39 protein-coding genes, 1 rRNA gene and 2 pseudogenes are annotated in these 46,240 nt (G+C 72.4%); 31 read left to right on the top strand and 11 right to left on the bottom strand.

What is annotated here, in order from left to right; translation table 11 throughout:
• Window positions 1-2: 2 nt before the first annotated feature.
• Both rrf and QCN29_RS29745 read left to right on the top strand, forming a co-directional pair.
• A 5S ribosomal RNA gene (gene rrf, locus QCN29_RS29750) occupies window positions 3-119 on the top strand.
• Window positions 120-1,190: 1,071 nt separating this feature from the next.
• A complete protein-coding gene (locus tag QCN29_RS29745) occupies window positions 1,191-1,916 on the top strand; it encodes a tetratricopeptide repeat protein (protein WP_279932060.1) in 726 nt (241 codons plus the stop codon).
• Between the two features lie 111 nt (window positions 1,917-2,027).
• Here the strand turns inward: QCN29_RS29745 and QCN29_RS29740 are convergent, their stop codons facing one another.
• Window positions 2,028-3,314, bottom strand: coding sequence for a DUF1015 domain-containing protein (locus QCN29_RS29740; RefSeq protein WP_279932053.1), 1,287 nt, complete (start codon window positions 3,312-3,314; stop codon window positions 2,028-2,030).
• Window positions 3,315-3,407: 93 nt separating this feature from the next.
• Between QCN29_RS29740 and QCN29_RS29735 the strand changes: the two genes are divergently transcribed.
• The 4 genes from QCN29_RS29735 (at window position 3,408) to QCN29_RS29720 (ending at window position 7,661) form a co-directional block, all read left to right on the top strand.
• A complete protein-coding gene (locus tag QCN29_RS29735) occupies window positions 3,408-4,481 on the top strand; it encodes an HAD hydrolase-like protein (RefSeq protein WP_279932052.1) in 1,074 nt (357 codons plus the stop codon).
• 104 nt (window positions 4,482-4,585) lie between these two features.
• Window positions 4,586-5,644 (top strand): FecCD family ABC transporter permease, encoded by a 1,059-nt coding sequence (locus QCN29_RS29730; protein ID WP_279932051.1) that lies wholly within the window; start codon window positions 4,586-4,588, stop codon window positions 5,642-5,644.
• Window positions 5,645-5,661: 17 nt separating this feature from the next.
• Complete coding sequence (locus QCN29_RS29725) at window positions 5,662-6,699, top strand: FecCD family ABC transporter permease (RefSeq protein WP_279932059.1); 1,038 nt, start codon at window positions 5,662-5,664, stop codon at window positions 6,697-6,699.
• A gap of 65 nt (window positions 6,700-6,764) precedes the next feature.
• Window positions 6,765-7,661, top strand: a complete 897-nt coding sequence (locus QCN29_RS29720; RefSeq protein WP_279932050.1) for an ABC transporter ATP-binding protein — start codon at window positions 6,765-6,767, stop codon at window positions 7,659-7,661.
• On the opposite strand, the gene QCN29_RS29715 is transcribed toward QCN29_RS29720, so the two are convergent.
• On the bottom strand, window positions 7,638-7,988 hold the full coding sequence (locus tag QCN29_RS29715) for an SCP2 sterol-binding domain-containing protein (protein WP_240139823.1): 351 nt from the start codon (window positions 7,986-7,988) through the stop codon (window positions 7,638-7,640). The genes QCN29_RS29720 and QCN29_RS29715 overlap by 24 nt on opposite strands.
• A 39-nt stretch (window positions 7,989-8,027) precedes the next feature.
• On the opposite strand from QCN29_RS29715, the gene QCN29_RS29710 reads away from it, so the two are divergent.
• The 5 genes from QCN29_RS29710 (at window position 8,028) to QCN29_RS29690 (ending at window position 13,180) form a co-directional block, all read left to right on the top strand.
• Window positions 8,028-8,333 carry a hypothetical protein gene (locus QCN29_RS29710; RefSeq protein ID WP_398860226.1) on the top strand — a complete coding sequence of 102 codons (306 nt, stop codon included), beginning with the start codon at window positions 8,028-8,030 and terminating at the stop codon, window positions 8,331-8,333.
• A gap of 7 nt (window positions 8,334-8,340) precedes the next feature.
• The gene (locus tag QCN29_RS29705) at window positions 8,341-9,156 is read left to right on the top strand and encodes a TlyA family RNA methyltransferase (RefSeq protein WP_240139822.1); all 816 of its coding nucleotides are present in this window, start codon (window positions 8,341-8,343) and stop codon (window positions 9,154-9,156) included.
• Window positions 9,153-10,091, top strand: a complete 939-nt coding sequence (locus tag QCN29_RS29700) for an NAD kinase (protein ID WP_240139821.1) — start codon at window positions 9,153-9,155, stop codon at window positions 10,089-10,091. The genes QCN29_RS29705 and QCN29_RS29700 overlap by 4 nt, the downstream gene beginning before the upstream one ends.
• An 84-nt stretch (window positions 10,092-10,175) precedes the next feature.
• Window positions 10,176-11,921, top strand: coding sequence for a DNA repair protein RecN (gene recN, locus QCN29_RS29695; RefSeq protein ID WP_279932057.1), 1,746 nt, complete (start codon window positions 10,176-10,178; stop codon window positions 11,919-11,921).
• 122 nt (window positions 11,922-12,043) lie between these two features.
• A complete protein-coding gene (locus QCN29_RS29690) occupies window positions 12,044-13,180 on the top strand; it encodes a glycosyltransferase family 4 protein (protein ID WP_279932046.1) in 1,137 nt (378 codons plus the stop codon).
• A 338-nt stretch (window positions 13,181-13,518) separates the two neighbouring features.
• On the opposite strand, the gene QCN29_RS29685 is transcribed toward QCN29_RS29690, so the two are convergent.
• Window positions 13,519-15,162, bottom strand: a complete 1,644-nt coding sequence (locus QCN29_RS29685) for a PucR family transcriptional regulator (protein WP_279932045.1) — start codon at window positions 15,160-15,162, stop codon at window positions 13,519-13,521.
• Entirely contained in the window at window positions 15,159-16,961 is a 1,803-nt protein-coding gene (locus tag QCN29_RS29680) for a glycoside hydrolase family 15 protein (RefSeq protein WP_279932056.1), read from the bottom strand. The genes QCN29_RS29685 and QCN29_RS29680 overlap by 4 nt, the downstream gene beginning before the upstream one ends.
• 411 nt (window positions 16,962-17,372) lie before the next feature.
• Here QCN29_RS29680 and QCN29_RS29675 point away from each other — a divergent pair, with 411 nt between their 5' ends.
• The 11 genes and pseudogenes from QCN29_RS29675 to QCN29_RS29625 all read left to right on the top strand — a co-directional run.
• Window positions 17,373-19,037, top strand: a complete 1,665-nt coding sequence (locus tag QCN29_RS29675; protein WP_279932044.1) for a CTP synthase — start codon at window positions 17,373-17,375, stop codon at window positions 19,035-19,037.
• Between the two features lie 83 nt (window positions 19,038-19,120).
• Window positions 19,121-19,747 (top strand): NUDIX domain-containing protein, encoded by a 627-nt coding sequence (locus QCN29_RS29670; RefSeq protein WP_240139816.1) that lies wholly within the window; start codon window positions 19,121-19,123, stop codon window positions 19,745-19,747.
• 208 nt (window positions 19,748-19,955) lie between these two features.
• The gene (locus QCN29_RS29665; protein WP_279932054.1) at window positions 19,956-22,010 is read left to right on the top strand and encodes a tetratricopeptide repeat protein; all 2,055 of its coding nucleotides are present in this window, start codon (window positions 19,956-19,958) and stop codon (window positions 22,008-22,010) included.
• A 144-nt stretch (window positions 22,011-22,154) separates the two neighbouring features.
• Window positions 22,155-23,270: an alanine dehydrogenase gene (gene ald, locus QCN29_RS29660; protein WP_240139829.1), complete on the top strand. Its 1,116-nt coding sequence runs from the start codon at window positions 22,155-22,157 to the stop codon at window positions 23,268-23,270.
• 443 nt (window positions 23,271-23,713) lie between these two features.
• Window positions 23,714-24,856 (top strand): ParA family protein, encoded by a 1,143-nt coding sequence (locus QCN29_RS29655; RefSeq protein ID WP_240139815.1) that lies wholly within the window; start codon window positions 23,714-23,716, stop codon window positions 24,854-24,856.
• A complete protein-coding gene (locus QCN29_RS29650) occupies window positions 24,841-25,425 on the top strand; it encodes a hypothetical protein (RefSeq protein WP_279932041.1) in 585 nt (194 codons plus the stop codon). The genes QCN29_RS29655 and QCN29_RS29650 overlap by 16 nt, the downstream gene beginning before the upstream one ends.
• Before the next feature lie 47 nt (window positions 25,426-25,472).
• Window positions 25,473-26,657 (top strand): segregation and condensation protein A, encoded by a 1,185-nt coding sequence (locus QCN29_RS29645; RefSeq protein ID WP_279932039.1) that lies wholly within the window; start codon window positions 25,473-25,475, stop codon window positions 26,655-26,657.
• Complete coding sequence (gene scpB / locus QCN29_RS29640; protein WP_279932037.1) at window positions 26,654-27,295, top strand: SMC-Scp complex subunit ScpB; 642 nt, start codon at window positions 26,654-26,656, stop codon at window positions 27,293-27,295. Before QCN29_RS29645 ends, scpB begins: the two co-directional genes overlap by 4 nt.
• The gene (locus QCN29_RS29635) at window positions 27,295-28,407 is read left to right on the top strand and encodes a pseudouridine synthase (RefSeq protein WP_279932035.1); all 1,113 of its coding nucleotides are present in this window, start codon (window positions 27,295-27,297) and stop codon (window positions 28,405-28,407) included. The genes scpB and QCN29_RS29635 overlap by 1 nt, the downstream gene beginning before the upstream one ends.
• 137 nt (window positions 28,408-28,544) lie before the next feature.
• Window positions 28,545-28,880, top strand: a pseudogene (locus QCN29_RS29630) (ADP-ribosylglycohydrolase family protein); the annotation flags it as partial.
• Between the two features lie 3 nt (window positions 28,881-28,883).
• Window positions 28,884-29,129 (top strand): annotated as a pseudogene (locus QCN29_RS29625) (DNA polymerase beta superfamily protein); the annotation flags it as partial.
• Between the two features lie 13 nt (window positions 29,130-29,142).
• On the opposite strand, the gene QCN29_RS29620 reads toward QCN29_RS29625, so the two are convergent.
• Complete coding sequence (locus QCN29_RS29620) at window positions 29,143-29,613, bottom strand: Rieske (2Fe-2S) protein (RefSeq protein ID WP_279932034.1); 471 nt, start codon at window positions 29,611-29,613, stop codon at window positions 29,143-29,145.
• Between the two features lie 309 nt (window positions 29,614-29,922).
• Between QCN29_RS29620 and QCN29_RS29615 the strand changes: the two genes are divergently transcribed.
• From QCN29_RS29615 to der, 4 genes are all read left to right on the top strand, one after another.
• Window positions 29,923-31,008 carry a prephenate dehydrogenase gene (locus tag QCN29_RS29615; RefSeq protein WP_240136496.1) on the top strand — a complete coding sequence of 362 codons (1,086 nt, stop codon included), beginning with the start codon at window positions 29,923-29,925 and terminating at the stop codon, window positions 31,006-31,008.
• Between the two features lie 258 nt (window positions 31,009-31,266).
• The gene (gene cmk, locus QCN29_RS29610; protein WP_240136497.1) at window positions 31,267-31,974 is read left to right on the top strand and encodes a (d)CMP kinase; all 708 of its coding nucleotides are present in this window, start codon (window positions 31,267-31,269) and stop codon (window positions 31,972-31,974) included.
• On the top strand, window positions 31,932-32,633 hold the full coding sequence (locus QCN29_RS29605) for a lysophospholipid acyltransferase family protein (protein ID WP_279932032.1): 702 nt from the start codon (window positions 31,932-31,934) through the stop codon (window positions 32,631-32,633). Before cmk ends, QCN29_RS29605 begins: the two co-directional genes overlap by 43 nt.
• A gap of 68 nt (window positions 32,634-32,701) precedes the next feature.
• Entirely contained in the window at window positions 32,702-34,159 is a 1,458-nt protein-coding gene (gene der, locus QCN29_RS29600) for a ribosome biogenesis GTPase Der (RefSeq protein ID WP_240136499.1), read from the top strand.
• Between the two features lie 145 nt (window positions 34,160-34,304).
• Here der and QCN29_RS29595 read toward each other — a convergent pair whose 3' ends face one another.
• The 5 genes from QCN29_RS29595 to QCN29_RS29575 form a co-directional block, all read right to left on the bottom strand.
• Entirely contained in the window at window positions 34,305-34,610 is a 306-nt protein-coding gene (locus QCN29_RS29595) for a hypothetical protein (protein WP_279932030.1), read from the bottom strand.
• 86 nt (window positions 34,611-34,696) lie between these two features.
• Window positions 34,697-35,497, bottom strand: coding sequence for a hypothetical protein (locus QCN29_RS29590; protein WP_240136501.1), 801 nt, complete (start codon window positions 35,495-35,497; stop codon window positions 34,697-34,699).
• A 409-nt stretch (window positions 35,498-35,906) separates the two neighbouring features.
• Window positions 35,907-36,572: an ATP-binding cassette domain-containing protein gene (locus tag QCN29_RS29585; RefSeq protein ID WP_279932029.1), complete on the bottom strand. Its 666-nt coding sequence runs from the start codon at window positions 36,570-36,572 to the stop codon at window positions 35,907-35,909.
• Window positions 36,569-39,421 (bottom strand): ABC transporter permease subunit, encoded by a 2,853-nt coding sequence (locus tag QCN29_RS29580; RefSeq protein ID WP_279932027.1) that lies wholly within the window; start codon window positions 39,419-39,421, stop codon window positions 36,569-36,571. The genes QCN29_RS29585 and QCN29_RS29580 overlap by 4 nt, the downstream gene beginning before the upstream one ends.
• 6 nt (window positions 39,422-39,427) lie before the next feature.
• Window positions 39,428-39,844: a hypothetical protein gene (locus tag QCN29_RS29575; RefSeq protein ID WP_279932026.1), complete on the bottom strand. Its 417-nt coding sequence runs from the start codon at window positions 39,842-39,844 to the stop codon at window positions 39,428-39,430.
• A gap of 113 nt (window positions 39,845-39,957) precedes the next feature.
• Here QCN29_RS29575 and QCN29_RS29570 point away from each other — a divergent pair, with 113 nt between their 5' ends.
• The 4 genes from QCN29_RS29570 to QCN29_RS29555 all read left to right on the top strand — a co-directional run bounded on the left by QCN29_RS29570 (window position 39,958) and on the right by QCN29_RS29555 (window position 43,530).
• On the top strand, window positions 39,958-40,491 hold the full coding sequence (locus QCN29_RS29570; RefSeq protein WP_279932025.1) for a hypothetical protein: 534 nt from the start codon (window positions 39,958-39,960) through the stop codon (window positions 40,489-40,491).
• A complete protein-coding gene (locus QCN29_RS29565) occupies window positions 40,466-41,749 on the top strand; it encodes an ABC transporter substrate-binding protein (protein WP_279932023.1) in 1,284 nt (427 codons plus the stop codon). The genes QCN29_RS29570 and QCN29_RS29565 overlap by 26 nt, the downstream gene beginning before the upstream one ends.
• A 74-nt stretch (window positions 41,750-41,823) precedes the next feature.
• Window positions 41,824-43,122 carry a glycosyltransferase gene (locus QCN29_RS29560; protein WP_279932022.1) on the top strand — a complete coding sequence of 433 codons (1,299 nt, stop codon included), beginning with the start codon at window positions 41,824-41,826 and terminating at the stop codon, window positions 43,120-43,122.
• A gap of 129 nt (window positions 43,123-43,251) precedes the next feature.
• Entirely contained in the window at window positions 43,252-43,530 is a 279-nt protein-coding gene (locus QCN29_RS29555; protein WP_279932021.1) for a WCX domain-containing protein, read from the top strand.
• On the opposite strand, the gene ctaD is transcribed toward QCN29_RS29555, so the two are convergent.
• Window positions 43,442-45,163 (bottom strand): aa3-type cytochrome oxidase subunit I, encoded by a 1,722-nt coding sequence (gene ctaD, locus QCN29_RS29550; protein WP_279932019.1) that lies wholly within the window; start codon window positions 45,161-45,163, stop codon window positions 43,442-43,444. The genes QCN29_RS29555 and ctaD overlap by 89 nt on opposite strands.
• 468 nt (window positions 45,164-45,631) lie before the next feature.
• On the opposite strand from ctaD, the gene QCN29_RS29545 reads away from it, so the two are divergent.
• Window positions 45,632-45,847, top strand: coding sequence for an I78 family peptidase inhibitor (locus tag QCN29_RS29545; protein ID WP_240136510.1), 216 nt, complete (start codon window positions 45,632-45,634; stop codon window positions 45,845-45,847).
• The last annotated feature ends 393 nt before the right edge of the window (window positions 45,848-46,240 follow it).

Raw genomic sequence — 46,240 nt, 5'->3', positions numbered from 1 at the left:
GTTTCGGTGGTCATTGCGTTAGGGGAACGCCCGGTTACATTCCGAACCCGGAAGCTAAGCCTTTCAGCGCCGATGGTACTGCAGGGGGGACCCTGTGGGAGAGTAGGACGCCGCCGAACAATCTTTCCAGGACCCGTGGTCCAGCGTTCACGCTGGACCACGGGTCCTTTTTGTTTCTGAGTTCCTTGCCGAAGCGCGTCCCGCCGCTGGCTGCGCGAGAATGACTGTGGTACCCGAAGACAGGAGTCACGCCGATGTCCACCAACTCTTCCGACGATCGTTCGGAGCGCGAACCGCGCCGTAGGGACGGTGGCGACCGCGGAGGGCATCGGTACGGCCGTGACGACCGAGACCGTGGGCGCGGGCCGCGTGACGACCGCGACCGAGGTGGCTACGGCCGCCGTGACGACCGGCCCGGGGGCGGCGGTTTCCGCCGCGATGACCGGGACCGTCGGGACGACCGTGATCGCGACCGCCGGGACGACCGGGACCGTCGGGACGACCGTGATCGCGACCGCCGGGACGACCGCGACCGCCGGGACGACCGGGACCGGGGCCGGGATGCGTACCGCGGGCCGCGTGACGACCGCGACCGTGGCGGCTACGGCCGCCGTGACGACCGGCGAGCCGACCGGCCCGGCGGGTTCCGTCGCGATGACCGCGACCGAGGTGGCTACGGCCGCCGTGACGACCGGCCCGGGGGCGGCGGTTTCCGCCGCGATGACCGGGACCGTCGGGACGACCGTGATCGCGACCGCCGGGACGACCGGGACCGTCGCGACGACCGGGACCGGGGCCGGGATGCGTACCGCGGGCCGCGTGACGACCGCGACCGTGAAAGGGACCGGGGCGGGTACCGAGGCGCACGTGATGACCGCGACCGTGGCGGCTACGGTCGGCGCGATGACCGGGACCGCGACCGGGATCGCGACCGTGGCGGCAGGTTCGGCGGCGGCGGTGGCTACGACCGCCGTGACGACCGGCGTGACGACCGCCGTGACGACCGCCGTGAGGACCGCGATCGCGGCCGTGGCGGGCGCCCCGGCGGCGGCTACGGCCGCCGTGACGACCGGCGTGACGACCGCCGGGACGATCGTGGGCGCGGCGGCTACCGCGGACCCCGTCAGGACCGGGGCCGGGAACGCCGTCATGACCGCGACCGGGACCGGGACCGTGAGCCGATCAAGCGGCTGCCGATCCCCGAGGACGTCACCGGCGAGGAGATCGACAAGGACGTCCGCCAGGAGCTGCAGAGCTTGCCGAAGACGCTGGCAGAGGACGTGGCCAAGAACCTCGTCATGGTCGCCCGGCTGATCGACGAGGACCCTGAGCGGGCGTACGGCTACTCCAAGATCGCGCTGCGGCTGGCCTCGCGTGTCGCCGCAGTCCGTGAGGCGGCCGGCTTCGCCGCGTACGCCGTGCAGAAGTACGCCGAGGCGCTGGCCGAGTTCCGGGCGGCGCGGCGGATGACCGGCAACGTCGAGCTCTGGCCCGTCATGGCCGACTGCGAGCGGGGCCTGGGGCGGCCCGAGCGGGCGCTGGCGATGGCCGGTGAGCCCGAGGTGCAGAAGCTCGACAAGGCCGGGCAGGTGGAGATGCGGCTGGTCGCCGCGGGCGCTCGCCGGGACATGGGGCAGCTGGACGCCGCCATCGTGACCCTGCAGAGCCCGGAGCTGGCCTCGAACTCCGTACAGCCCTGGACGGCGCGGCTGCGGTACGCGTACGCCGACGCCCTGCTGGCTGCGGGACGCGAGGACGAGGCGCGGGAGTGGTTCGCCAAGGCGATCGAGTCCGACAAGGACGGCACGACCGATGCGTCGGACCGGCTCGCCGAGCTGGACGGCGTGGAGTTCGTGGACGCGTTCGACGACACTGCGGCCGCCGAGGGCCCTGAGGACTCCGACGGCGCGAAGTAGACGCGTAGGACTCGCAAGCAGCGGACAGCAGGAGGCTGCCACGCCCACCCGGGTGTGGCAGCCTCCTCATGTGTTCGCGCCTTCAGCAGGTCGGTGTCGGCCCGTCGCCGGTCAGTCGTCCAGCTCCAGGCTGCGCAGCACCAGGCCCGTTGCCGGCTTCGGGCCGAACGAGGTGGACTTGCGCGGCATCGTGACGCCTTCGCGCGCGAGGTCGCGCACGACGTCCTCCCGTACCGGATGCATCAGCACCGCCGTGCCGCCGCGCCGTTCTGCCTGCTCCACGGCCGCTTCGGTGGCATGGATGTACGAGATGTGCTCGGGGGCGTCCGGGATGCGCCAGATGTGGTCCAGGAGCGTGGAGTGCAGCACGGTCGCGTCAAGGGTGCGCCAGGCGGTGGGACGGTCGTTGCGGATCGTACGGTTCAGCAGGTCCTGATCCGGGCGGTCGATGAGATGGAACCGGCCGTCCCCGGCCAGCAGGAAGGCGTTTCCGGCCTCCGCCGCCTCGGCGAGGGCGTCCAGGGCCTTCGGCAGCGGGACGTCGAGGTGCCGGACGCGGAACGCGTCGCCCAGCGCGGCGAGGGCGTCGGCGACCGGCAGCCGGTTCAGCAACCGGTGGATCGCGCGGACCTGCAGCGGATAGCGGGCCGTGTCGATGAGAAGGACCAGGCCGTAGTTCCACGGACTGGGGGAGGAGTGCTCCTCGTTGAGCCGCAGATAGGTCGCCCAGCGGTGGTGGCCGTCGGCGATCAGGGCCTGGCGGTGGGCCAGATCGTTGGTGATCTGGGCCAGGTCGGACGGGTCGGTGACGGACCACAGCCGGTGGCTGAACCCGTCCTCCGTGGTGGTGGCCAGCAGCGGCGGCTGCTGCACGGTCCGCTCGATGACGGCGGTCGCCCCCGTGCCGTTGGCGGCGCCGCTGCGGTAGGTGAGAAGCAGCGGTTCGAGATTGGCGGCCGTCGAACGCATCAGGGCGGCACGGTCCTCGACGATGTCCGGCATCACATCCTCATGGGGGAGGACGACGCCTGCCGACGGGGCGGACAGGGCGAGGGCGCCGATGACGCCACGCTGCAGAAGGTCGCCCCTGGACTGCTCGTACACATAGAGGGCCGGTTCGGGGTCCGGCGCCAGGACGCCCTCGTCGAGCCAGTGGGACAGCACGTCGGCGGCCTGCCGGTGGCTCGCGTCGGGAGTGGAGGCCTGCGGCAGGATCAGCCGGACGATGTTGTGCGGGTCCGCGGACTCCAGATGGTGCAGTCCGTCGGGCCGTACGACCACGTCGTACGGCGGTGAGGTCACGGCGGCGAGACTGCCGACCCGGTCAGGGACATAGCGGAGTCCACGGAAAGGGACCAGCTGCAGGCCGTCGTCGGCCGCGGGACCGTCGGTTCTCATCTGAGCATCGTATGTGCGCAGGGCGATGAGCGATGATCGGGGGAGTAGATCGACCGGACACCGGACGGGAATGGGCAGGGAATGAGTCAGCGAATGGACCGGGCGAACCGCGTCAGGGTTCGGCCGGAGGGGAGCGCGACGGCGCTGAGCGAGGCGTACGACACCGCCCTGCTCGACCTGGACGGGGTGGTGTACGCGGGCGGCTCGGCCATCGCCCACGCTGTGGAGTCGCTGGGGGCGGCACGCGCCGGGGGGATGCATCTGGCGTATGTGACCAACAATGCGCTGCGCACTCCCCGGACCGTGGCGGACCACCTGACCGAGCTGGGCGTTCCCGCGGTGGCGGACGATGTGATCACCTCGGCGCAGGCGGTGGCCCGGCTGATCGCCGAACAGGTTCCGGCGGGTGCGGGCGTGCTGGTCGTCGGCGGGGACGGACTGCGGGTCGCGCTGCGTGAGCGGGGGCTGGTGCCTGTGGAGTCGGCGGACGACGACCCGGCGGCCGTGGTGCAGGGGTACGGCGGCCCCGAGCTGGCGTGGGGGCGGTTCGCGGAGGCGTGCTACGCCATTGCCCGGGGGGTGCCGTGGTTCGCTTCCAACACGGATCTGACGATTCCCGGCGCGCGGGGGATCGCGCCGGGCAATGGGGCGGCGGTGGAGGTGGTCCGCATCGCCACGGGGGCGGAGCCGCAGGTGGCGGGCAAGCCGCTGCCGCCCATGCACAGGGAGACGATCCTGCGGACGGGTGCGCGGCGGCCGCTGGTGGTGGGCGACCGGCTGGACACGGACATCGAGGGCGCGTTCAACGGAGGTGTGGACTCGCTGCTGGTGCTGACGGGTGTGACGGACGCGGCGCAGCTGCTGGCCGCTCCGCCGGAGCACCGGCCGACCTATGTGGACGCCGATCTGCGCGGGCTGCTGACCGGACAGCCGGAGGTGACGGCCGTCGAGTCCGTCGAGTCCGTCGAGGAGGCGTTCGCCTGCGGCGGGTGGGTCGCCTCCGCCGGGGACGGGCTGGTGCGGCTCGAGGAGCGGAGCGGGGGAACGGTGTCCGAGGGGACCGTTCTCGACGGGCTGCGGGCGCTGTGCGCGGCGGCGTGGCAGCAGGCGGGGGACGGCGTGTGCGGGCTGGATGCGGGGAAGGCGCTGGCGCGGCTGGGGCTGTAGCCGCCGGTCGTCGGTCCCCGGCCGTCTGCCGTCTGCCGTCAGCCGCGGACGGAGTCGCAGGGGCACTGGCTCAGGTGCGGAAAAGGAGAGGCTAACCTAACCGGGTGTTGGTTGAGAGTCCCCCCGAGCGGAGCGCGGCACTCGCAGCGGCCGTTTCTGCCGTTTCCCGGAGGCGGCGGGCGGTGCGCGTGGCCGGCCTGTTCGCGGCCGTCGGCATGCTGCTGCTCATCTGCGTCGCAAGCATCGCCGTCGGCGCAAAATCGATTCCGCTCTCCGATGTGTGGCACGGGCTGTTCCACTACGCGGGCACCGACAATGACGTCATCGTGCACGATGTGCGCGTACCGCGGACGCTGCTCGGGCTGCTCGCGGGAGTCGCTCTCGGGCTGGCCGGAGCGGTGATGCAGGCGCTGACCCGCAATCCGTTGGCAGAGCCCGGGCTGCTGGGCGTCAACGCGGGCGCGTCCGCGGCCGTCGTCTCCGCCATCAGCTTCCTCGGCGTGACCTCGCTCAACGGCTATGTGTGGTTCGCGTTTCTCGGCGCCGCCGTCGTCTCCGCCCTCGTCTACGTGCTCGGTGGCCGTCGCGGGGGCACGCCCGTACGGCTGGCGCTCGCCGGCACCGCCGCCACCGCCGCGCTCTACGGCTATGTCAACGCCGTACAGCTGCTGGACTCCGCGGCGCTCGACCGCATCCGCTTCTGGACCGTCGGCTCCCTCGCGTCGGCGGACATGGACACCGTCGCGAAGGTCGCGCCGTTCATCGGCGTCGGCATCGTGCTGGCGCTGGCGCTTGCGCGGCCGCTCAACGCGATGGAGCTGGGTGAGGACACCGCCCGCTCCCTGGGCGCGCGTCTTGCCCGCACCCGTGTGCTGTCGATGCTCGCCGTCACGCTGCTGTGCGGCGGGGCCACCGCCGCCTGCGGACCGATCGTGTTCGTCGGGCTGATGATCCCGCACCTGGTGCGCAGCGTCACCGGCCCCGACATGCGCTGGATCCTGCCCTACGCCATCGTCCTCTCTCCGGTGCTGCTGCTCGGCGCGGACGTCGTCGGACGCGTCGTCACACGCCCCGGAGAGCTTCAGGTCGGCATCGTCACCGCGCTGCTCGGAGGCCCCGTCTTCATCGCCCTCGTACGCCGCAAAAGGATGGCCAAGCTGTGAAGGCGGAGGCCGTGAAGGTGAAGGCCGTGAAGGCTATACGCACGCCCGGCGGGTTCTCCCTCCGGATCGATTCCCGGGCCTCGGCGGTCGTCGCCCTGCTGACCGCGGCGGTCCTCGCCGCCGGCGTCCTCGTCATCGGCAGCGGGGAGTTCCCGATGGCCCCGGGCGACGTCGTCGCCACGCTGCTCGGGAACGGCACGGCCGCCCAGGAGTTCATCGTCCACGACCTGCGGCTGCCGCGGGCGCTCGTGGCCGTCCTCGTCGGCGGTTCCCTCGCGCTCAGCGGGGCCGTCTTCCAGACGCTGACGCGCAATCCGCTCGGCAGCCCGGACGTCATCGGTTTCGGGCAGGGTTCCACGGTCGGCGCGCTCACCGTGATCGTGCTCTTCCACGGCGGGCAGTTCGCGGTCGCCGGCGGCGCGGTCGTCGGCGGTCTGGCGACCGGCGCCGCGGTGTATCTGCTGGCGTGGAAGCGCGGCGTGCAGGGCTACCGGCTGGTCCTCGTCGGCATCGGCGGCGCCGCGATGCTCACCGCCGCGATCCACTATCTGCTCACCAAGGCGAGCATCGTCGACGCCACCCGCGCCACGCTGTGGATCACCGGTTCCCTGGACGGTCGCGACTGGGCGCAGTTCTGGCCGCTGCTCGCGCTGTGCGCCGTCGTCATACCGCTGGTGCTGGCCCATGCGCGGCATCTGAGGATGCTGGAGATGGGCGACGACGCAGCCCATGCGCTCGGCGTGCCGGTCGAGCGCACCCGTGTGGTGCTGATGGGGTCCGGGGTGCTGCTCATCGCGGTGGCGACGGCGGCCGCCGGCCCCATCGCCTTCGTGGCGCTGAGCGCCCCGCAGCTGGCACGGCGGCTGACCCGCTCGCCCGGCCCCAACCTCGCGGCCGGCTCCGCCATGGGCGCGGCGCTGCTGCTGGCAGCCGACTGGATCTCCATGAACGCCTTCGGGGAGCGTCAGCTGCCGGTGGGCGTGGTGACGGGGGTTCTCGGCGGCTGCTATCTGCTGTGGCTGCTGTTCACCGAACGCAAGGCGGGACGCATATGAGCCCGCGGGCGCCGCACGCCCCCCGTCAGGGACCGGAAACCAGGAGATCCAGGAGTACGACGACCATGCAGCGCCTCACCGCCGAATCGGTCACCCTCGGCTACGACCAGCGGGTCATCGCCGAGAACCTCTCGGTGGAGATCCCCGACCATTCCTTCACGGTCATCGTCGGCCCCAACGGCTGCGGCAAGTCCACGCTGCTCCGTGCCCTGTCCCGGATGCTGAAGCCGTCCGAGGGCCGGATCCTGCTGGACGGCCAGGTGATCCAGTCCATGTCCGCGAAGAAGGTCGCCAGGACGCTCGGGCTGCTGCCCCAGTCGTCCATCGCGCCGGACGGGATCACCGTCGCGGATCTCGTCGCACGCGGCCGCTATCCGCACCAGGGGCTGCTGCGCCAGTGGTCGCCCGACGACGAGCGGATCGTCGAGGAGTCGATGGCCGCGACCGGAGTCGGCGAGCTGGCGGACCGCTATGTCGACGAGCTGTCCGGCGGACAGCGGCAGCGTGTGTGGATCGCGATGGCGCTGGCACAGCAGACGCCGCTGCTGCTCCTGGACGAGCCCACGACTTTCCTCGACATCCAGCACCAGATCGATGTCCTCGACCTCTGCGCCGAACTGCACGAGACACAGGGGCGCACGCTCGTGGCCGTGCTGCACGACCTCAACCACGCCGCCCGGTACGCCACCCACCTGGTGGCGATGCGCGGCGGGCGGATCGTGGCGGAGGGACCGCCCGCGGAGGTGGTGACGGCGGAGCGGGTGGAGCGGGTGTTCGGGCTGCGGTGCCAGGTGATCGAGGATCCGGAGACGGGGACCCCGTTGGTGGTGCCGGCGGGGCGGAGATCTCGGGGGCTCCGCCCCGGACCCCGCGCCCTCGGGGGCTTCGCCTCCGAAGCTGGAGCTGCCCGAACGCAGGAGCGGCTGGATTCGCGCCGGTCAGAGCAGGGACCGCAGGCGTAGCAGATCGCGGACCCCCGCCTCCAGCCGCACCCGCCCCGATGCCCACGCCCTCGCGAAGTCCAGGTCGCCGGCCACCAGGGCCAGCAGGTCGTCGCCGGCCATCGTGAGGCGGATCTGGGCCCTTTCGGCGGGCGGGGGGCCGGGGAGGGCGTCGGTGACGGTGATGCGGCCGGCGGAGAGGCGGCCGGTGAAGGTGATCCGCAGATCGGTGATATGGCAGCTGAGGGACCGGTCGAGTGCGGCGGCCGCGCGTACGCCGCCGTCCGCCCGGGCGAGGCTGTCCGAAAGTCTGTCGAGCGCGTCACGGCACTCTTCCGTCGTGGCCATCGCGACCGACCGTACCCCAGGGCGCGGTAGCGTCTGGGCATGAGCGACGACACGATGCCGGACACGGAGAACCCGGCACCGGCACCGGCACCGGCACCGGCACCGGCACCGGCACCGGCACCGGTGCCGGCCCCGGGCCCCGCCGCGCCCGCGCCTCTCGGGGTGGCGCGGACGCCCACCGGGGATGCCGTGATCGATGGCCTGCTGGAGCGGCTGGCCGATGCCGACCACCTCCCGGCGGAAGGGCATCTCGAGGTGTACGAGGATGTACACAGGGGGCTGCGCGATGCGCTGACCGCGCTCGACGCGCGCCCGCCGTCATCTTCGTACGACCACAGGAGCTGAAACCGCCGTGGCAGGAGTCGCCCGCCGCCGTCTCGACGCAGAACTGGTCCGCCGCAAGCTCGCCCGCTCGCGGGAGCACGCCGGCCAGCTGATCGCCGCGGGGCGGGTCACCGTCGGCGGAGCCACGGCGGCCAAGTCCGCCACACAGGTGGAGACGAGCGCCGCGATCGTGGTCGCGGCCGACGACAGCGATCCGGACTATGTGTCGCGGGGCGGGCACAAGCTCGCCGGCGCGCTCGCCGCGTTCACCCCGCTCGGCCTGAAGGTCGAGGGGCGGCGGGCGCTGGACGCGGGCGCGTCGACCGGCGGCTTCACCGATGTGCTGCTGCGCGCCGGGGCCGCGCATGTCGTCGCCGTCGACGTCGGCTACGGGCAGCTCGCGTGGTCGCTGCAGAGCGATGAACGCGTCACCGTCAAGGACCGTACCAACGTACGTGAATTGACGCTCGACGCCATCGAAGGCGATCCGGCCGAACTGATTGTGGGTGATCTGTCCTTCATTCCCCTGGGTCTGGTGCTGCCCGCGCTGGTGCGCTGCGCCGCCCCCGACGCCGACCTGGTGCTGATGGTGAAGCCGCAGTTCGAGGTGGGCAAGGAGCGGCTCGGCAGCGGCGGTGTCGTCCGCAGCCCCGAGCTGCGTGCGGAGGCGGTGCGGACCGTCGCCCGGCAGGCGGCGGAACTCGGCCTCGGGGTACGGGGGGTCACCGCAAGTCCGTTGCCCGGGCCGTCCGGAAACGTCGAGTATTTTCTCTGGCTCCGAGCCGGAGCCCCGGAGCTCGACCCGGCTGACGTCGACCGTGCAGTGGCGGAGGGACCTCGTTGACAAAGACGACAACGACAGCGACACCGGCAGCGGCATCAGGACACGCGCGCACCGTCTTCCTGCTCGCCCACACCGGAAGACCCGCGGCGGTCCGCAGCGCCGAGCTCGTCGTCCAGGGGCTGCTGCGCAGCGGGATCGGCGTCCGCGTGCTGGAGGCGGAGGCGGCCGATCTGCCGCTGCCGGAGGCCGTGGAGACGGTCTCCGAGGCCAAGCCCGATGTGCTCGACGGCTGTGAGCTGCTGGTGGTGCTGGGCGGCGACGGGACGCTGCTGCGCGGTGCGGAGTTCGCCCGCGCGTCCGGGGTGCCGATGCTCGGGGTCAACCTGGGGCGGGTGGGTTTTCTCGCCGAGGCGGAGCGCGACGACCTCGACAAGGTCGTCGACCGGGTCGTCACGCGCGCGTACGAGGTCGAGGAGCGGATGACCGTCGACGTCGTCGTGCACAGCAACGGCGATGTGGTGCACCGCGACTGGGCGCTCAACGAGGCGGCCGTGCAGAAGGTGTCGCCGGAGCGGATGCTGGAGGTCATCCTGGAGATCGACGGGCGGCCGGTGACCGGGTTCGGCTGTGACGGCATCGTCTGCGCCACGCCGACCGGCTCGACCGCTTACGCCTTCTCCGCCGGCGGGCCGGTCGTCTGGCCCGAAGTGGAGGCGCTGCTGATGGTGCCGATCGGCGCGCACGCCCTGTTCGCCAAGCCGCTGGTGACGTCCCCGTCCTCGGTGCTCGCCGTGGAGGTGCAGCCGCACACGCCGCACGGGGTGCTGTGGTGCGACGGACGCAGAACCGCGGAACTGCCCTCGGGGGCGCGGGTGGAGGTGCGCAGAGGGGCCGTCCCGGTCCGGCTGGCGAGACTGCACCACGCGTCGTTCACCGACCGGCTGGTTGCGAAGTTCGCGCTGCCGGTGTCGGGGTGGCGGGGCGCGCCCCACTAGAGCCGGATATTCCGGTTGTCCTCCCGGGAGAGTGAATCCCCCGCCGGGGTCCGTCGCACAGCGGGCCCCGGACCTCGTATGGTCGTGTCCGTGTTGGAGGAGATGCGGATACGGTCACTCGGGGTCATCGATGACGCGGTCGTCGAGCTGTCACCCGGGTTCACCGCGGTGACCGGCGAGACGGGCGCGGGCAAGACCATGGTCGTCACCAGCCTGGGCCTGCTGCTCGGCGGCCGCGCGGACCCGGCCCTGGTGCGGATCGGTGCGAAGTCGGCGGTGGTGGAGGGGCGGATCGGCGTGTCCGCCTCCGGGCCCGCCGCCGTACGGGCCGCGGAGGCGGGCGCCGAGCTCGACGAGGGCGCCCTGCTCATCAGCCGCACCGTCTCCGCCGAGGGGCGCTCCCGCGCCCATGTGGGCGGGCGGTCCGTGCCGGTGGGGATGCTGGCCGACCTGGCCGACGAACTGGTCGCCGTGCACGGTCAGACCGACCAGCAGGGGCTGCTGCGGCCCGCACGGCAACGGGAGGCGCTCGACCGGTACGCGGGCGACGCGGTCGGAGTGCCGTACGCCAAGTACACGGCCGCCTACCGTCGGCTGAGAGCCGTCTGTGCGGAACTGGACGAGCTGACCACACGGGCGCGCGAGCGGGCCCAGGAAGCGGATCTGCTGCGATTTGGCCTGGACGAGATCGCGGCGGTCGAGCCGCTGGCGGGTGAGGACCTGGAACTCGCCGCGGAGGCCGAACGGCTCGGGCACGCCGAAGCCCTCGCCTCCGCCGCGTCCGTCGCCCACGCCGCGCTCGCCGGGAACCCGGAGGACCCCGAGGCCGTCGACGGCGCCACGCTGGTCGCGAGCGCCGGGCGCGCGCTGGAGGCCGTGCGCTCCCACGACCCCGCGCTGGCGGCGCTCGCCGACCGTATGGGGGAGATCTCGATCCTCCTCGGAGACGTGGCGGGCGAACTCGCCGGGTACGCGGACAATCTGGACGCCGATCCGCTGCGGCTCGCCGCCGTCGAGGAGCGGCGTGCGGCCCTTGGCCAGCTGACCCGAAAATACGGCGAGGACATCGCCGCCGTGCTGGCTTGGGCGGAGCAGAGCGCCGCCCGGCTGACCGAACTCGACGGCGACGACGAGCGGATCGGGGAGCTTGCGAACGAGCGGGACGTGCTGCGCGGCGAGTTGTCCGTGCTGGCGCAGGCGCTGACCGACGCCCGCTCCGAGGCCGCGGCCCGCTTCGCCGAGGCCGTGACCGGGGAGCTCTCCTCGCTCGCCATGCCGCACGCGCGCGTGTCGTTCGCGATCCGGCAGACCGAGGCGGCCGACGAGACGGCGGGCGTCGAGGTCGGCGGCCGGTCGGTGGCGTACGGGCCGACCGGCGCGGACGAGGTCGAGCTGCTGCTCGCCCCGCATCCCGGCGCGCCGCCGCGGCCGATCGCCAAGGGCGCGTCGGGCGGCGAGCTGTCGAGGGTGATGCTGGCCGTGGAAGTCGTCTTCGCCGGGACCGACCCGGTGCCGACCTATCTCTTCGACGAGGTGGACGCGGGCGTCGGCGGCAAGGCGGCGGTGGAGATCGGCCGACGGCTGGCCAAGCTCGCGAAATCGGCGCAGGTGGTCGTGGTGACGCATCTGCCGCAGGTGGCGGCCTTCGCCGACCGGCAGCTGCTGGTGGAGAAGACGAACGACGGATCGGTGACCCGCAGCGGGGTGACCGTGCTGGAGGGCGAGGACCGGGTACGGGAGCTGTCCCGCATGCTGGCGGGACAGGAGGACTCCGAGACCGCCCGTGCGCATGCGGAGGAGCTGCTGGCCACAGCACGTCTTGAGGTGTAGTGCCAAGAGTTTGGCCCGATCTCACTCAAGTGGGTGAAGCCTGACGTCCAGTTCCCGCTTGAGGCATGGCAAGGGCCTCCGAGCGGTGCCGGAACGCGCGTGCGGACTGGCATCCTTGGCGCGTGACACAGCTGCGTACGGTCCAGGTGCTGGGCGGCGGCAGCGCGGGCAGCAGTGCGCACGTCAGGTCACTGGCCGCGGGGCTGGTGGCGCGGGGCGTGCGGGTGACGGTGTGCGCGCCCGCCGAAATGGAGAAGGTCTATGACTTCCCGGGTGCGGGAGCGTGCTTCGCTCCCGTGCCGGGGCGCAGCGATCCGGCGGCCGTGACCGCGTTGCGGGCGGTGTGCGCCGAGGCGGATGTGGTCCACGCGCATGGGCTGCACGCGGCCATGCGGTGCGCGCTGGCCCTGACCGGGCAGCGCGTGCCGCTCGTCGTCACCTGGCATGCGCAGGTGCAGCTCGACGGACCGCGCAAGCAGTTGCTGCGCCTGCTGGAGCGCAGAGCCGTGCGGGCATCCGCGGTGGTCCTGGGCACCTGCTCCGAACTGGTCGACCGGGCCCGCAGACGGGGTGCGCGGGACGCCAGGCTCGCGCCCATCGCGGTGCCCGCCACGCTCGTGGCGGGCGCGCCGAAGGACGGCGGCGGACCGGGCGCCGACCTGACCGGGAAGCTCAGGGCCGAACTGGGCGCGGTGGACCGCCCCCTGCTGATCGCGGTCGGCTCGCTGGAGCCGCACCAGGGCTACCGGACGCTCCTGGACGCGGCGCGGCTGTGGCGCGAGCTGGAGCCGGTGCCGCTGCTGGTGATCGCCGGGGAGGGCCGGGAACGGGCGGCGCTGCAGCGGCGCGTGGACGAGGAAGGGCTGCCCGTACGGCTGACGGGCCGCCGGGAGGACGTCGGGGAGCTGCTCGCCGCGGCGGACGTCGCCGTCCTCCCCAGCCGCTGGGAAGCCCGCTCCCTGCTGGCGCAGGAGGCGCTGCGGCTGGGCGTCCCGCTGGTCGCGACGGCCGTCGGCGGCGTGCCGGAACTCGTGGGCGACGCGGCGGAACTGGTCCCGTACGGGGATGCGACGGCGCTGTCCGGGGCGGTGGCGAGGCTGCTGGGAGACGAGGGGCGTCGGATGGACCTGGGAGAGGCGGGGAGGCGGCAGGCGGGGACGTGGCCGACGGAGGACGAGACGGTGGCGCAGGTGCTGAGCGTGTACGACGAGCTGACGCAGGGCTTCCCCCGCCCCGCCCCTCCCCGGAACCGGGGATAGGGCTCCGGGCCCCCGCCCATAGGGTAACCGGCGCTGCCGCCCGGCCCTGCGGTGCGCCGGCCTCGCGGCCCGGGGCCGGGGGCAGCGGGGGCGAGTCCCCGACCCTCGTCCACGGCGCGGCATGGCGGGGCCGCCCCGGTGCCCTGCGGTGTGCCGGCTTCGCGGCGTGTCGGCTGTGCCGTGTACGGGGGCCGGGGGCAGAGCGTCCGGTCTCGGGCGCGGGGCGGCCGTGCGGGCGGGACAGAGGTGGCGGTCCGGCGCGGAGCCGCCGGGGTGCGGGGTGCGGGGCGGCAGCCCCGCAGGAGAAACCCCCGCCCCTGGGAGGGGGGGACCGCCCGTCAGGGCGTGTGGCGTCGGGCGCGCAGGGACAGACTGAGCGCCAGCACCGTTTGGGGGTCGTCCAGGTCCGTGCCGAGGAGTTCGGAGATGCGGGCCAGCCGGTTGTAGAGCGTCTGCCGGTTGAGATGGAGCTCGCGCGCCGTCTCCGCCTTGCGGCCGGCGTGCGCCAGATACGTCTCCAGCGTGGGCAGCAGCGGCGGCCGCGAGGTCGCGTCGTGGGCAAGCAGGGGGCCGATCGCGCGGTCCACGAAGGCCGCCAGGTCCGGATGGCCCCGCAGCCGCCACAGCAGCAGGTCGATGTCCAGCCGCCGTGCGTCGTGCCACGCCCGCTCCGGCAGCCCCTGCGCCGCCGTCGCCGTCTCCGCCGCGTGCCGCAGCCCCGCCGACGCCGCCGCCCAGCCGCCCGCCATGCCCACCACGACCACCGGCGGCCGTATCCCGGCCCGTTCCAGACCCGCGCGGGCCACCCCGGCCCGCAGCGCGGTGGCAACACGGTCCGCGACCGCCGTCCGCTCCGACTCGGAGCGCAGCCCGAGCAGCAGCGGCACCCGGCCCTCGACCGGCCGCACCCCGAGCAGCACGGGCACCCCGACCGACGAGAGCTCCTCCAGCACGGCCCGGGCCAGCGCCGCCCAGTTGCCGGAAGGGGCAAGAGAGGGGGCGGGATCGGCGGCGAGCCGCATCACCACGGGCAGCAGCGGGCCGTCGCCGGGCTTGAAACCCAGCACCCGGGCCTGCGCCGGGGCGTCCTCGGCGGCGATGCGGCCCTCCGCGAGGTCCGTGAGGAAGTCTCCGCGGCCGCGGGCGGCCAGCTCCTCCTCCTGGCGGGCCTGCATCAGCACCACCGCCAGCAGCCCCGCGGCCCGCTCCGCCGCCATCCGGTGCACCGGCAGCAGCGGGGCTTCCACGGAGAGCAGGACGAGCCGGGCCCGTACCGAACCGGCCCCCTGACCGCCGCCGGGCACGTCCACCAGCAGGGTCCCGGCCGGCGGGGACTGCCGGGCTTCCCGCCCGCCCCGCAGCCCCTCCCACACCTGGAGCGGGTCCGCGGCGGCCTCGCCGGCCCCCGCTGACGCCGCGTAGAGCAGCTGCCCGTCCGGTGTCTCGAGAAAGACCGGGTTGGCCGTGAAGTCCGCCAGGATGCGCAGCACCTGAGGCGCCCCGCCGCCCTCCAGCAGGACCCCCGTGCACCGCCGGTGCACATCCTCGGCCTGCCGCAGCAGGGCGTAGTGGCCGTTGACGATCTCCGTATGGATCTCCTCCGTCACCGTGACGAAGGGGACCTCCCGGTGCAGCTGCACCAGCGGCAGCCCGGCGGCCCGCGCCGCCTCCACGATCGTGGCCGGCAGCCGGGAGAACCGCGGTCCGAGCTCCACCACCAGCGCCGCGATCCCGCGCTCCGCCAGCTGCCGGACGAAGGCCCGCTGCTCGGCCGGGCGCGCACCGAGTCCGAGGCCCGTGGTCAGCAGCAGCTCACCGCCCTTGAGCAGCGAGGCGATGTTCGGCGCCTCGCCCGCGTGCACCCAGCGCACCGTGCGCTTCAGCCGCTCCGCGCCCGCCACCACCTCCGGCAGCCCGGCCCGCAGCCCTGGCAGCTCCAGCGCCCGCTGTACGGTGATGCCGCCCTGGCCTGCGGGTATCACCCTCCGTACGCCCCCGAGGCCGTCAGCCGCAGAGCCGTGTCGATCAGCGGCACATGGCTGAACGCCTGCGGGAAGTTCCCCACCTGCCGCTGCAGCCGCGGATCCCACTCCTCCGCCAGCAGCCCCAGGTCGTTCCGGAGCGCCAGCAGCTTCTCGAACAGCCGCCGTGCCTCGTCCACCCGACCGATCATCGCCAGGTCGTCCGCCAGCCAGAAGGAGCACGCCAGGAACGCCCCCTCGTCCCCTTCCAGGCCGTCCACACCCGCGTCCTCACCGGCCGTCGGATAGCGCAGCACGAAGCCGTCCTGAGTGGACAGCTCCCGCTGGATGGCCTCGATGGTGCCGATGACCCGCTTGTCGTCCGGCGGCAGAAAGCCCATCTGCGGAATGAGCAGCAGGGAGGCGTCCAGCTCCTTCGACCCGTAGGACTGGGTGAAGGTGTTGCGCTCCTTGTCGTAGCCCTTCTCGCACACATCGCGGTGGATGTCGTCGCGCAGCTCCCGCCACCGCTCCAGCGGCCCGTCCGCGTCCCCGGACTCGATCAGCTTGATCGTCCGGTCGACGGCGACCCAGGCCATGACCTTGGAGTGGACGAAGTGCCGCCTGGGGCCGCGGACCTCCCAGATGCCCTCGTCGGGCTGGTCCCAGTGCTCCTCCAGGTAGCGGATCAGCTTCAGCTGCAGCAGCGAGGCGTAGTCGCTGCGCGACAGGCCCGTCATATGCGCCAGATGCAGCGCCTCGGTGACCTCGCCGTACACGTCGAGCTGGAGCTGGTGCGCCGCTCCGTTGCCCACCCGGACCGGAACCGAGCCCTCGTAGCCGGGCAGCCAGTCCAACTCGGCCTCGCCCAGTTCCCTTTCGCCTGCGATCCCATACATGATCTGCAGGTTCTCCGGGTCTCCGGCGACGGCCCGCAGGAGCCATTCGCGCCAGGCGCGGGCTTCCTCGCGGTAGCCGGTGCGCAGCAGGGAGGAGAGGGTGATGGCGGCGTCGCGCAGCCAGGTGGAGCGGTAGTCCCAGTGCCGTACGCCGCCGAGCTCCGCGGGCAGGGAGGCGGTGGGGGCGGCGACGATGCCGCCGGTGGGGGCGTAGGTGAGCGCCTTGAGAGTGATCAGCGAGCGGACCACGGCCTCCCGGTACGGCCCGTGGTAGGTGCAGTGGGCCACCCACTCCTGCCAGAACTCCGCCGTCGCCTCCAGGGCCCCCTCCGGGTCGGGCAGCGCCGGCGGCTGGTGGTGCGAGGGCTGCCAGCTGATGGTGAAGGCGATCCGGTCGCCCTGCGCGACCGTGAAGTCGGAGTATGTGGTCAGGTCCTCGCCGTACGTCTCCGTGGGGCTGTCCAGCCACACGGAGTCCGGTCCGGCCACCGCGACCGTACGGCCGTCGACCTTGTGCACCCACGGAACGATGCGCCCGTAGCTGAACCGCATCCGCAGCGTGGAACGCATCGGCACCCGGCCGCTGAGCCCCTCCACGATCCGGATCAGCTGCGGCGCGCCGTCACGGGGCGGCATGAAGTCCGTCACCCGCACCGTGCCGCGGTCGGTGTCCCACTCCGATTCCAGGATCAGCGAGTCGCCCCGGTAGCGGCGGCGACCCGCGGCGGGCGGCTCGGCACCCTCCTCGTGCGCGGGCCCCAGTCTCCAGAATCCGTGTTCCTCGGTGCCGAGCAGCCCGGCGAAGACGGCGTGCGAGTCGAAGCGGGGCAGGCACAGCCAGTCGGCCGTGCCGTCCCTGCAGACCAGGGCGGCGGTCTGCATGTCTCCGATGAGTGCGTAATCCTCGATGCGCCCGGCCACGTGCATCTCCAGTCGAACGGCCACGTCCGCCCCGCAGGGCGCGCCTTACATCTGCCTCTACAGCTGCCTTGATCCCCGCTCTGCAGGCGAGTGTCCGAGCAGGATACGACGCACCCCCCTCATCCGTGCTGCTGTCCGGGCAACGAGACTGCGCTGCACAGGTGAGGCAGAAGTGAGTCTTGAATGAATGTCGCACATTCCAGGCGGCCCGTGCCGCACCATCCACCACGCGCGTGGTGGAGAACACGGCCGGGAGCGGGCATCCGCCGTCGCTGATACCCTGGTACCCCGTGGACCGGTGGGCTAAGACCCCCGAACCTTCAGCACCCTCAGCGACGGCACCCCCAGAACGACCTGGGAATCAGGCCGGAACGCATCTCACCTCGCGACCACGGGAGCCCCCTCTTGGCGATGCCGACTCGATCCTCGACATCCGTGACGACCAAGCACATCTTCGTCACCGGGGGTGTCGCCTCCTCCCTCGGCAAGGGCCTGACGGCCTCCAGCCTGGGCGCGCTGCTCAAGGCGCGCGGTCTGCGGGTCACCATGCAGAAGCTGGACCCGTATCTGAACGTCGACCCGGGCACGATGAACCCCTTCCAGCACGGTGAGGTCTTCGTCACGAACGACGGCGCCGAGACGGACCTGGACATCGGCCACTACGAGCGCTTCCTCGACGTCGATCTGGACGGCTCGGCGAACGTGACCACCGGCCAGGTGTACTCGCAGGTCATCGCCAAGGAGCGGCGGGGTGAGTACCTGGGCGACACCGTGCAGGTCATCCCGCACATCACCAACGAGATCAAGCACCGCATCCGCCGCATGGCGACCGAGGACGTGGATGTGGTGATCACCGAGGTCGGCGGCACGGTCGGCGACATCGAGTCGCTGCCGTTCCTGGAGACCGTCCGCCAGGTCCGCCACGAGGTCGGCCGGGACAACGTCTTCGTCGTGCACATCTCGCTGCTGCCCTACATCGGCCCCTCCGGGGAGCTGAAGACCAAGCCGACCCAGCACTCGGTCGCCGCCCTGCGCAACATCGGAATCCAGCCCGACGCGATCGTGCTGCGCGCCGACCGCGAGGTCCCCACCGCCATCAAGCGCAAGATTTCGCTGATGTGCGACGTCGACGAGGCCGCCGTCGTCGCGGCCATCGACGCCAAGTCGATCTACGACATCCCCAAGGTGCTGCACACCGAGGGCCTGGACGCCTATGTGGTGCGCAAGCTCGACCTGCCCTTCCGGGATGTCGACTGGACGGTCTGGGACGATCTGCTCGACCGGGTCCACAACCCGAACCACGAGGTAACCGTCGCCCTGGTCGGCAAGTACATCGACCTGCCCGACGCCTATCTGTCGGTCACCGAGGCGCTGCGCGCCGGCGGCTTCGCCAACAAGGCGCGGGTGAAGGTCAAGTGGGTCACCTCCGACGACTGCAAGACCCCGACCGATGCCGCCAAGCAGCTGTCGGACGTCGACGCGATCTGCATCCCCGGCGGCTTCGGCGACCGCGGTGTCAGCGGCAAGGTCGGCGCCATCCGGTACGCCCGTGAGAACAAGGTGCCGCTGCTGGGACTCTGCCTGGGCCTGCAGTGCATCGTGATCGAGGCCGCCCGGAACCTGGCGGAGATCCCCGAGGCGAACTCCACCGAATTCGACGCGGCCACCTCCCACCCCGTCATCTCGACGATGGAGGAGCAGCTGGCCTACGTCGAGGGCGCCGGAGACCTGGGTGGAACGATGCGCCTGGGGCTGTACCCGGCCAAGCTCGCCGAGGGCTCCATCGTGCGCGAGGTCTACGGCGACCAGCCGTATGTGGAGGAGCGCCACCGGCACCGCTACGAGGTGAACAACGCCTACCGCGCGGAGCTGGAGAAGAAGGCGGGCATCGTCTTCTCCGGCACCTCCCCCGACAACAAGCTGGTGGAGTACGTCGAGTACCCGCGCGACGTGCACCCCTACCTGGTCGCCACCCAGGCGCACCCCGAGCTGTGCTCCCGCCCCACCCGCCCCCACCCGCTGTTCGCGGGCCTGGTCAAGGCGGCGGTGGAGCGCCTGCAGCACGCGGAGAAGTAACCGGTACGGTGGCCGGGGCGCCTGTCCGGGGAACGCATGGGCAGGGCGCCCCGTTTTCTTTGTGCAGCGGGAGGACGTACGTCATGACGATCAGGGACACGCCGGAGGAGTGGCGGGTCACGGCGACCGCGACGCCGTTCACCGGCAACAAGACCAGCGTCCGCACGGACGACGTGGTCATGCCGGACGGCACGGTCGTCCGCCGCGACTACCAGGTCCACCCCGGATCGGTGGCCGTGCTCGCCCTCGACGGCGAAGGCCGCGTCCTGGTGCTGCGCCAGTACCGGCACCCCGTGCGGCACAAGCTGTGGGAGATCCCGGCCGGGCTGCTCGACGTGCCGGGCGAGAACCCCCTGCACGCGGCGCAGCGCGAGCTGTACGAGGAGGCGCACGTCAAGGCGGAGGACTGGCGGGTGCTGACCGACGTGTACACCACGCCGGGCGGCTGCGACGAGGCGGTGCGGATCTTCCTCGCCCGCGAGCTGTCCGAGGCGGAGGGCGAGCGGTACGAGGTCTCCGAGGAGGAGGCCGACATGGAGCTGGCCCGCGTTCCGCTGGAGTCACTGGTGCGGGGGGTGCTGGCGGGGGAACTGCACAACAACTGCCTGGTGGTGGGGGTGCTGTCGCTGACGGCGGCGCTTCGGGGGGACGGGCTGGACGCGCTGCGGGCCGCGGATGCGGAGTGGCCGGCGCGGCCGTTCTCCGCCTGAGCGCGCTGCGCGCGGCCCGGTCGCCTGACTGGCCCGCGGCCCCGGGGCGCGGGCCGGGGGTCCTCCACGCACGGGGCACGGGGATAGATGTGAACATCGGCTGATCCGATCGGGGGACGCCGTCGCCGCGCTCCGCACAGTTCGTCGCTCAGCGTGAACTACGCTCAAACGTGCAGTCGTGAGCGTGGACGGAACGGGAGCGTGGCCCGTGGCGGAGCAGGCGGTGGACAGAGGCGCGCGCGCCCACGGCGGCCAGGCCCGATTCTTCGGCCGGCAGCGGGAGTTGGCGGCGCTGCGCGCCGACATCGAGCGCGCCGGTCTGGACACGCTCTCCGGCCGCAAGGCCCCCCGAGCCAGGGTGCTTCTGATCGCCGGCCGGCCCGGCTCCGGGCGCACCGCCCTCGCCGAGGAACTCGTACGCCGACTCGCCCCCGAGTACCCCGACGGCGTTCTGCGGGCCCGGCTGACCGAGCCGGACGGCCGACGGGTCCCCCTGGAGCGGGCCGCCCGCGGCCTCCTCGACGCGCTGTCCCTCGCCACACCGGCCGGCGCCGACGAGGACGTGCTCACCGAGATGGTGCGCGAGGCGCTCGCGGCGCGTCGGACGCTGCTGTTCCTCGACGACGCCGCGGGCGCGGAACAGGTCGACCCGCTGCTGCCCGACAACCCCGACTGCCTGGTCGTGGCCGTCTCCCAGGGCCCGCTGACGGGCATCCCCGATGTACGGCCCTGCACGCTCGGCGGTCTGGACGTCAAGTCCGCCATCGAGTTGCTGAGCGGCTACACCGGCTCGGTGCGGACCACCGTCGACCCGCAGGCCGCCGAGAGCGTCGCCGAGGTCTGCGGCGGACAGCCCGCCGCCCTCGTCCTGGTCGGCGGCTGGCTCGCGGCGCGGCCCAAGGCGTCGGTCGCCGGCGCCGCCAGGCGGCTGAAGTCCATGTCCGCCGACGACAGCCAGCCCGCCTCCGTGGGTCCGCTGGCCCGCGCCTTCCGGCTGGTGTACGAGGAACTGCCGCGGTCCACCGCGCGGCTGCTGCGGATGCTCACCCTCGCCCCCGCCGGGATCGCCGACGCCCACACGGCGTCCGCGCTCGCCGGCTGCTCGGTCTCCGCCGCCCAGGCGACGCTCGACGACTTCGCCGCCCTCGGCCTGCTCCGGCCCGCAGGAGACCGGTTCGAAGTACCGGGCGCGCTCATGCCGCTGCTGCGCCCGCTGCTGGAGGCCGAGGACCGGCCGGCGGAGGTGCAGGTCGCCCGGGCCCGCATGCTGGAGCGGACCGTGCGGCAGCTCCAGTCCTGCCGGGCCGTCACCGAACCGGACGGCTCCCCGGCCCGTCTCAGGCTGGCGGGGCTGCCGCGCGCCCTGCGCTTCCCCACCACTCCCGCCGCGGCCCGCTGGCTGGACACCCGGCTGCCCGCACTGCTCGCCTCGGCACGCCTCGCCGTGGTGGACGGGGGGTTGGACACCCTGGCCCGACGGTTGATCTCCGCGCTGGTGCGGGCGCTGGCGGCGCACCGCGGCACGGAGGCTGCCGCCCCGGATCTGTACGGACTGCACCAGCTGGTCCTGGACGTCGCCGAGCGCCGCGGACTGCACCGGGAGCGGGCGGCCGCCCTGCTCAACCTCGCCGACCTGGACGCGCGGACCGGCCGCACCGAGGAGGCGCTGGCCCGCTACCGGGCCGCCCTGGACGCCGGGCGCGCCGCACACGACCCGTACGCGACCGGCCGCGCCATGGAATCCGTAGGCGGCGCCCATGAGGAGCTGGGCGACTGGCAGCGGGCCGCCGACTGGTACGGGCGCGCCCTCGCCCAGCGGCAGGCGCGCAGCGAGCGCGCGGACGAGGCCCGGCTGTACGGGCGGCTCGCCGGAGTGCACACCTACGCCGGCCGGTACGGGGAGGCGCTGCGCGCCTGGCGCGCAGCCGTGGCCGGATACCGGCGGCTGGGCGATCTGCCCTCCCAGGCACGGGCGTTGAGCGAGGCCGCGCGGGTGCAGGAGTACGCGGGCCGCCCTCGGGAGTCGCTGCAGACCTGCCGCGAGGCGGTGGAGCAGGCACAGCGGGCCGGGGATGTACGGCTGCAGGCGGCGCTGCAGCTCAGGCTGGCCGACACCCTCGACCGGCTGGGCGATCCGGCCGCCGCCCGGCTGCACCGCACGACGGCCGGCCGACTGCTGGGCGAAGAGGGCCCCACTGAGGGGGCCGGTGCTGGAACCGGAGACTCCACCTGCGATATCCGTAGCGGTTCCGGCAAAGATTAATGCTTTGCAAGGCTAGACAGCGAGAAATCCTTCATTAGACTGGCTCCGCCACGTGTTCTCGTGGTGTATCCCGGTGCGCCCCAGAGTGTCCGGGTAAGCATGGAAACACCCCCCGAATCCCCTGAGCCAAGGACCGTGATCCACGTGAAGGTCGGCATCCCCCGCGAGGTCAAGAACAACGAGTTCCGGGTGGCCATCACCCCCGCCGGCGTCCATGAGCTGGTGCGCCACGGCCACCAGGTCTTCATCGAGCAGAACGCCGGCGTCGGCTCCTCGATCACGGACGACGAGTTCACCGCCGCCGGTGCGCAGATCCTGGCCACCGCGGACGAGGTGTGGGCCACCGCAGACCTGCTGCTGAAGGTCAAGGAGCCCATTGCCGAGGAGTACCACCGCCTCCGCAAGGACCAGACCCTGTTCACCTACCTCCACCTCGCCGCGTCCCGCGAGTGCACGGACGCCCTGCTGGAGTCCGGCACCACCGCGATCGCCTACGAGACTGTGGAGACCGCGGGCCGCGCCCTGCCGCTGCTCGCCCCGATGTCCGAGGTCGCGGGCCGGCTGGCCCCGCAGGTCGGCGCGTACCACCTGATGCGCTCCGCCGGCGGCCGCGGTGTGCTGCCCGGCGGCGTTCCCGGCACCCATGCGGGCAGGGCGGTCGTCATCGGCGGCGGCGTCTCCGGCTGGAGCGCCGTCCAGATCGCCGTCGGCATGGGCTTCCACGTCACCCTGCTCGACCGCGACATCAACAAGCTGCGCGAGGCCGACAAGATCTTCGGCACCAAGGTGCAGACCGTCGTCTCCAACGCCTTCGAGCTGGAGAAGGCCGTCGTCGAGGCCGACCTCGTCATCGGCGCGGTCCTCATCCCCGGGGCCAAGGCGCCCAAGCTGGTCACCAACGACCTCGTCGCCAAGATGAAGCCCGGAAGTGTCCTTGTCGACATCGCGATCGACCAGGGCGGCTGCTTCGAGGACTCCCGTCCCACCACGCACGCCGAGCCGACCTTCCCGGTGCACAACTCGGTCTTCTACTGCGTCGCCAACATGCCGGGCGCCGTGCCCCACACCTCCACCTACGCGCTGACCAACGCCACGCTGCCGTACATCGTCTCGCTGGCCGACAACGGCTGGGCGGAGGCGCTGCGCCGCGACCCCGCGCTGGCCCGGGGCCTCAACGTCCACGACGGCAAGGTCATTTACCGCGAGGTGGCCGAGGCCCACGGCCTGGAGTCGGCAGAGCTGAGCACCCTTCTCGGCTGACACCGCGCAGCCTCAGGGCGTCCGCTGCCGGGCGTCCGTTGTCAAGGCGTCTGTCAAGAGGCGGTCGTCAACATCACGTATCCGGCCGGACCTTGGGAAGCGAGGTCCGGCCGGAGGCGTTGCGGGCGCTATGACGTGGGCATGAGTGCGTTGTGCTCAACTCGCCGCGAAGGTATGCCTTTAACCGTTTCGCCTAGCCGTGAAACATGTGGGCGGAGTCACGCCAGGGCCCCCGTGCGCTCTTGACAGAGGTGCGTTCGATTGCCGACACATCGGGCCGGGTCCGGCGGATTGTGTTGCTGCGGACCGGTGACACGCCATAGAGTCGCCAACCGTCGGCATGGTGCCACGCTGACCTATCGATAAGTTTCCTGGTCACGTCCAAGGAGGTAAGACGACTTGTGAATGAGTCGACATTTACTCCCGGGGGTGGTCAACCAGGTATGCCTGCACCGGGCGGTCACAGCCCGCAGGCCGCCGGGGCAGAGGCTGTCGGCTCCGTCGCTGTTCGTACCTTCGCGACCCAAGCGCACACCACGCCCATGACGACAGCCCACACGATGAAGATGATGGACGGCCAACACGTGAACGCCATGGCCGGCAACGAGAGTGGCCGAGAGTCCACCCACTTCGCCGCCTACGACGAAGTCCCCGAGGGGCACTTCTACGATCCCGACGCCGAGTACGAGCCCGATCCCGAATACGCGGCCACACTCGCCCCTGACGCCGCCCGCCAGCGTCGTGAGCGCATCGGACCCACCGGGCGGCCCCTGCCCTACTTTCCGATCCCGGGCCCGCTCACCGACCACGGCCCCGCGAAGATCATCGCGATGTGCAACCAGAAGGGCGGCGTCGGCAAGACGACGTCGACCATCAACCTGGGCGCCGCGCTCGCGGAGTACGGACGGCGTGTCCTGCTCGTCGACTTCGACCCGCAGGGCGCCCTGTCCGTGGGGCTCGGGGTCAACCCCATGGAGCTCGACCTCACCGTCTACAACCTGCTCATGGAACGGGGCATGGCGGCGGACGAGGTGCTCCTGAAGACCGCCGTGCCCAACATGGACCTGCTGCCCAGCAACATCGACCTCTCGGCGGCCGAGGTGCAGCTCGTCAGCGAGGTGGCGCGCGAGTCCACGCTGCAGCGCGCGCTCAAGCCGCTGATGGCCGACTACGACTACATCGTGATCGACTGTCAGCCCTCGCTCGGTCTGCTCACCGTCAACGCGCTCACCGCGGCGCACAAGGTGATCGTGCCGCTGGAGTGCGAGTTCTTCGCGCTCCGCGGAGTCGCGCTGCTCACCGAGACGATCGAGAAGGTGCAGGAGCGGCTCAACCCCGAGCTGGAGCTCGACGGCATCCTCGCCACGATGTACGACTCCCGGACCGTGCACAGCCGCGAGGTGCTCGCGCGTGTGGTCGAGGCGTTCGACGATCACGTGTACCACACGGTGATCGGGCGGACCGTCCGTTTCCCGGAAACCACTGTCGCCGGTGAGCCCATCACCACGTACGCCTCCAACTCAGTGGGCGCCGCCGCCTACCGCCAGCTCGCCAGGGAGGTGCTCGCCCGGTGTCACGCCGAGTGAGTCTCCCCGGGGCCGACGAGCTGTTCCGCACGACAGGAGGCATGGCACTCCAGCCGTCGACGCCACGGCGGCCGGCGGCGAACGGGGAGGCGGCGCGGGTGCCCGCGCCCGCGGGGGAGAGCGACCCGGTGGACGCCGCCGCCCCCGCACAGCAGGAGCACGCGGCCGCCGAGGAGGACGCCGACGCGGAGGCCCAGGGCCGCAGCCGGGCCGCGGAGGACGACAAGACCGCCGCGCCGGCCGCCGCGCGCAAGCGGTCGCCGCGCCGCTCCGCTGACGCCGCGTCGGGCAGCGGCACATCCGCCGCCCAGTCGGGACAGCCGCGCCGCCGCACGCGCGGCGCCAACCGCCGGCCCAGCGGCCGGGAGCGGCACGACGAGAAGATCACGGTCTATGTCTCCGCCGAGGAGCTGATGGACCTCGAGCACGCGCGGCTGGTGCTGCGCGGCGAGCACGGGCTGGCCGTGGACCGCGGACGCATCGTGCGCGAGGCGGTCGCCGTGGTCCTCGCGGATCTCGAGCAGCGGGGCGACGCGAGCATTCTCGTTCGCCGCCTGCGCGGGCGGTGACGGTAGCCTGCCGGCTACCTCTGCCCGCTCAGCGCCTCTGGACCCCGATGCCCCCGTCCCCCCGCCGCCGCCCGCTGGGCCGCGGCCCCGGCGCCCCCGCCGCCGGTCCCCAGGCCTCCCCTGAGGCCGCCCCGGAGCCCGCCGCTGCGGATGTGGTTCCCCAGCCGTCGCACGCCGAGCCAGGACCCGCTGAGCCCACCTCCGCTGAGCCCACCTCCGCCGAGCCCGCTCCCGCCGGGCCCGGGTGTGCCGAGCCCGCTCCCGCCGAGTCAGGACCCGCTGAGCCCGCTTCCGCCGGGCCCGGGCCCGCCGAGCGCGGACCGGTTCCCGTGGAGGCATGGAGCCCGGCCACGGATGCGGGCGGGGGAGGGGAGCAGGACCGGAAGCCCGGCGACGACGGCCGCTTCACCGTGCGGCTGGCGAACTTCGAGGGGCCCTTCGACCTCCTCCTCCAGCTGATCTCCAAACACAGGCTCGACGTCACCGAGGTCGCCCTGTCGAAGGTGACCGACGAGTTCATGGCCCATATCCGGGCCATGGGCCCCGACTGGGACCTCGACCAGACCACCGAGTTCCTCGTGGTCGCCGCCACTCTGCTCGATCTCAAGGCCGCGCGCCTGCTGCCCGCAGCCGAGGTCGAGGACGAAGCGGACCTCGCCCTGCTGGAGGCGCGCGACCTGCTGTTCGCCCGGCTGCTTCAGTACCGCGCGTACAAGCAGATCGCCGAGATCTTCAGCGGCCGACTGGACGACGAGGCCCGTCGCCACCCCCGTACCGTCGGTCTGGAGCCGCACCACGCGGAGCTGCTGCCCGACGTCGTCATCAGCATCGGCCCGGAAGGCTTCGCCAGGCTCGCCGTCAAGGCCATGCAGCCCAAGCCCAGGCCGCAGGTGTATGTGGACCACATCCACGCACCGCTGGTCTCGGTGCGGGAGCAGGCCGAGGTGGTCGTCGCGCTGCTGCGGGAGCGGGGCCGGGCGACCTTCCGCGAGCTGACTGAGGACGCTGACGGAGCCACCGGCACCCTGGGCACCCTCACGGTCGTCGCCCGCTTTCTCGCCCTGCTGGAGCTCTACCGCGAGAAGGCCGTCACCCTGGAGCAGCAGGACGCGCTCGGCGAGCTCACCGTCACCTGGACCGGCGGCGACCGCGAGGCCCGCGTCACCGACGAGTTCGACCGAGCCCCCGAGAAGACCGAGAAGACCGAGAAGACCGAGGAGAACAAGCCATGAGCGGCGATCTCAGCGTCGAGGACCTCAAGCCCGCGCTCGAAGCCGTCCTCATGGTCGTCGACGAGCCCGCTGCCGAGGAGCACCTCGCCAAGGTTCTGGGGCAGCCCCGCAGGGCCGTCGCGGACGCGCTGCGCGAGCTGGCGGACGAGTACACGATCCAGCGGCGCGGCTTCGAGCTGAGGCTGGTCGCCGGGGGCTGGCGGTTCTACACCCGCCCCGAGTACGCCGACGCCGTCGAGCGCTTCGTGCTGGACGGCCAGCACGCCCGGCTCACCCAGGCCGCCCTGGAGACCCTCGCGGTCGTCGCGTACCGCCAGCCGGTCAGCCGCTCCCGGGTGTCCGCAGTCCGCGGTGTGAACTGCGACGGCGTGATGCGCACCCTCCTCCAGCGGGGGCTGGTGGAGGAGGCGGGCGCGGAACCCGAAACAGGTGCGATCCTGTACAGGACGACGAACTACTTTCTGGAGCGGATGGGCCTGCGCGGCCTGGACGAGCTCCCGGAGCTCGCGCCCTTCCTCCCGGAGGCGGAGGCGATCGAGGCCGAGACGCAGGAAGGCGTTCCGTCGTTCGATCCGGACGCTCCGGACCCGGTCGTTCCGGGTACAGACGACGACGCAGACGACAAGACGGAATTTTGATGCGAAGCAGCGGCAGGAACAGCAGCGGACGCGGTGACCACCGGGGCGCCGGTGGGGGCGCCTCCCGGCCCAAGGCCGGGGGAAAGCGGAACGAGAAGCAGCAGCGCGCCGGCCGGCCCCGTCCTGAGGAGCGCCGCTACGACGTCGGCGGTTCCGGCAGCGGCGGTTCCGGCAGTGCGTCGGAAGGTCCCAGGAAAGGCCGTGGAGCGGCCGCCCGCGGCGGCGCCAAGGGGGGGCCCAAGCAGTCGCCAGGGCAGTCCTCGCAGCGCGGCGGCCGCGGCCGCACCGCACCGGCGCGCCCGCGCGAGTACGACGCGCGGATCGAGGAGCGCAACCGCGAGCGGTACGCGAACAAGCCGCAGACCAAGACCCCGAAGACCTTCGGCGAGCAGGAGGGCGAGCGGCTGCAGAAGGTTCTCGCGCGGGCCGGCATGGGCTCGCGCCGCGCCTGCGAGGAGCTGATCGACGCCGGGCGCGTCGAGGTCAACGGCAAGATCGTCATCGAGCAGGGCGTCCGCGTGGACCCGGAGAAGGACGAGATCAAGGTCGACGGGCTGACCGTCGCCACCCAGTCGCATCTGTTCTTCGCGCTGAACAAGCCCGCGGGCGTGGTCTCCACGATGGAGGACCCGGACGGCCGCCAGTGCCTCGGCGACTACGTCACCAACCGGGAGACCAGGCTCTTCCACGTCGGACGGCTGGACACCGAGACCGAGGGCATCATCCTGCTCACCAACCACGGCGAGCTCGCCCACCGGCTGACCCACCCCCGCTACGGCGTGCAGAAGACCTACCTCGCCGCCATCCAGGGCCCCATCCCGCGCGACCTGGGCAAGCGGCTCAAGAGCGGCATCCAGCTCGAGGACGGCTACGCCCGCGCCGACAGCTTCAAGGTCGTCGAGCAGACCGGCAAGAACTACCTCGTCGAGGTGACCCTGCACGAGGGCCGCAAGCACATCGTCCGCCGCATGCTCGCCGAGGCCGGTTTCCCGGTCGACAAGCTGGTGCGCACCTCCTTCGGGCCGATCACGCTCGGCGACCAGAAGTCGGGCTGGCTGCGCAGGCTGACGAACACCGAGGTCGGCATGTTGATGAAGGAGGTCGGCCTGTAGGCCCGGCCCGACCTCCCGCAGACAGCAGCCCGCGACCGCCCGACCGGCCGCGGGCTGCTGCGTGTGCGTGCCCATGCCTTGTGCGATCCGGGGCGTCGCGAGGCGTTCATCACCCGCGGCTGGGACGACCATTCACCCGCGGCTGGGACGACTGCCTCGCCGCGCTCGACCGCCTGGCGGCGGCACTGCGCCCGCCCGAGCCGGAACTCGGCCCCTGCCTGGCCGCGGGCGACGGCTGGATCGCCGAAGAGGCCCTTGCCACCGCCTTGCTGTGTTTCCCGATGTTCCCCGAGGAGCCGCTGACGGCGCTGCGCCGGGCCGCCTGCACCCGGGGCGACTCCGACTCGATCGCCTGCCTGGCGGGCGCCTTCGCGGGAGCCCACCTGGGTGCGGACGCCTGGCCGGGTGCATGGGCGGACGGCGTAGAACACCACTCCGGCCTGATGTCGTTCGGAGCGCTCTGGGACGCTTGAGCCATGAAGGATCCTCTGGACCGGGAGTTCGGCCCCGTAGTCGACGAGCAGCCGTACCCGCTGCTCTTCGCGACCGTTTCAGGCGCGCATCTGTACGGATTCCCGTCCACGGACTCCGACGTCGACCTGCGCGGCGTGCATCTGCTGCCCGTGGAGGCGCTGCTCGGCCTGGGCGAACCCGAGGAGACCCGCACCCTCATGTGGGACGCGGACGGCCTGGAGATGGATCTGGTCACCCACGACCTGCGGAACGAGCCGGCGGTCACGCCAGCAGGATGGAGTCCCCGCTCACGGTGATCTGCTCCGGGGGCAGCGCCCGTGTCGCCGGTCCGCGGGCCACCGAGCCGTCGGCGATGCGGTACTGGCCGCCGTGGCAGGGGCAGTTGATGACGCCGTCCTCGACCCGGGTCACCGTGCAGCCCTGGTGCGTGCAGATGGCCGAGAACGCCTTGAACTCGCCCTTCACGGGCTGGGTGACGACCACCTTCTCGTCGGCGAAGATCCGGCCGCCCTCGACGGGGATGTCGGCCGTCTGGGTGAGCTCTTTACCGGCGGGCGGCAAAGAGTCCGGCGCCCCGGCGTCGGCCGGCGCCCCGGTCGGGGATTCCTGCGTGGCGGGCGGGGGCGCCGGCAGGTCCGTCTCCGTGTCGCCGCCGCCGTCGCCGCAGCCGGTCACCAGCGCGGCGGCGCCCGCCGCACCCGCCGCCAGAACCGTACGCCGCTGTGCGTCCATGGCCGTCTCCTTGCATCAGAAATCACAGGTATCGGTATGTTTCGGGCAGATGCATCCTGGCGCGCACAGAAGCCGGGGAGAAGTGACATGGCAGCGCACGGCATGCGGGGTTACCCGAGTGGCGGTGCCCTACGCCGCAGGGGACATTGGCCCGTACCAGACCCGGTACGGACTCGGCCCTGACCCGGTGCGGGCCGGCCGGCCGCCGTCCCGGGGGCCGGTCGCCTGATCCGCACGCCCGCCGCCTTGACTAGGCTGAACGGAGCATCCGCCCAGGTCGGCCTCCGCTCTTCACAAGGACATCGCCCCGTGAGAACCGCGCTCGTCATCGGAACCGGACTGATCGGCACCTCCGCCGCTCTCGCCCTCGCAGGGCGCGGCGTCGCCGTCCACCTCGTCGACCACGACCCGGAGCGCGCCCGCACCGCCGCCGCGCTCGGCGCGGGCACCGACGACCCGCCGGAGGGCCGCGTCGACCTGGCGATCGTCGCCGTGCCGCCCGCGCATGTGGCGGGCGCGCTCGCCGACGCGATGCGCGGCGGCGTCGCCCGCGGCTACCTCGACGTGGCCAGCGTCAAGGGCGGTCCGCGGCGCGAGCTGGAGGCCCTCGGCCTCGATCTGAGCGGCTACATCGGCACCCATCCCATGGCAGGCAAGGAACGTTCGGGCCCGCTCGCTGCGACCGCCGACCTCTTCGAGGGCCGCCCGTGGGTGCTCACGCCCACCCGGGAGACCGACACCGAGGTCCTCAACCTCGCGCTCGAGGTCGTCGCGCTGTGCCGGGCCGTCCCCGTCGTCATGGACGCCGATGCCCACGACCGGGCCGTCGCCCTGGTCTCCCACACCCCCCAGCTGATCTCCTCCATGGTCGCGGCACGGCTCGAGGAGGCGGACGACACCGCCGTACGGCTCTGCGGCCAGGGCATCCGCGACGTCACCCGGATCGCCGCCTCGGACCCCCGCATGTGGGTCGAGATCCTGACCGCGAATCCGGGCCCTGTGGCCGATGTGCTGGCAGGCGTCGCGGCCGACCTGGGGGAAACGGTGCAGGCGCTGCGCGCTCTGCAGTCCTCGGACGAGTCCAAGCGGCAGGGCGGCGCGGAGGGCATCGAGGACGTGCTCCGGCGGGGCAACGCGGGGCGCAGCCGGGTGCCGGGCAAGCACGGTGCGGCCCCGACGTCGTACGAGGTCGTCGCGGTCCTCATCAGCGACCAGCCCGGCGAACTGGCCCGCATCTTCGCCGACGCGGGCCGGGCGGGCGTCAACGTCGAGGACGTCCGCATCGAGCACGCGACGGGGCAGCAGGCGGGCCTGGTCCAGCTCATGGTGGAGCCGGCAGCAGCCCCCGTCCTCACCGCCGCGCTCCGGGAGAGGGGCTGGTCCATCCGGCAGTAGCGGCCCGCGGGGGCATTCCCCCATCGCCCTTTCCGCAGCCGGGGCGCTCCCCCGGCCGCCCGGTGCCTCATAAGCCGGCGGGGCTTGGTGGGGCGCGGGGCGCCCGGTCAAGGGCCGGGGGAGGCCTGCACCCCCCGGGGCCGCAGGGGGATGCCGGGCCGGGGCCCTCGGCGGTAACGAGGGCGTCGGGCGAGACAGTAACCTGTACGGGTCACTCGGCACAGTGACACTCCCCCTCTCGCCCTGTGAACCAGGAAGGTGTCCGACACCGTGGAAACCGTCGCCCGGACCTCCCCGGCAGCCGTGATCGTCGCCATCGATGGCCCCTCCGGCACGGGCAAGTCGAGCACGTCCAAGGCCGTCGCCGCCGCCCTGGGGCTCAGCTACCTGGACACCGGCGCCCAGTACCGGGCGATCACCTGGTGGATGCTCGGCAACGGCGTCGACGTCGACGACCCCGCCGCCGTGGCCACCGCCGCCGCCAAGCCCGTGATCGTCTCCGGGACCGACCCGGCCGCTCCGACGATCACCGTCGACGGCGTGGACGCCTCCGGCCCCATCCGCACCCAGGAGGTCACCGCCGGGGTCAGCGCAGTCTCCGCGGTGCCCGAGGTACGCACGATCATCACCGAGCTGCAGCGCTCCATCGCGGCCTCAGCCGAGAAGGGCATCGTCGTCGAGGGCCGGGACATCGGCACGACCGTCCTCCCCGACGCCGATCTGAAGATCTTCCTCACCGCCTCGCCCGAGGCCCGCGCCGCCCGCCGCAGCGGCGAGCTCAAGGGCGTCGACGCGGCCACCACGAGGGAGGCCCTGATCAAGCGGGACACCGCCGACTCCAACCGGAAGGCCTCCCCGCTCGCCAAGGCGGCCGACGCGGTCGAGGTGGACACCACCGAGCTGACGCTGCCGCAGGTCATCGAGTGCGTCGTCACCCTCGTCGAGGAGAAGCGGGCAGCCAAGTGACCCCTTCCGCAGCTGCGTCCGCGCCCTCCCGCCGGGGCGCGGAGGCCGGCCGGCGCATCGGCGTCGGGCTGATGTACGGCCTGTGGCGGCCCCGCGTCCTGGGCGCGTGGCGCGTTCCGGCAAGCGGCCCGGTGATCCTCGCGGTCAACCACGCGCACAACATCGACGGCCCGATGCTGATGGGCACCGCGCCGCGGCCCGTGCACTTCCTGATCAAGAAGGAGGCGTTCGTCGGACCCCTCGGCCCGTTCCTGCGCGGAATCGGCCAGCTGGAGGTGGACCGTACGAGCACCGACCGAACCGCCGTCACCCGCGCCCTCGAGGTCCTGGAGAACGGCGGGGCGCTCGGCATCTTCCCCGAGGGCACCCGGGGCGAGGGAGACTTCGCCTCGCTGCGCGGGGGGCTGGCCTACTTCGCCCTGCGCAGCGGTGCGCCCATCGTTCCCGTCGCAGTGCTGGGCAGTACCGAGAGGCAGGGACGGCTGATACCGGCGCTGCCCCCGCTGCGCAGCCGAGTCGACGTCGTCTTCGGCGACCCGTTCGTCGCGGGCGACGGCAGCGGCCGCCGTACGCGCACGGCGCTGGACGACGCCACCGTGGGCATTCAGAAGCGGCTCGCCGCCCACCTGGAAAACGCCAGGCGGCTCACCGGCCGCTAGGCGAGACTTGAGTCTTGAGCGATGGACCGGACGGTCCGTCGACGACGTCAGAACGAGGAACGGACTTCATGAACGAGCAGAGCGACCAGCACGACCACGGGGCGCTCGGCGACGCCGAGTACACGGAGTTCATGGAGCTCGCCGCCGAGGAGGGCTTCGACCTCGAGGAGGTCGAGGGCGCGATCGAGGCGGCCGGGCACGGCCCGCTTCCCGTCCTGGCCGTCGTGGGACGCCCCAACGTCGGCAAGTCGACCCTGGTCAACCGGATCATCGGCCGGCGTGAGGCCGTGGTCGAGGACAAGCCGGGTGTGACCCGCGACCGGGTCACCTATGAGGCCGAGTGGTCGGGCCGCCGCTTCAAGGTCGTCGACACCGGCGGCTGGGAGCAGGACGTCCTCGGCATCGACGCCTCCGTCGCGGCCCAGGCGGAGTACGCCATTGAGGCCGCCGACGCCGTCGTCTTCGTCGTCGACGCCACCGTCGGCGCGACCGACACCGACGAGGCCGTCGTCAAACTGCTGCGCCGCGCGGGCAAGCCGGTCGTCCTCGCCGCCAACAAGGTGGACGGCCCGTCGGGCGAGGCGGACGCGGCGACGCTGTGGTCCCTGGGACTCGGCGAGCCGTTCCCGGTCTCCGCCCTGCACGGCCGCGGCACCGGCGACCTCCTCGACGAGGTCCTCAAGGCGCTGCCCGACGCCCCGGCGCAGACCTTCGGCGCCGCGCCGGGCGGCCCGCGCCGCATCGCGCTGATCGGCCGGCCCAACGTCGGCAAGTCGTCCCTTCTCAACAAGGTGGCGGGCGAGGAGCGCGTCGTCGTCAACGAACTTGCCGGCACCACCCGCGACCCGGTCGACGAACTCGTCGAACTCGGCGGCGTCAGCTGGAAGTTCGTGGACACCGCGGGCATCCGCCGCCGTGTCCATCTTCAGGAGGGCGCGGACTACTACGCCTCCCTGCGCACCGCGGCCGCCGTCGAGAAGGCAGAGGTCGCCGTCGTCCTGATCGACGCCAGCGAGTCGATCAGCGTCCAGGACCAGCGGATCATCACCATGGCGGTCGAGGCGGGCCGCGCCATGGTCATCGCCTACAACAAGTGGGACACGCTGGACGAGGAGCGCCGCTACTACCTGGAGCGGGAGATCGAGACGGAGCTCGGCCAGATCTCCTGGGCCCCCCGGGTCAATGTGTCGGCGCGTACGGGCCGCCATATGGAGAAGCTCGTACCGGCCGTCGAGACGGCGCTCGCGGGCTGGGAGACCCGGGTTCCGACCGGCCGGCTGAACGCCTTCCTCGGCGAGCTGGTGTCCGCCCATCCGCACCCCATCCGCGGCGGCAAGCAGCCCCGCATCCTCTTCGGCACCCAGGCCGGCAGCAAGCCCCCGCGGTTCGTGCTGTTCGCGTCCGGCTTCCTGGAGCACGGCTACCGGCGCTTCGTGGAGCGGCGGCTGCGCGAGGAGTTCGGCTTTGAGGGCACGCCGATCCATATCTCGGTGCGTGTACGCGAGAAGCGCGGCCGCAAGAAGTAGGTCCCCTCGTAGGCCCCGCGGGCCAGGACGAGCCCCTGCCCGCGAAAGAGGGCGCTGCCCCGGAGACTGAGGGCGCTGCCCGGAGACAGAGTGCGCTGCCCCGGAACCGTGCCGAACGGGCCCGGTCCGGGGCAGCGCCCTGCCGTCACACGCCTCTGCGCGGGGCCGGCGGAAGGGTCGCCAGCCGCCCGCCGGGATACGGTCGCCAGCCCGCCCCCGCCGCCATCCCCGGCGCTGCCTCCGATGCCATCCCCAGAGGGCCGAAGCCCTTGAAGCCGAGGTCCTCTTCACCGCTCCGGTCGCCCGGCAGCGCCCGGAACGCCCGGCGGTACTCGGAGCAGAGCGCGTCGTAGATCGGCGTGGTGGAGTGGCCCGCCCTGGTGTCGCGCGCGGGACGCATCGACGGGATGGGGGTGGGGTACGGCTGGCGGAAGGGCTCGTATGCGTGCACGCCTGTGCAACGACAAGGCCGTTCGGACGGATGCGGGCTGCGCCGAGCTGAATTCGTCCGGGCGATCCGCCCGGCGCCCGGTCCAGTCAGGACGAGGTGCCCGCGAGCGGCATCGCAGCGGCCACCAGCACACCGCCCGCCGCGGCCTTGTCCAGGGCGTCGCGCAGCAGGTCCTCACGCGGCTGCTGGCCGATCGAGCCGACCGGTGCGGCGTAGACCAGAACCGTCTGCGTCTTGTTCACGGCCGTGCGCCAGCCCTCGGTGACCTGGAGCGGCTGGTGGGCCTGCCACCAGGCGACCGGGCTGCCGCCGCCCGTGCCGGGCTGCAGCACGGCGTGCAGCTGCCCCATGGCGATCAGCACCGACCAGCCCGGCAGGGCGTCCGGCATCTTGTCCATGTCGGTGACCGGGTGGAAGCCCTGCTCGATGAGGAGCGGCAGGAACTCGTCTCCGTTCTCCCCGTTCGAGCCGGGGCGGGCGATCGGCGCGGTCGGCTCCACGACGAGAGCCGGGTGCACCTCGCCGTCGATCAGAACGAGGCCGCTGGTGATGCCGAGCACGGCCTGGTCGGGGGCGGCGTCCGCGGCGGCGGCCGCCGCCGCGTTCGGGTCGCTGCCCGTGATGGACCGGACCGCGCCCTGGAGCTGGTCCTCGGCGACCTTCACGACCTGGGAGGGAATGCACTTGGCGTGGGCGAAGGCGAGGACGGCGGTCTCTTCGCCGACGAACAGCACCGTGCTGGTGCGTTCCTGCTCGGTGTCGCCCGGGGTGCGGCAGGAGGTGCAGTCATAGCTGCCGGGGGCGTTGTCGCCGGCGAGCAGCCGGTCGGCTTCTTCGTCGCCGATTTCGGCGCGTACGTCCTCGCTGACGTCGAGCATGCGGGGCACGGGTTGCTCCTCGGACTTGGTGGACTGGACGGATGTCATGGCAACGCCGGGCACGGCCCGGCTCATAAACAGCTCAACGGGTCTGCTGGTGCCCAAGTCACGCGTGGAGCGGAACGGAATCAATAGGCCGACCGGGTGAGCCAGCGGAGTGCGGGCGCGCGGCGGCGCGGCGGGGGGACCGGGAGCCGCCTAGCGTGGCCCGGTGAAGAAGTGCCGTTCTGTACACGGCGGGTTGATCCCGCTGCCCGCACCGCGTGTGCCGGCCGTGCTGACGGCGCTGCTCCTGCCGTTGTCGACGGCGGGGGCGCGGGCGGCGTCGGCCCCGCCGCCGCCCGCGCCCGGCAGCCCTACGCGGCGAACCGGGAGGCGGCCGGCCCCGATCCGGACCGCATCGAACCCCGCCTGATGCTCAGTCTTCCGACGGGACCTCCGATGCCTCCCCGCTGAACGCGATGACGCCGCGGCGCAGTTCATGGACCAGGACCGGGCGGGGGCCCGCCCCGCCCAGCCCGGGCGGGAGCCGCTGCTCGGCGACGACGACGGCCGCGTCGAGCGCCCGCAGCAGCTCGTAGGTACGGGCCGCGACAGGGGGCGACATGCCCTGAGCGGGTTCGTCGAGGAGCACCACGCGGGCGGGCGTGAGCAGCGCCCGGGAGAGCGCGAGCATCCGCTGCTCGCCCCCGGAGAGCGTGCCCGCACGCCGCGCCAGCAGCGGGCGCAGTGCGGGATAGGCGTCGAGGGCCGCGGTGAAGTCGCCGTCCGGCGAGGCGAGCTGCAGATTCTCGGCGACGGTGAGCGTCCCGTACACCGCCCGGCTGTCCGGTACGAAGCACAGGCCTAGGCGGGCCCGCTGGTGGGCGTGGAGCCGGGTGACGTCGCCGCCGCGCCACAGGACCCGCCCGGAGGACAGCCGCGCCGTTCCGGCGAGGGCGCGGAGGGCGGTCGTGCGGCCGGCGCCGTTGCGGCCCAGCAGTACGGTCAGGGTGCCGGCGGGGACGGGCAGCGACACGCCGTGCAGGGCTTCGAGAGGGCCGTAGGCGACGTGTGCGCGGCGCAGTTCGATCTCGATGGTCATCGTACGATCCGCCCCGCCTCCATGACGTGCACCGTGTCCGCGACACGCGCGACGAGGTCCAGGTCGTGCTCGACGATCAGAACGGCCGTGCCGTCCGCGGCGAGCGCCATGAGGATGCGGGCCAGCGCCTCGGCCTCCGCCGCGTCGAGCCCGGCCGTCGGCTCGTCCAGCAGCAGCGTGTGCGGCCGGCCGGCGAGCGCCCGCCCCAACTCGACCCGGCGCAGCGCGCCGGTGGACAGCCCGGCGGCGATCCGGTCCCGGATGGGCCCGTCGAGTTCGAGGAGCCGCAGCACGGGCTCCACGGCGGCCGGGTCGCGCCGTCGGCGCCGCTGCTGTTCGGCCCCGATGCGGACGTTCTCCTCGACGGTGAGGGAGGGGAAGACGGCGAGTTGCTGGAAGGTCCGGGCGATCCCCAGCCGCGTGCGGGCGTGCGCGGAGCGGCGCGTGATGTCGGCGCCGTCGAGCTCGACGCGTCCGGCGTCCGGCCGCAGCGTCCCGCAGAGACAGTGGAACAGGGTGCTCTTCCCGGCCCCGTTGGCGCCGACGAGAGCGGTCACCTGACCGGAGGCGACACTGAGATCGACGCCGTCGAGGGCGGTGAAATCCTCGTACCGCAGCCGTACGTCCCGCGCGACGAGCCGATGCGACGCCGGTGGTCGGCCTGCGGCCTCCCCGGGTGCCCGGCGGTTCCCTCCCCCGCCCCGCCCAGCCCCGAGACCGGGTGCGAGCACCCGGACCCCTCGAGGGGGGAGAGGCAAGCGGAATCGGCGGCTGCGCTCTGCAGCGGCGGGGGCCGGTCGTTCGCCTGAGCCGCTCCGGAAGCGGAGGCGTCTCCCGCCGGCGGATGCGCGACCCCGCGGAGCCGCTTCCTGCGGGGGCCGGGCCCGGCGGGGCGGGGCCGGCTCACCTCCCCTCGCGGGCCGCAGCCGGCGCATCGTCCGGCGGCGCGGCGACGCCGCCGTCCCCGGGGCGCCGGACGGCAGCCCCGAGCCCCCCTTCCCCCGAGGGGGGTCTGCGCGGGGCTCGCCCCCGGTTTCCGGAATGGGCGTCAGGCCACCGGGGGGCGGGGGGCGCAGACGGCGGAGGGCGCCGGGCAGGCCCTCGGGCAGGCGGCCGATCAGGACCGCCAGGAAGCCGACCGCCGCCGCGGCCAGCCCTCCGCGCGGTCCCGCGTCCAGCCCCACCAGCAGCACCGCCGCGGCCAGCGGCGCCAGCAGTCCGTCCGCGCCCAGCACCATGACCGCCGCGAACCAGAGCAGGCTGCGCACCGGGTCGAACGCCTCCGGATCAAAGGCCCGCACCCCCATCGCCAGCAGCCCCCCGCCCAGCGCCGCCAGCGCCGCACCCGTGACAAAGGCGAACAGCTTCAGCGCGGACACCGGCACCCCGGCGCCCTCCGCCCCCGCCTCGTGGTCGCGCATGGCCGCGAGCGCCCTGCCCGTGCGGCCCCGCCGCAGCGCGCCCACGGCCAGCAGCGCACATGCCAGGACGCCCAGTTCCAGCATGTAGTAGCGGCGGTCGTCGGCGAACCCCTCGGGCCTGGTGAGCCGCAGACCCGCCGTCGCATACGGCTGTACGAACACAAAGCGGCTCACCGCCACCCCGACCGCCAGCGTCGCCAGCGCCAGCGCGAGTCCGCGCCGGCCGATCGCCGGCCAGCCGGTCAGCAGCCCCAAAGGGGCGGTCAGCAGCACCGCCGTCAGCAGGGCGAGCAGCTCCGGCAGCGCGGGGAACTCCGGGAAGCGCCCGGTCGCCAGCAGCGCCGTGAACAGCGCGCCGAGCCCCGCGTACGCCGCCTGCCCCAGGGAGATCTGCCCGCCGCGCCCGGTCACCACGGTCAGCGAGAGCAGGATGACGGCCAGCGCCGGGACCTGCACCGCGGTGTGCAGGTCCCGGCCCGCGAAGCCGAGCGGCAGCAGGAACAGGATGGCCGCGACCAGCCAGACCCCCGGCGGCACGCGCACCGCGGGGGCCGCCGGGGGGGCGGGGGAGGCGCCCGCGCCCACGCCCGGCAGCACCAGCGCCGCGATCAGCAGCGCCACCGCGAACAGATTCGCGCCCACCGCCTGGAGCAGCGGCTCCCCCCAGCCTCTCGGATGCAGCCGGGTGAGCTGGGCCTGCGCCACCCCGATCGCCAGGGCCGCGCCCACCGCGACGGGCAGGCTCCGCATCCGTGCGATCACGGCGACCGCGATGACCTCCACGACCAGCAGCGGCAGTCCGTACGGATCGAGGCGTACGAACGGCGCCAGCAGCACCCCCGTCAGCCCTGCCGTGAACGATCCGAACGCCCAGCCGGCCGCGGCCACCCGGTCCGCGTCGATGCCGCCGAGCACCGCCAGCGGCCGGTTGTCGACGACGGCGCGCAGCTCTCGGCCGAACCGGGTCCACCGGGTCACCGACGCCACCAGGACGGCCAGCAGCACCGCGGCGGTGAGCTGCGTCCACGGGTTGTCCGGAAGCAGCTCCGGCGCGTCCGCCCGGGCGCCTTCGCCCCACACCGCCGCCGCGCCGCCGACCAGCAGGACGAACACCCCGATAGAGGCCACCAGCGACCGGGCCGGGTCCACGCCGAGGACCGACAGCGGGCGGAACACCAGCCTCTCCAGCAGCAGTCCGATGCCCGGCGCGACCACGCCCAGCGTCACGGCCGCGGCCAGCGGCAGCGGCCAGTCCCACTCCACCGCGAGCTGGAGCAGCACATAGGCGCAGACCATCGCAATCGCGCCGTGGGCGAGGTTGAGCACCCCCGTCGCCCGGTAGGTGACGATCAGTCCGATGCCGGTGAGCGCCGCCGCGCTGCCCACGGCGAGCCCGGCCAGGGTGAGGTCATAGGTCAGGGATGCCACGGGCCGTCAGATCCGCGGCTCGCACACCGGGCAGGGGTCCAGCTTGCGGTCGCCCGCCGGGACGGCCTGCTCCTTGCCCGTGACCAGCGGGCAGTCGGGCCGGTGTGCCAGTGTGCCGCCGGGCACGCACACCGGCGGCTCATCCGAGGACGGCTTCGCGGCGGACGCGTCCAGGGCCGGCTCCGGCTTCTCCGCGGCGGCGGGGGAACCGGGGCCGGCCCGCGCGAGCAGCGCCGCGCCGACCGTCAGCACCGCGGCCGCCACCAGCAGCGCCGCTCCGGGGATCGTGGAGGACGCCAGATAGGGGATCTGCTGTTCGGCGTAACGTTCGCCCGACGCCCCGTACCAGCCGATGACACAGAGCACAGCCCCGGAAGCGGCCGTGGCCAGCCCGCCCCACCACAGCAGTCGGGACATCGGCATCGGCAGGGCCTTTCGGGCTTAAGGAGGGAACCGATGGAGCGGTACGTCCATTTCTTGCACTATGCCCTGAACGGGCACACGCTGGAAGCCGACGACAACGGAGGGTGATCCAGATGGTTCGCATCAGGCGTCCCCGGACTGTGGCATGGGCGGCTGCCGCGGTCCTTGTGCTCACACCCCTTGCCGCCGGGTGCGGAGACGGAGACGACAGCGAGCCGACCGCCACGCCGACGGCCACGGGCACCACCCCGGACGGCGCCGCCAGCCCCGGCGGTGAGCAGCCGGCCGACCCGGACGAGGCCAGGGCGGAGGTCGAGGAGAACTGGACGCTGTTCTTCGCACCCGACACCCCCGTCGACGAACGGGTCGCGGTGCTGGAGGACGGCGACGACCTGGGCCCCGTGCTTGCCGTGCTCGCCGAGGACCCGAACGCCGGGAACACCTCCGCCGACGTCACCGACGTGACGTTCACCTCGGCCACCGAGGCCACCGTCACCTACGACCTGAAGTCCGGCGACACGGTGCTGCTGCCCGACTCCACCGGCAAAGCCGTCCTCCAGGACGAGACCTGGAAGGTGTCGAAGAGCACCCTCTGCGGCCTCGCCGAGCAGAGCGCCGCCGGTGCGACGGCACTGCCGGGCTGCTGAAGCCCTGCTCCTCGCGACCGTCCTGACGGCGCTCGCCGCCTGCGGCACCCGGCTGCCCGAAGGCGCCTTCGAACGCCCCGAGGCCGCGGACGGCGTGCCCATACGCGTCGGTGTGATCGCCAGTGCCACCAGTCCGGCCGGCGGCGGGGTGTTCACCGGTCCCGGCGAAGGGGCCGCCGCCTACTTCGAGGCGCTCAACGCGGAAGGCGGCATCAACGGCAGGCCCGTCGAGGCCGTCTTCTGCGACGACGGCGGCAGCGGCGTCGGCAACAACGAGTGCGTGACCCGCCTGATCGACGAGGAGGAGGTCTTCGTCCTCGTCGCCACCACCGCCCTCAACTACGCCGGCGCGCCACGCGTCTCCGCGGCGGGCGTCCCCGACATCGGCGGACAGCCCATCGGCACCGCCTACGACACCTATCCGCATCTGTACGAGATCTACGGCAGCGCAGCCCCTCGGGACGGCGGCCGGCCCGGCTGGGACGGCGTCCTGGTCGCCGGCACGGAGGTCTACCGCTACTTCGAACGCGAGGAGGGCGCGCGGACCGCGGCCGTCGTCTCGTACAACCAGGCGGCGTCCGCCGCCTATGCGCGGCAGGTCGTGGAAGGGCTGCGGGCCGAGGGGTACCGGGTCGTCCCCGAGCAGGTCGACTTCGCCCTGCCCAACTTCCGCGCGGTCGCCGCCGATATGCGGGACCAGGGCGTGGACATCGTCTTCGACGCCTTGGACACCCATGGCAACGCGCGGCTGTGCGAGGCGATGGAGGACCTCGGCGTCGAGGTCGCCGCCAAGGTCACCAACGTCCAGAACTGGAACTCGTCGGTGCCCGACGACTACCGCGACGCGCCCGGCTGCCGCAACGCCCTGTGGGTGACCGGCTCGAGCCGCAACTACGAGGACGTCGGCCACAAGGCCGTCAAGGAGTTCCGTGACGCGATGGCGCAGCAGGGCAGGGACGAGGAGCTGTCCCAGTGGCAGCTCGAAGGCTGGGCGGCCGCCATGTGGTTCGCCGACGCGGCCCGCTCCTGTGACGGGGAACTGACCCGCTCCTGCGTCGAGGAGTTCATCAACCGCCCCGAGCCGTACACCGCGAGCGGACTGCTGCTCCCCGTCGTCTTCGAGGAGCTGCCGGAGCCTCCCAGGACGTCCCGCACCTGTCTGTCCGTCGCCCGCTGGCAGGACCGCGAGGGCTGGGTCTCCCAGGGCGAGATGACGGAGAACTGCTTCACCGTCCCCCAACTGCCGTACCGCCCCTGAATGCCGAAGGGCGGTGAACGTCACGTAGAGTCGAACAGCCGTACAACACTGACCACGGGGGACACGGCGTTCGCATGCGTATTTCGTTTCTGCTCCACAATGCGTACGGCATAGGCGGGACGATCCGTTCGACGTTCAACCTCGCCGGCGTCCTCGCCGAACGGCACGACGTCGAGATCGTGTCCGTCTTCCGCCACCGCGACCGGCCCGCGATGGGCGCACCCGAGGGCGTGGCCCTGAAGCATCTGGTGGATCTGCGGAAGCAGAGCCCCGGCTACGACGGCGACCATCCCGACTGTCGGCGTCCCGCGCGGATCTTTCCGCGAGGCGACGGCCGCCACCCGCAGTACAGCCGTCTCACCGACTCCCGCATAGCCGCCCATCTGGCCGCTCTGGAAGCCGATGTGGTGGTCGGCACCCGGCCCGGGCTCAATGTCCACATCGCCCGGCAGGCCCGGCGCGGCCAGATCCGCATCGGTCAGGAACACCTCAGCCTTGACGGCCACGGCCACCGGCTGCGCCGGGAGATCGGCCACCGCTACCGGGCCATGGACGCCGTCACCACCGTCACCGAGGCCGACGCCCGCGCCTACCGCGAGCGGCTGAGGCTGCCAGGAGTGCGGATCGAGGCCGTGCCCAACAGCGTGCCGACTCCGTCCGTGACGCCCGCCGACGGCTCGGCCAAGTGGGTCGTGGCGGCCGGCCGGCTGACCCGCGTCAAGCGGTACGACCTGCTCATCGAGGCCTTCGCCAAGGTCGTCGCGGCACGCCCGGACTGGCGGCTGCGGATCTACGGCGGCGGGGACGCCATCAGCAGCGAGACGAGCGCCCTGGCCGCCCTGGTCAAGGAGCGCGGGCTGGCGGACCATGTCTTCCTGATGGGCGTGGCCGACCCGCTGGACCCGGAGTGGGTCAAGGGGTCGATCGCGGCGGTCACCTCCAGCCGGGAGTCCTTCGGCATGACGGTCGTCGAGGCGATGCGCTGCGGCCTCCCCGTGGTGTCCACCGACTGCCCGCACGGACCACGGGAGATCATCGAGGACGGGGTCGACGGACGGCTGGTCCCGGTCGGCGACGCGGACGCCGTCGCGGCCGCGCTGCTGGAGCTCATCGGGGACGACGCGCTGCGGCAGCGCGCCGGGCGGGCGGCACTGGCCGCCTCGGCACGCTTCGACCCCGCGCGGATCGCGGAGCGGCATGAGGCGCTCTTCGCCGAACTGGTCGCACGGGGCGAGGGAGCGCGTCCGGCCGGCGTCGTCCGGGAGGCGGTGCACCGGGCTGCGGGAGCCGTGTACGACGGAGGGTACGAGCTGCTCCGTACCGCCGTACGCAGGCTCCGGAGCATCAGGAAGCGGGTGTCCGGGGCCCGCTGACGCCGTTGCCGGCCCCGGCGACGTCACATGCGGGCGTCTTGCGGACCACACCCGTCCGCAAGGCGTGCGTGCTGATCGAGCTGGCGGGCGTCTGCCGGGACGGCGAGCGGCTACGCCGCCCGGGCGACCGTGCGTCTGCACACCTCCGCAGAGCAGGCGGCCCGGAGCACCTGGCCGTCCGACGGAGTCGTGGAGACGGTCGACGAGCGGGCGTCTCTGCTGCGCACGAGGGCGGCGAACCTGGATGTGCTGGTCGTCCATGTGATGCTGACGGGGGTGGACTGCGAGGTGATCGAGCCGCAGGAGCTGACCGACCACATCAGGGCCGTTCGCGACCGCCTGTCCCGGGCGCTGGATCCGGACCGGGCGGCGACGGCAGCACCGGGGGCTGAGTCGGCTCCCGTGTGAAGTACGGATGGTGCAGATCGAAGGCGGGGGACTCGGAGCGGATGCGCGGCAGCGTGGTGAAGTTGTGGCGCGGCGGGGGACAGGACGTGGCCCACTCCAGCGACCGCCCGAACCCCCAGGGGTCGTCCATCTCCACCTTCTTCCCATATCGGGACGTCTTCCAGACGTTGTAGAGGAACGGCAGCGTGGAGAGGCCCAGCAGGAACGAGCCGATGGTGGACACGGTGTTGAGGGCCGTGAAGCCGTCCGCCGCCAGATAGTCGGCGTAGCGGCGGGGCATGCCCTCAGCGCCCAGCCAGTGGTGCACCAGAAAGGTGGTGTGGAAGCCCACGAAGAGCGTCCAGAAGTGGACCTTGCCGAGCCGTTCGTCGAGCATCTTGCCGGTGAATTTGGGCCACCAGAAGTAGAAGCCGGCGAACATCGCGAAGACGACTGTGCCGAAGACGACGTAGTGGAAGTGCCCCACCACGAAGTACGAGTCGGTGACATGGAAGTCCAGCGGCGGAGAGGCCAGCAGGACCCCGGTCAGCCCGCCGAAGAGGAACGACACCAGGAAGCCGACCGCCCACAGCATCGGGGTCTCGAAGGAGAGCGAGCCCTTGAGCATCGTCCCCGTCCAGTTGAAGAACTTCACCCCGGTCGGAACGGCGATCAGGAAGGACATGAAGGAGAAGAAGGGCAGCAGCACCGCGCCGGTGGCGAACATGTGGTGTGCCCACACCACGACCGACAGTCCGGTGATGGCCATCGTCGCCGCGATCAGAGTGAGATAGCCGAAGATCGGCTTCCGGGAGAAGACCGGGATGATCTCCGTGATGATCCCGAAGAACGGCAGCGCGATGATGTAGACCTCGGGATGGCCGAAGAACCAGAACAGATGCTGCCACAGCAGCGCGCCGCCGGACTCCGGCTGGAAGACCACGGAACCGAAGCGCCGGTCCGCCTCCAGGACCAGCAGGGCCGCGGCGAGCACCGGGAAGGCGATCAGCACCAGGATCGTGGTGAACAGAACGTTCCAGGTGAAGATGGGCATACGGAACATCGTCATACCGGGTGCGCGCATGCCGATGATGGTGGCGAGGAAGTTCACCGAGCCGAGGATCGTGCCGAAGCCGGAGAATGCCAGGCCCATGATCCACAGATCGGCTCCGATGCCGGGGGAGCGCTCCAGGGAGTTCAGCGGGGCGTAGGCGAACCAGCCGAAGCTCGCGGGGCCGGAGGGGACCAGCAGCGAGGCGAGCACGATCAGCCCGCCGAAGAGGAACAGCCAGTACGAGAACATGTTCAGCCGCGGGAAGGCGACGTCGGGGGAGCCGATCTGCAGCGGCACCAGCTCGTTGGCGAAGCCCGCGAACGTGGGGGTCGCGAAGAGCAGCAGCATGATCGTGCCGTGCAGCGTGAAAGCCTGGTTGAACTGGTCGTTGCTCATCAACTGCAGGCCGGGGCGCGCCAGCTCGGCGCGCATCATCAGGGCCATCAGTCCGGCGACGAGGAAGAAGACGAACGACGTGATCAGGTAGAGGTGCCCGATCTTCTTGTGGTCGGTCGTGGTGAGCCAGTCCACCAGCACCCTGCCCGGACGGCGCTCGCGCACCCGCTCCGGCTGCCCGGCCGCTCTGGTCTCCGTGCCCATCGCTGCCCCTCGCTGTCCGCGGCTCGGCATCGGCTCGGCATCGGCTCGGCGTCCGAGTCGACCGGCTCGGCATCGGCTGGCATCGGCCCGGGAACCGTGTCGGCCCGGGCCATGATGCTAGCCCTGGAGGGGGCCGCGACAGAGGGCGTACGCGCCGTGCGGGTCACCCGGCCGGGTGATGCGGCAAACGGCGCTGGAGATGTAAGGGAATCGTGAAATGTCGATGGCTCTTCAATTCCTTCGGCCGTCGTGCCGAGGGCAATTCGGCGGGAGAATTGAGCCGCGCTGGGAGCCCCTGTCGAATTACCGTACAAACGGGTCGGGGGTGCTCGTTCGTGTGACGATCCGCAACGCAGACGCACGTCGATAAGCTGTGACAAAAGTGTGACCGGTGAGGTACGTGAGACGACTGAAGTGGTGCTGCGTCCCCGCTTCCGTCACCGTCCGCACCCGCCTACCGTGGGTCGCATGGCACCCACACCGACTCCACCCGCCCAGCCCGACGACACCCCTGCGTCGTATGTCGGCCTTGACGCCGACGAAGCCGAGCGGCGGGCCAGGGTGCGCGGTTGGAGCACCGTCAGAGCTCTGCCGCCTGGCTCGATCATCACCCTGGAGTATCTCGCCGGGCGGCTGAACTTCGAAGTCGAGGGCGGCAGGGTGATCCGCTGCTGGCCCGGCTGACCGGGCCGCTTCCCCCGCGTTCGCCGTACAGATCAAGTGCATGCACCAGAGGGTGCGTCAGAACGTGCGCAGGACGTGCGCAGAGCGTGCGCAGGACGTGCGCAGAGCGTGCGCAGAGCGTGCGCAGGACGTGCGCAGGACGTGCGCCCAGGGAACGGCGTAGGCCCCGGCACAGACCAGGATGCTGTTGGTTAATTCGGGGCCTGGCGTGACGTCGGCCTTCAAGACCTGGTTGTGGTCTTGAAGGCCGACGTTGTCGTATGGGGTGGGTGCGGATGTCGATGCAGCCGAAGGGGTCTGGGGAGATCCCGGCGGAGACGGTACGGGTGGCTCGGGCCGCGTTCCCGAAGGGGAGCCTGGCGATCCGGGTCCGGGATGAGCTGGGACCGTTGT

Source organism: Streptomyces chengmaiensis (assembly GCF_029846775.1).
GTDB classification, from domain to species: domain Bacteria; phylum Actinomycetota; class Actinomycetes; order Streptomycetales; family Streptomycetaceae; genus Streptomyces; species Streptomyces chengmaiensis.
The sequence above is the reverse complement of the archived record's forward strand: the minus strand, read 5'-3'. Positions and strand labels throughout refer to the sequence as shown.

What these genes read in the sequence shown, in the direction of transcription:
- ctaD (WP_279932019.1), bottom strand. Translation starts at nt 45,163, where the DNA reads ATGGGCACGGAGACCAGAGCGGCCGGGCAGCCGGAGCGGGTGCGCGAG.
- QCN29_RS29735 (WP_279932052.1), top strand. Translation starts at nt 3,408, where the DNA reads ATGGACCGGGCGAACCGCGTCAGGGTTCGGCCGGAGGGGAGCGCGACG.
- der (WP_240136499.1), top strand. Translation starts at nt 32,702, where the DNA reads ATGAACGAGCAGAGCGACCAGCACGACCACGGGGCGCTCGGCGACGCC.
- QCN29_RS29715 (WP_240139823.1), bottom strand. Translation starts at nt 7,988, where the DNA reads ATGGCCACGACGGAAGAGTGCCGTGACGCGCTCGACAGACTTTCGGAC.
- QCN29_RS29545 (WP_240136510.1), top strand. Translation starts at nt 45,632, where the DNA reads ATGGCACCCACACCGACTCCACCCGCCCAGCCCGACGACACCCCTGCG.
- QCN29_RS29585 (WP_279932029.1), bottom strand. Translation starts at nt 36,572, where the DNA reads ATGACCATCGAGATCGAACTGCGCCGCGCACACGTCGCCTACGGCCCT.
- QCN29_RS29560 (WP_279932022.1), top strand. Translation starts at nt 41,824, where the DNA reads ATGCGTATTTCGTTTCTGCTCCACAATGCGTACGGCATAGGCGGGACG.
- QCN29_RS29620 (WP_279932034.1), bottom strand. Translation starts at nt 29,613, where the DNA reads ATGGACGCACAGCGGCGTACGGTTCTGGCGGCGGGTGCGGCGGGCGCC.
- QCN29_RS29675 (WP_279932044.1), top strand. Translation starts at nt 17,373, where the DNA reads ATGCCGACTCGATCCTCGACATCCGTGACGACCAAGCACATCTTCGTC.
- QCN29_RS29710 (WP_398860226.1), top strand. Translation starts at nt 8,028, where the DNA reads ATGAGCGACGACACGATGCCGGACACGGAGAACCCGGCACCGGCACCG.
- QCN29_RS29655 (WP_240139815.1), top strand. Translation starts at nt 23,714, where the DNA reads ATGCCTGCACCGGGCGGTCACAGCCCGCAGGCCGCCGGGGCAGAGGCT.
- QCN29_RS29720 (WP_279932050.1), top strand. Translation starts at nt 6,765, where the DNA reads ATGCAGCGCCTCACCGCCGAATCGGTCACCCTCGGCTACGACCAGCGG.
- QCN29_RS29635 (WP_279932035.1), top strand. Translation starts at nt 27,295, where the DNA reads ATGCGAAGCAGCGGCAGGAACAGCAGCGGACGCGGTGACCACCGGGGC.
- scpB (WP_279932037.1), top strand. Translation starts at nt 26,654, where the DNA reads ATGAGCGGCGATCTCAGCGTCGAGGACCTCAAGCCCGCGCTCGAAGCC.
- QCN29_RS29570 (WP_279932025.1), top strand. Translation starts at nt 39,958, where the DNA reads ATGGTTCGCATCAGGCGTCCCCGGACTGTGGCATGGGCGGCTGCCGCG.
- QCN29_RS29575 (WP_279932026.1), bottom strand. Translation starts at nt 39,844, where the DNA reads ATGCCGATGTCCCGACTGCTGTGGTGGGGCGGGCTGGCCACGGCCGCT.
- QCN29_RS29740 (WP_279932053.1), bottom strand. Translation starts at nt 3,314, where the DNA reads ATGAGAACCGACGGTCCCGCGGCCGACGACGGCCTGCAGCTGGTCCCT.
- QCN29_RS29645 (WP_279932039.1), top strand. Translation starts at nt 25,473, where the DNA reads ATGCCCCCGTCCCCCCGCCGCCGCCCGCTGGGCCGCGGCCCCGGCGCC.
- QCN29_RS29670 (WP_240139816.1), top strand. Translation starts at nt 19,121, where the DNA reads ATGACGATCAGGGACACGCCGGAGGAGTGGCGGGTCACGGCGACCGCG.